At 63.8% G+C, this 57,671-nt stretch carries 49 protein-coding genes and 1 pseudogene (2 of these 50 running past the window's edge); 29 read left to right on the top strand and 21 right to left on the bottom strand.

Annotated elements, in window-relative coordinates; all coding sequences use genetic code 11:
- The 6 genes from ABEA23_RS02545 to ABEA23_RS02520 form a co-directional block, all read right to left on the bottom strand.
- A protein-coding gene (locus ABEA23_RS02545; RefSeq protein ID WP_345476516.1) for an aldehyde dehydrogenase (NADP(+)) crosses the window boundary here: on the bottom strand, positions 1–1,496 show its 5' portion. 118 nt of this gene lie to the left of the window's left edge; the window shows 1,496 of its 1,614 coding nt (coding positions 1–1,496); it begins with the start codon at positions 1,494–1,496; the stop codon falls past the left edge of the window.
- Between the two features lie 31 nt (positions 1,497–1,527).
- On the bottom strand, positions 1,528–2,481 hold the full coding sequence (kdgD, locus tag ABEA23_RS02540) for a 5-dehydro-4-deoxyglucarate dehydratase (protein ID WP_345476515.1): 954 nt from the start codon (positions 2,479–2,481) through the stop codon (positions 1,528–1,530).
- Between the two features lie 87 nt (positions 2,482–2,568).
- The gene (locus ABEA23_RS02535; RefSeq protein ID WP_345476514.1) at positions 2,569–3,486 is read right to left on the bottom strand and encodes a LysR family transcriptional regulator; all 918 of its coding nucleotides are present in this window, start codon (positions 3,484–3,486) and stop codon (positions 2,569–2,571) included.
- 98 nt (positions 3,487–3,584) lie between these two features.
- The gene (locus ABEA23_RS02530) at positions 3,585–4,262 is read right to left on the bottom strand and encodes a FadR/GntR family transcriptional regulator (RefSeq protein ID WP_345476513.1); all 678 of its coding nucleotides are present in this window, start codon (positions 4,260–4,262) and stop codon (positions 3,585–3,587) included.
- Between the two features lie 57 nt (positions 4,263–4,319).
- Complete coding sequence (locus tag ABEA23_RS02525; protein WP_345476512.1) at positions 4,320–5,453, bottom strand: L-talarate/galactarate dehydratase; 1,134 nt, start codon at positions 5,451–5,453, stop codon at positions 4,320–4,322.
- 38 nt (positions 5,454–5,491) lie between these two features.
- Entirely contained in the window at positions 5,492–6,499 is a 1,008-nt protein-coding gene (locus ABEA23_RS02520) for a LacI family DNA-binding transcriptional regulator (protein ID WP_345476511.1), read from the bottom strand.
- A 179-nt stretch (positions 6,500–6,678) separates the two neighbouring features.
- Between ABEA23_RS02520 and ABEA23_RS02515 the strand changes: the two genes are divergently transcribed.
- The 6 genes from ABEA23_RS02515 (at position 6,679) to ABEA23_RS02490 (ending at position 14,373) form a co-directional block, all read left to right on the top strand.
- Positions 6,679–7,968 carry an MFS transporter gene (locus ABEA23_RS02515; protein ID WP_345476510.1) on the top strand — a complete coding sequence of 430 codons (1,290 nt, stop codon included), beginning with the start codon at positions 6,679–6,681 and terminating at the stop codon, positions 7,966–7,968.
- Between the two features lie 109 nt (positions 7,969–8,077).
- A complete protein-coding gene (locus ABEA23_RS02510) occupies positions 8,078–8,422 on the top strand; it encodes an L-rhamnose mutarotase (RefSeq protein WP_345476509.1) in 345 nt (114 codons plus the stop codon).
- Positions 8,423–8,428: 6 nt separating this feature from the next.
- Entirely contained in the window at positions 8,429–9,589 is a 1,161-nt protein-coding gene (gene rhaI, locus ABEA23_RS02505; protein WP_345476508.1) for an L-rhamnose isomerase, read from the top strand.
- A gap of 11 nt (positions 9,590–9,600) precedes the next feature.
- Positions 9,601–11,652, top strand: coding sequence for a bifunctional aldolase/short-chain dehydrogenase (locus ABEA23_RS02500; RefSeq protein ID WP_345476507.1), 2,052 nt, complete (start codon positions 9,601–9,603; stop codon positions 11,650–11,652).
- Between the two features lie 11 nt (positions 11,653–11,663).
- The gene (locus ABEA23_RS02495; RefSeq protein WP_345476506.1) at positions 11,664–13,097 is read left to right on the top strand and encodes a rhamnulokinase; all 1,434 of its coding nucleotides are present in this window, start codon (positions 11,664–11,666) and stop codon (positions 13,095–13,097) included.
- Positions 13,098–13,119: 22 nt separating this feature from the next.
- Entirely contained in the window at positions 13,120–14,373 is a 1,254-nt protein-coding gene (locus tag ABEA23_RS02490; RefSeq protein WP_345476505.1) for an alpha-hydroxy acid oxidase, read from the top strand.
- On the opposite strand, the gene galE is transcribed toward ABEA23_RS02490, so the two are convergent.
- Complete coding sequence (gene galE, locus ABEA23_RS02485; protein WP_345476504.1) at positions 14,365–15,315, bottom strand: UDP-glucose 4-epimerase GalE; 951 nt, start codon at positions 15,313–15,315, stop codon at positions 14,365–14,367. The two genes, ABEA23_RS02490 and galE, sit on opposite strands and share 9 nt — an antisense overlap.
- A 26-nt stretch (positions 15,316–15,341) precedes the next feature.
- Here galE and galT point away from each other — a divergent pair, with 26 nt between their 5' ends.
- Both galT and galK read left to right on the top strand, forming a co-directional pair.
- Positions 15,342–16,454, top strand: coding sequence for a galactose-1-phosphate uridylyltransferase (galT, locus tag ABEA23_RS02480; RefSeq protein WP_345476503.1), 1,113 nt, complete (start codon positions 15,342–15,344; stop codon positions 16,452–16,454).
- Positions 16,451–17,623 (top strand): galactokinase, encoded by a 1,173-nt coding sequence (gene galK, locus ABEA23_RS02475; RefSeq protein WP_345476502.1) that lies wholly within the window; start codon positions 16,451–16,453, stop codon positions 17,621–17,623. Before galT ends, galK begins: the two co-directional genes overlap by 4 nt.
- A 46-nt stretch (positions 17,624–17,669) precedes the next feature.
- On the opposite strand, the gene ABEA23_RS02470 is transcribed toward galK, so the two are convergent.
- On the bottom strand, positions 17,670–18,707 hold the full coding sequence (locus ABEA23_RS02470; protein ID WP_345476501.1) for a LacI family DNA-binding transcriptional regulator: 1,038 nt from the start codon (positions 18,705–18,707) through the stop codon (positions 17,670–17,672).
- Positions 18,708–18,920: 213 nt separating this feature from the next.
- Here ABEA23_RS02470 and ABEA23_RS02465 point away from each other — a divergent pair, with 213 nt between their 5' ends.
- The 4 genes from ABEA23_RS02465 to ABEA23_RS02450 all read left to right on the top strand — a co-directional run bounded on the left by ABEA23_RS02465 (position 18,921) and on the right by ABEA23_RS02450 (position 24,530).
- On the top strand, positions 18,921–20,096 hold the full coding sequence (locus ABEA23_RS02465) for a Gfo/Idh/MocA family protein (RefSeq protein WP_345476500.1): 1,176 nt from the start codon (positions 18,921–18,923) through the stop codon (positions 20,094–20,096).
- Between the two features lie 61 nt (positions 20,097–20,157).
- Positions 20,158–21,075, top strand: a complete 918-nt coding sequence (locus tag ABEA23_RS02460; protein WP_345476499.1) for a DUF6807 domain-containing protein — start codon at positions 20,158–20,160, stop codon at positions 21,073–21,075.
- Between the two features lie 39 nt (positions 21,076–21,114).
- The gene (locus ABEA23_RS02455; RefSeq protein ID WP_345476498.1) at positions 21,115–22,389 is read left to right on the top strand and encodes an ABC transporter substrate-binding protein; all 1,275 of its coding nucleotides are present in this window, start codon (positions 21,115–21,117) and stop codon (positions 22,387–22,389) included.
- A gap of 110 nt (positions 22,390–22,499) precedes the next feature.
- Positions 22,500–24,530 carry a beta-galactosidase gene (locus ABEA23_RS02450; RefSeq protein ID WP_345476497.1) on the top strand — a complete coding sequence of 677 codons (2,031 nt, stop codon included), beginning with the start codon at positions 22,500–22,502 and terminating at the stop codon, positions 24,528–24,530.
- On the opposite strand, the gene ABEA23_RS02445 is transcribed toward ABEA23_RS02450, so the two are convergent.
- Together ABEA23_RS02445 and ABEA23_RS02440 are read right to left on the bottom strand one after the other, a co-directional pair.
- The gene (locus ABEA23_RS02445) at positions 24,527–25,462 is read right to left on the bottom strand and encodes an electron transfer flavoprotein subunit alpha/FixB family protein (protein WP_345476496.1); all 936 of its coding nucleotides are present in this window, start codon (positions 25,460–25,462) and stop codon (positions 24,527–24,529) included. The genes ABEA23_RS02450 and ABEA23_RS02445 overlap by 4 nt on opposite strands.
- On the bottom strand, positions 25,459–26,295 hold the full coding sequence (locus ABEA23_RS02440) for an electron transfer flavoprotein subunit beta/FixA family protein (protein ID WP_345476495.1): 837 nt from the start codon (positions 26,293–26,295) through the stop codon (positions 25,459–25,461). The genes ABEA23_RS02445 and ABEA23_RS02440 overlap by 4 nt, the downstream gene beginning before the upstream one ends.
- Positions 26,296–26,467: 172 nt before the next feature.
- On the opposite strand from ABEA23_RS02440, the gene ABEA23_RS02435 reads away from it, so the two are divergent.
- Positions 26,468–27,829: a GntP family permease gene (locus tag ABEA23_RS02435; RefSeq protein WP_345476494.1), complete on the top strand. Its 1,362-nt coding sequence runs from the start codon at positions 26,468–26,470 to the stop codon at positions 27,827–27,829.
- Positions 27,830–27,929: 100 nt separating this feature from the next.
- On the opposite strand, the gene ABEA23_RS02430 is transcribed toward ABEA23_RS02435, so the two are convergent.
- The 5 genes and pseudogenes from ABEA23_RS02430 to ABEA23_RS14205 all read right to left on the bottom strand — a co-directional run.
- Positions 27,930–28,742, bottom strand: coding sequence for an ABC transporter ATP-binding protein (locus ABEA23_RS02430; RefSeq protein ID WP_345476493.1), 813 nt, complete (start codon positions 28,740–28,742; stop codon positions 27,930–27,932).
- On the bottom strand, positions 28,739–29,779 hold the full coding sequence (locus ABEA23_RS02425; protein ID WP_345476492.1) for an ABC transporter substrate-binding protein: 1,041 nt from the start codon (positions 29,777–29,779) through the stop codon (positions 28,739–28,741). Before ABEA23_RS02425 ends, ABEA23_RS02430 begins: the two co-directional genes overlap by 4 nt.
- Before the next feature lie 35 nt (positions 29,780–29,814).
- A complete protein-coding gene (locus tag ABEA23_RS02420) occupies positions 29,815–30,654 on the bottom strand; it encodes an ABC transporter permease (RefSeq protein WP_345476491.1) in 840 nt (279 codons plus the stop codon).
- Between the two features lie 119 nt (positions 30,655–30,773).
- Positions 30,774–31,598 carry a LacI family DNA-binding transcriptional regulator gene (locus ABEA23_RS02415; protein ID WP_345476490.1) on the bottom strand — a complete coding sequence of 275 codons (825 nt, stop codon included), beginning with the start codon at positions 31,596–31,598 and terminating at the stop codon, positions 30,774–30,776.
- A 51-nt stretch (positions 31,599–31,649) separates the two neighbouring features.
- A pseudogene (locus ABEA23_RS14205) lies at positions 31,650–31,787 on the bottom strand (LacI family DNA-binding transcriptional regulator); the annotation flags it as partial.
- Between the two features lie 240 nt (positions 31,788–32,027).
- On the opposite strand from ABEA23_RS14205, the gene ABEA23_RS02410 reads away from it, so the two are divergent.
- The 3 genes from ABEA23_RS02410 to ABEA23_RS02400 all read left to right on the top strand — a co-directional run bounded on the left by ABEA23_RS02410 (position 32,028) and on the right by ABEA23_RS02400 (position 35,644).
- A complete protein-coding gene (locus ABEA23_RS02410; protein ID WP_345476489.1) occupies positions 32,028–33,182 on the top strand; it encodes a glycerate kinase in 1,155 nt (384 codons plus the stop codon).
- A gap of 250 nt (positions 33,183–33,432) precedes the next feature.
- Positions 33,433–34,623, top strand: coding sequence for an acyl-CoA dehydrogenase family protein (locus ABEA23_RS02405; protein ID WP_345476488.1), 1,191 nt, complete (start codon positions 33,433–33,435; stop codon positions 34,621–34,623).
- A gap of 10 nt (positions 34,624–34,633) precedes the next feature.
- The gene (locus ABEA23_RS02400; RefSeq protein WP_345476487.1) at positions 34,634–35,644 is read left to right on the top strand and encodes an NAD(P)-dependent alcohol dehydrogenase; all 1,011 of its coding nucleotides are present in this window, start codon (positions 34,634–34,636) and stop codon (positions 35,642–35,644) included.
- 76 nt (positions 35,645–35,720) lie between these two features.
- On the opposite strand, the gene ABEA23_RS02395 is transcribed toward ABEA23_RS02400, so the two are convergent.
- A complete protein-coding gene (locus tag ABEA23_RS02395) occupies positions 35,721–36,401 on the bottom strand; it encodes a GntR family transcriptional regulator (RefSeq protein ID WP_345476486.1) in 681 nt (226 codons plus the stop codon).
- A 119-nt stretch (positions 36,402–36,520) separates the two neighbouring features.
- On the opposite strand from ABEA23_RS02395, the gene ABEA23_RS02390 reads away from it, so the two are divergent.
- The 3 genes from ABEA23_RS02390 to madM are packed head-to-tail and all read left to right on the top strand — an operon-like array spanning position 36,521 to position 40,653.
- Complete coding sequence (locus tag ABEA23_RS02390; RefSeq protein ID WP_345476485.1) at positions 36,521–39,475, top strand: AMP-binding protein; 2,955 nt, start codon at positions 36,521–36,523, stop codon at positions 39,473–39,475.
- Positions 39,476–39,488: 13 nt separating this feature from the next.
- On the top strand, positions 39,489–39,890 hold the full coding sequence (gene madL / locus ABEA23_RS02385) for a malonate transporter subunit MadL (protein WP_345476484.1): 402 nt from the start codon (positions 39,489–39,491) through the stop codon (positions 39,888–39,890).
- 1 nt (position 39,891) lies between these two features.
- On the top strand, positions 39,892–40,653 hold the full coding sequence (gene madM / locus ABEA23_RS02380) for a malonate transporter subunit MadM (RefSeq protein WP_345476483.1): 762 nt from the start codon (positions 39,892–39,894) through the stop codon (positions 40,651–40,653).
- 129 nt (positions 40,654–40,782) lie between these two features.
- On the opposite strand, the gene ABEA23_RS02375 is transcribed toward madM, so the two are convergent.
- Positions 40,783–41,157: a GntR family transcriptional regulator gene (locus ABEA23_RS02375; protein ID WP_345476482.1), complete on the bottom strand. Its 375-nt coding sequence runs from the start codon at positions 41,155–41,157 to the stop codon at positions 40,783–40,785.
- Positions 41,154–42,032, bottom strand: coding sequence for a hypothetical protein (locus tag ABEA23_RS02370; RefSeq protein WP_345476481.1), 879 nt, complete (start codon positions 42,030–42,032; stop codon positions 41,154–41,156). The genes ABEA23_RS02375 and ABEA23_RS02370 overlap by 4 nt, the downstream gene beginning before the upstream one ends.
- 283 nt (positions 42,033–42,315) lie before the next feature.
- Here ABEA23_RS02370 and ABEA23_RS02365 point away from each other — a divergent pair, with 283 nt between their 5' ends.
- Genes ABEA23_RS02365 through ABEA23_RS02355 form a run of 3 tightly spaced genes read left to right on the top strand, consistent with a single transcriptional unit; the run spans position 42,316 to position 45,732 of the window.
- Positions 42,316–43,455: a M20 family metallopeptidase gene (locus tag ABEA23_RS02365; protein ID WP_345476480.1), complete on the top strand. Its 1,140-nt coding sequence runs from the start codon at positions 42,316–42,318 to the stop codon at positions 43,453–43,455.
- A 9-nt stretch (positions 43,456–43,464) separates the two neighbouring features.
- Entirely contained in the window at positions 43,465–44,319 is an 855-nt protein-coding gene (locus ABEA23_RS02360) for a hypothetical protein (protein WP_345476479.1), read from the top strand.
- 42 nt (positions 44,320–44,361) lie between these two features.
- The gene (locus ABEA23_RS02355) at positions 44,362–45,732 is read left to right on the top strand and encodes a sugar porter family MFS transporter (RefSeq protein ID WP_345476478.1); all 1,371 of its coding nucleotides are present in this window, start codon (positions 44,362–44,364) and stop codon (positions 45,730–45,732) included.
- A 53-nt stretch (positions 45,733–45,785) separates the two neighbouring features.
- On the opposite strand, the gene ABEA23_RS02350 is transcribed toward ABEA23_RS02355, so the two are convergent.
- Entirely contained in the window at positions 45,786–49,013 is a 3,228-nt protein-coding gene (locus ABEA23_RS02350; protein WP_345476477.1) for a beta-phosphoglucomutase family hydrolase, read from the bottom strand.
- A 120-nt stretch (positions 49,014–49,133) separates the two neighbouring features.
- On the opposite strand from ABEA23_RS02350, the gene ABEA23_RS02345 reads away from it, so the two are divergent.
- The 5 genes from ABEA23_RS02345 (at position 49,134) to ABEA23_RS02325 (ending at position 53,925) form a co-directional block, all read left to right on the top strand.
- A complete protein-coding gene (locus tag ABEA23_RS02345) occupies positions 49,134–50,156 on the top strand; it encodes an acyl-CoA thioesterase (RefSeq protein WP_345476476.1) in 1,023 nt (340 codons plus the stop codon).
- 95 nt (positions 50,157–50,251) lie between these two features.
- A complete protein-coding gene (locus ABEA23_RS02340) occupies positions 50,252–51,295 on the top strand; it encodes a CPBP family intramembrane glutamic endopeptidase (RefSeq protein ID WP_345476475.1) in 1,044 nt (347 codons plus the stop codon).
- Entirely contained in the window at positions 51,292–52,764 is a 1,473-nt protein-coding gene (locus ABEA23_RS02335; RefSeq protein ID WP_425577084.1) for an MATE family efflux transporter, read from the top strand. Before ABEA23_RS02340 ends, ABEA23_RS02335 begins: the two co-directional genes overlap by 4 nt.
- Positions 52,765–52,814: 50 nt before the next feature.
- The gene (locus tag ABEA23_RS02330) at positions 52,815–53,402 is read left to right on the top strand and encodes a hypothetical protein (RefSeq protein WP_345476474.1); all 588 of its coding nucleotides are present in this window, start codon (positions 52,815–52,817) and stop codon (positions 53,400–53,402) included.
- A gap of 103 nt (positions 53,403–53,505) precedes the next feature.
- Positions 53,506–53,925 carry a hypothetical protein gene (locus ABEA23_RS02325; protein ID WP_345476473.1) on the top strand — a complete coding sequence of 140 codons (420 nt, stop codon included), beginning with the start codon at positions 53,506–53,508 and terminating at the stop codon, positions 53,923–53,925.
- A 66-nt stretch (positions 53,926–53,991) separates the two neighbouring features.
- Here the strand turns inward: ABEA23_RS02325 and ABEA23_RS02320 are convergent, their stop codons facing one another.
- Positions 53,992–54,816: a CGNR zinc finger domain-containing protein gene (locus ABEA23_RS02320; RefSeq protein WP_345476472.1), complete on the bottom strand. Its 825-nt coding sequence runs from the start codon at positions 54,814–54,816 to the stop codon at positions 53,992–53,994.
- Between the two features lie 263 nt (positions 54,817–55,079).
- A complete protein-coding gene (locus tag ABEA23_RS02315) occupies positions 55,080–55,622 on the bottom strand; it encodes an SRPBCC family protein (RefSeq protein ID WP_345476471.1) in 543 nt (180 codons plus the stop codon).
- 92 nt (positions 55,623–55,714) lie between these two features.
- Here ABEA23_RS02315 and ABEA23_RS02310 point away from each other — a divergent pair, with 92 nt between their 5' ends.
- Both ABEA23_RS02310 and ABEA23_RS02305 read left to right on the top strand, forming a co-directional pair.
- Positions 55,715–56,983: a hypothetical protein gene (locus ABEA23_RS02310; protein WP_345476470.1), complete on the top strand. Its 1,269-nt coding sequence runs from the start codon at positions 55,715–55,717 to the stop codon at positions 56,981–56,983.
- A gap of 17 nt (positions 56,984–57,000) precedes the next feature.
- A protein-coding gene (locus ABEA23_RS02305) for a phytoene desaturase family protein (protein WP_345476469.1) crosses the window boundary here: on the top strand, positions 57,001–57,671 show its beginning. Its footprint extends 1,003 nt past the window's final position; the window shows 671 of its 1,674 coding nt (coding positions 1–671); the start codon lies at positions 57,001–57,003; its stop codon lies beyond the right edge, outside the window.

Genomic DNA, 57,671 nt, shown 5'->3' with positions numbered 1-57,671 from the left:
AAGCGCTCAATGGCCAGGGTGCCGACACTGGTAGTGCGGGAGTCACTGGTGGCCGGGAAGGGGCCGCCATGGACCATCGCGTGGTTGACCTCCACGCCAGTGGGCCAGCCATTGACTAGGATGCGCCCGACCTTGGTCTCCAGCACCGGAATCAGCGGCTTGGCTGTTTCATAGTCAGCCTCGGTCAGATGCAGTGTGCCGGTGAGCTGTCCCTCCAGGTGGGACGTTGCCTCGACGAGCTCCTGGGCTGAACCATAGCGGATGATCAGCGAAGCAGCGCCGAAGATCTCCTCATGCAGCACGGGGTTCTCCAGCAGCTGGGCTACACCAGCGGAGTACACGGCCGGGCCCGGAGCATTGGAACCATCGCCAGTCTGGCCGCGGCCCACCAGCTCGACTCCAGCCTGCTTGGCCAGTTCTTCCACACCGGAGGTCCATGAATCACAGATGCCCTTGGTCAGCATGGTGGTGCCGGCCAGTTCAGCGATAGCCTCGCCCACGGCGCTGACAAACGCATCGCCATCCTCACCAGTGGGGACGAAGACCAGTCCGGGCACGGTGCACAGCTGCCCGGCGGACCCGGTCAGTGCGGTGAGGAAGGCCTTGGCCAGTGCCTTGACGTCCCCTCCAAGGGCGCCGTCGAAGAAGAACACCGGGTTGATGGAGCTCATCTCGGCGTACACCGGAATGGGCTCGGGGCGGGAAGCCGCGGCCTGCATCAGGGAAACGCCGGCGCCGCGGGAGCCTGTGAAGCCCACTGCCTTGATAGCGGGGTCTGTGGCCAGTGCCTGACCGATGGACGCGCCGGGACCGTAGATGAGGCTGAAGACGCCCGGGTGCAGCCCGGTGTCCTTGATCGCCTGAGTAATGGCACGGCCGACAATCTCCGAAGTGCCAGGGTGAGCGTTGTGGGCTTTAAAGATCACCGGGCAACCTGCGGCCAGCGCTGAGGCGGTGTCCCCACCTGCGGTGGAGAAGGCCAGCGGAAAGTTACTGGCTCCGAAGACCGCCACCGGACCCAGGGGGATCTTGCGCTGGCGCACATCTGGACGGGGGAGCGGCTTGCGCTCCGGGTCTGGGGTGTCCATCCGGACGCCGCGGAAATCACCCTGGCGAACCACCTTGGCGAAGAGTCGAAGCTGGTTGACAGTGCGCCCGCGCTCCATGGTCACCCGGGCCTCTGGCAGGCCGGTTTCCGCCATCACCCGGGGGGTCAGCTGCTCTGCCGAGGCCTCAATGTTGTCCGCCACGCGCTCCAGGAATATCGCATGGGTCTCCGGGTCCAGGGTGGAGAAGGACTTATAGGCCTCAGCGGCAGCCGAAGTCGCCTGGCGCAGCTGATCTTCGTCGATCAACGTGTAGGTCGGCTCCAGTGCCTCGTCGGTTGCGGGGTTGTAGCCGTTGACAGTCCGTCCGCTTCCCGGGACCTCCTGTCCAGCAATGATCGAGTGTCCGGACAGTGCGGTCTCAGTGGTGGTGTTCAGCGTGTCAGTCATGGTCAAGCTCCTTGACGGGTAGCTGGTGGGATCAGACGGTTGTCAGCGCAGGACTCTCGGAGACCGGGCGGATGCCTGCTGCATCAATCAGGTCGGAGAGGTCCTGCAGATCCTTCTCAGTGAGGTCCTGCAGCGGCGGACGGACCGGTCCGGCGTCGCGCCCTACAGCCTTGAGGCCACCCTTGACGATCGAGACGCCGTAACCCTTCACGCGGTCGCGGATCTCCAGGTAGGGGAGCACAAAGCGGTTGAGCTTCTCAGTAACAGCGGCACGGTCCTGTCGGCGCACATCAGCATAGAACTCCAGAGCGAACTCCGGTACAAAATTGTACATGGCAGAGGAGTAGGTGCTCATGCCCAGCTGCAGCATAGGCAGGGCGAAGGTCTCGGCGGTGGGCAGACCGCCCAGGTAGAACAGCCGGTCGCCAGCAGTGGCGACCACGCGGGTCACGGACTCGATGTCACCAGTGCCGTCCTTGAAGCCGATGAAGTTCTCATGCTTATCAGCCAGCCGGGCGACGGTATCGGCGGAGTAGACGGCGTTGGCGCGGTTGTAGGCGATGACGCCCACGGAGGTGGCTTCGCAGACTGCCGAGACATGAGCTTCCAGGCCCTGCTGGTCACATTCGGTCAGGTAAGGGGGAAGCAGCAGAATACCCTCGGCTCCAGCAGCTTCAGCGGCCTTGGCGTTAGCCACCGCCTGGAAGGTGGGGCCGCCGGCGGAGCCGAGCACCGGCACCCCGGTACCGGATTCCTCCACAGCGGCGCGTACGACGCGCGCGTTCTCCTCCTGGCTCAGGCTGAAGCCCTCGCCGGTACCGCCGGCGGCAAACAGGCCAGCAACGCCCTGTCGGGCCTGCCAGTTCACATGAGCCCGGTAGGTCTCTTCATCGAAGGCATGGTCAGCGGTGAACGCTGTGACAGGGAACGAGAGAAGACCGTCCTTGAGGTGGTCGGCAAGTTCCTTGGGTGTGTAGTTCGGCACGGAGGCATCCTTTGTTGGTCATCAGGCTTATCCTCTGTGACTCTAGGACGGCTGCGATGCCCCGTCTAAGGTTGTTTTTATATGGGTTTATGTCCCGGTGGCATGACTGTCTGAGACCCAGTTGGGGCCACGCTCCTCCAAGACAGACAGCAGCTGGGTCAGCGCTGGGTTCCGGTGTTCTCGACGCCAGATTGCATGGAGTTCGACGACGTCCTGAGCCGGTTTCTCCAGCGGGAGGTAGCTGACCCCACTGATACCTAGTGAGGCGGCGGATTCCGGCACCACGGCGAGTCCGCGTCCGGCAGCCACCAGGGAGATCATGGTGAGGATCTGACTGACTTGGTGGACGATGTTGGTGTGGTGAATGGGGATGAGCCGTACCAGCAGGTCGTAGAAGTACCGCGCTTTGGTGGGGGAGTACATGATCAGCGGGACGTCTTTAAGCTCCGACGGCGGGATGGGATCCTGCCGCTGAGTCAGCGGGTGCCCGTGGGGTACCGCAAGCAGCAGGGATTCTGAGCGCAGCAGATGCGAATCGAAGAGGTCGCGCTGAATGGGGGGCCGCGCCAGTCCCATATCCAATTCCCCGCTCTGCAGTGCGGCGATCTGGCCTCGGGTGACTTCCTCGCGCAGGTCAATCTCCACATCCGGCAGCTCCTCGGCCAGCAGCGACAGCAGCTGGCCCAGCACGCTGAAGCCGGAGGCCGCGGTGAAGCCGATGCGCAGCACACCGGCTTGTCCGCGGGCAATGCGGCGCGCCATCAGAGGTGCCTGTTCGGCGCTGACCAGTAGCTTGCGGGCGTCTTCCAAGAAGGCTCGGCCGGCTGTGGTCAGTGAGACTTTGCGGTTATCGCGCTCCAGCAGCTGTACACCGACAGTGCGCTCCAGTTTCTGAATCTGTCGGCTCAGCGGGGGCTGAGTCATATTCAACCGCTCAGCGGCCCGGCCAAAGTGAAGCTCCTCAGCGACAGCAACAAAGCTGCGCACCTGATCTAAAGTCAACATAATGCTCCCCACGCATGACTCGACGGTGAATCTTGCTATCTAGAGCATCATAGTGTGTTGGATCACAGCTGCGAAGTGCTTGTGTAGGAGGAGACAGCCTAGGTGTCGGGATCAGCGTCGACGATTAGCCGACTGCGTGATGCCGCTAGGTGCGTGCGCATGGCCGCGGCAGCGTCCTGCGGAGAGCCTGCCGCGATGGCGTTGAGGATCTGCCGGTGCTCCTTATGCGCATCGTGACGAGACTCCGTGTGTCCGCTGATGCGCCCGCGCGGCATGGTGATCATGGCCGGGCCGACCTGCTCGAGGGCACGTAGTAGATAGCCATTGGTCGAGGCTGAAGCGATCAGCTGGTGGAACTGGAAATCCAGGGCGACGGCGGCGCCTGGTCCCTCAGCGCAGGAGAACTTCTCCAGGGTCTGGGTCATCTCCTGCAGCTGCTGCTGGCTGCGATGCTGCGCAGCCAGCGCCGCAGTCTGGGTCTCCACCGCAATCCGGTACTCCAGCAGCTCGAGCCGTTCTGCGTGATTGGAGGGGATCGCCGTCGCCGTCGTATGCGGTTCGGTGGGCACGGTCAGCGCATAGGAGCCTGAACCCCGGACGGTGTGGATGAGGCCTTCTGCGGCGAGCCGCCCCAGTGCTTCGCGGACTACGGTGCGGCTGACTCCATGTTCGCTGAGCAGCTGTGCCTCGCTGGGGAGCTTCTGGCCCGCGCTAATACGTCCGGAGGCGATCTCCTCGCGCAGATGCTGGGCCAGCGCCTCAGTGCGGCTAGTCATGGAACTCCTCCGGTGCGTCTGACCCGCATCCCCGTAGGGCCCGCGGGTGGGGGGGGATTATGCCGCGCCGAAATGCGCGGTGGCAGTGGTCCAGGCGCGCGCCTGTTCGCTGAGTGTAATACCGAGGCCGGGGCGATCAGGAACGATCATCCGGCCCTGCTGGGTTTCCAGGCGCTCATTAAAAAGTGGATCCAGCCAGTCGAAGTGCTCCACCCAGGTTTCACGCGGGTAGCAGGCCGCCAGGTGGAGATGGATTTCCATGGCGAAATGCGGTGCCAGGTCCAGACCGGCGCGGTCTGCCAGCGTCATCAACTGCAGGAACTGAGAAATGCCGCCGACCCGCGGGGCATCCGGCTGGATGATGTCGCAGGCCCGGGCGTCGATGAGTCGCTGATGCTCAGCGACAGAGGCCAGCATCTCGCCGGTGGCGATAGGTGTGTCCAGAGTGGCTGTCAGACGGGCGTGGCCCTCGGCGTCGTAAGCATCCAGCGGCTCCTCGATCCACGTGAGGTTGAACTCCTCCAGGGCTCGGCCCATGCGCAGGGCAGTGGCACGGTCCCACTGCTGATTGGCATCGACCATCAGCGGCACGTCGTCACCAATGTGCTCGCGCACCGCGGCCACCCGGCGAAGGTCCTCACGGCTGTCCGGCAGGCCGACTTTGATCTTGATTCCTCCGATGCCGTTGGCCAGGGCCTGGCTCGCGCGGTCCTTGACCTCCTCCAGCGAGGCGTTGAGGAAGCCGCCGGAGGTGTTGTAAGTGCGGACTGAATCCCTGTGGGCACCCAGCAGCTTCGCCAGCGGGAGTCCAGCGCGTTTGGCTTTCAGGTCGTGGAGGGCGACGTCGAAGGCCGCAATCGCCTGGGTGGACAGTCCCGAGCGGCCTACTGAAGCGCCTGCCCAGGTCAGGCTGGTGACTAGACGGGCGATGTCATTGGGGTCCTGGCCGATGAGGTTCTGCGCAACCTCGCAGGCGTGGGCGAACTGTCCGGGCCCTCCGGCACGTTTGGAGTAGCTGAAGCCAATTCCTTCATTGCCCTGTTCGGTGGTGATCTCTGCGAAGAGCATGGCCACTTCGGTCATGGGCTTCTGCCGACCAGTGAAAACCTTGGCGTCGGAGATGGGCACGGCCAGCGGCAGGCGAATGGAGGACAGGGTGATGGCGACGATGGCATCGGCTCGATATGTCATACAGGAACTCTAAGTCTGCACGACTTGTATGACAAGAGCTATTCTCGCGAAGTTGATTCCCTCACGATCAGTTCCGGCTGGAAGACCGTGTGCTGGACAGCAGCTTGCGGGTCTTCGGTAGCGAGCCGGAGCAACTCTGCCGCCTGCAGGCCCATGCGAGCCGAAGGTTGGCGGACGGAGGTGATCGGAATGGTGGCCGAGGCGGCGAAGGCGATGTCGTCATAGCCTAAGAGCATGATGTCTTCGGGCACGCGGACTCGGTGGTGTGCAAGCGCCTGAAGGCATCCCAGGGCCACTAAGTCATTGGTGGCAAAAAGAGCGTCGGGACGTTCATGGAGGGGGCGGGCCAGCAGGCTTTCGGTGCTGCGGCGTCCCGACTCGGTATCCATGGCATCGGTCTCCAGGAACTCCACGGAGGCCTCAGGGCTCTGCTGAATCCGCTGCTGAGCCCCGCGCAGGCGGTGCTGGACCTGGCGCAATCCGCCGGGCCCGCCGATCACCGCGATTCTGCGCGCTCCCTGGCTCAGCAGGTGGTCTGCTGCCAGTCGGCCCCCCTGCTTGTCGTCCACGGAGACTGAGGAGAACTCGTCGGCACCTGCATTGCGGTCGATGATGACGACGGCTGTGCCCCGGTCTCGGACGCGGCGCAGGCGTGGCAGTACATTGCCCACGGGGGCGATGAGAATTCCAGCCACGCGCTGCTGCTCGAACAGGTCAAGATACGTCGCTTCACGATCCTCGCGCTGGGCAGAGTTGCCCAGCAGCAGCGGACGGCGGAGCTCGGCCAGGTGCTGCTCAGCGCCCTGCGCCACATCGGTGAAGTAGGGGTTCGCGGCGTCGAGCACAATCATCCCCACGGCCGGGTTGGAGCCAGCACGCAGCTGGCGAGCGGCGTCATTGCGTATATAGCCGAGATCATCGATGGCAGCCTGTACGCGAGCAAGGGTGGCTGCTGAGACCTTCTCCGGGTGATTCAGGGCATTGGAGACCGTTGCCGGCGAGACCCCGGCCTTCTTCGCCACATCACGGACCTGCGCCACAGCCATGCAGGTCAGAATACCGCTCCCGCGGGACTGTCACGCCGGTGACTGCGGAGGCGAGATTCACAGCCGGTTGTAAATCGATTCAATCCCCACTACTCTCTGGGTGATTGCTATCACGTGATGCACATCATTGATGCACGTCACGTGGGCTGACCTCGAGACTGAAGACCAAGGGGACAACGATGTCACAGACCCTCAACCCTGCTCAGCGTCGTAAGGCGTGGTGGACCGCTGGCGTGGCCGGCATGGCCTCCTATATGGACGCCGGCGCCATTGTCACCACCGGCACTGCGCTGGTTCTCTACCGTGAGGAATTCGGCTTCACTGAGTTTCAGTACGGCCAACTCTCTGCGCTGCTGACTGCGATGATCGCCGTCGGTGCCTTGATCGGCGGACCGCTCTCTGACCGCTTCGGTCGCAAGAGAGTCTTCACTCTGACGCTGATTCTCTACGTCATCGCCGCCGCAATTCTGGTGCTGGCACCAGGAGTGGGATGGCTCTATCTGGGCATCCTGCTGTTGGGCTTTGCGTCGGGGGCGGACCTTCCTCCCTCACTGGCGATGATCGCTGAGTCTGCACCGGAGGGCGAGGAGGGAAAGTTCGTCACTCTGTCGCACGCTCTGTGGATGATCGTGATTCCGATCGTCAACGTCATCGGCATTTTTGCCGGCAATATGGGCGTCGACGGCGCTCGTCTGATGTACGGGCACCTTCTGCTTGTAGCTCTAGTGGTCCTGGTTCTGCGCTGGCGCCTGCCGGAGTCCCAGATGTGGCAGGACAAGAAGAACGCTGTGGAGACCGGCACTATCGATCGCGCCAGCCTCAAGGTCCTCTTCGGCCGAACCTACATCTGGGCGCTTATCGGCGTCTCCCTCTTCTACGGCATTCAGAACATCGCCGCCAACACCAACGGCCAGTTCGCGATCTTCCTCTTCACCGACGTCGGCGGCGCCTCAGTCTCCACCGCGTCACTGCTGAACGTGGTGGCGGTACTCATCGGCCTGGTCGGCACATTCCTTGTCATGCGCTTCAGCGATACACCGCTGCGCATGCCGCTGTTCCTGGTCGGTACGGTCCTGGCCATCTTGGCCTGGGCGCTGCCGGGAATGTTGGGAGTCACCACGGTCACGGTCTTCGTCATGGCGGCGCTGTTCTGGTTCGCCCAGCAGCCTTCCGGAGAGCCCATGTTCAAAATCTGGTCTCAGGAGATCTTCCCCACCGAGTACCGCGGGGCCGCCCAGGGCATTGCCATTGCCTTCACTCGTGCAGTGGCAGCCGGCGCTGCCCTGCTGACTCCGGTCATCCTCGATGCCAGCATCACCGTGTTCTTCTTCTCTATCGCTGGTGTGCTGCTGGTGGCTGGACTCATTGGCTGGTTCTGGGTCTCCCGGATGCCCCAGGTGCTGCACAAGGAGAAGACCCTCGGCCCGCGCGGCGCTGAAGCACTGACCGGAGACCGCCCCGCATCCTAGTCCTGGCAGCGTTGCGGCATGCGGCGAGGAGGAGAATTATCCTTGACATGTTGTGATGCTCGCCATACGATGACATCAATCATTAAAACGATTCAATTAAGGGAAATCCGTGCGACGAGTCTGCTTCCAGCTCCAGGTCAAACCCGAGCGCCTCGAGGAGTACACCGAGCACCACCGGGCCGTCTGGCCCGAGATGCTGCGGGCGCTCAAGCGCTCTGGGTGGCACAACTACTCGCTGTTCCTGCGCGAGGATGGCCTACTCATCGGCTACGTCGAGCTGGAGTCCCTCGAAGCCGCCCAGGCCGCCATGGAGGCCGAAGAGGTCAACGCCCGCTGGCAGGCCCAGATGAGCGAGTTCTTCGTGGACCTCGACGGCGCCCGGCCGGACACCGGCTTCCTTGAACTGACCGAAGTCTTCCACCTGGAGGACCAGCTAGATGCACTCGAGAACTGAGGAAAGATGACCACCTTCGAGCAGATCGCCCCCCAGCTGGAGCACCAGGCCATCGAGGTTCCCTCCTGGGCCTACGGCAACTCCGGAACCCGCTTCAAAGTCTTCGGCTCCCCGGGCACCCCCCGCACTGTGGAGGAGAAGATCGCCGACGCCGCCACCGTCAACCGCTTCACCGGGCTCGCCCCGAAGGTGGCGCTGCACATCCCCTGGGACAAAGTGGAGGACTACAGTGCGCTGACGGACTACGCTCGCGAGCAGGGCGTGGAGATCGGCACCATCAACTCCAACACATTCCAGGACGACGACTACAAGCTCGGCGGCCTGACCCACCATGATCCAACCATCCGTCAGAAGGCTGTGGATCACCACTTCGAGTGCATCGACATCATGCACGCCACCGGCTCTCAGGATCTGAAGATCTGGTTGGCCGATGGTTCTAACTACCCCGGCCAGGCTGATATCCGCGCCCGCCAGGACTGGCTGAACGAGTCGCTGCAGAAGATCTATGAACGCTTGGGCGAGGAGCAGCGCCTGGTGCTGGAGTACAAGATCTTCGAACCGGCGTTCTACCACATGGACGTTCCGGACTGGGGTACCGCCCTGGTGCAGGTCCAGTCCCTGGGCGAGAAGGCCATGGTCTGCCTGGATACCGGCCACCACGCGCCCAGCACCAACATCGAGTTCATCGTGGCTCAGCTGCTGCGCGTTGGAAAGCTCGGCTCCTTTGACTTCAACTCCCGCTTCTACGCCGACGACGACCTGATCGTGGGCTCGGCGGACCCCTTCCAGCTCTTCCGCATCCTCTTTGAGGTCATTCGCGGCGGTGGCTATGAGCCCGACTCCGGTGTGGCCTTCATGCTCGACCAGTGCCACAACATCGAGAAGAAGATTCCGGGCCAGATCCGCAGCGTGCTCAACGTTCAGGAAATGACCGCCCGTGCCCTGCTTGTGGACCGCGATGCGCTGAATCAGGCCCAGCAGGCTGGGAATGTGCTGGGTGCCCATGAGGTGTTCATGGATGCGTTCTACACCGATGTGCGCGCTGATCTGGCGGCCTGGCGCGAGTCCCGCGGCCTGCCCGGGAACCCCATGCGGGCCTATGCAGAATCCGGATACCAGGAAAAGATCGAAGCCGACCGTGTCGGCGGAACCCAGATGAGCTGGTAGGAGAACAGACTATGAGCACCACACCCCAGACCAACCCCACTGTCGCAGAGCTCATCGCCCGGTCCAACCGTCTCGGCTCGGACCCGAAGAACACCAACTACGCCGGCGGCAACACCTCCGCCAAGGGCACTGACCGTGACCCCGTGACCGGTGAGGACGTTGAGCTCCTCTGGGTCAAGGGCTCCGGCGGAGACCTCGGTACGCTGAAGGAGTCGGGCCTGGCCACTCTGCGCCTGGACCGCATGCGGGCCATGGTCAACACCTACCCCGGCGTGGAGCGCGAGGACGAGATGGTTGCCGCGTTCGACTACACCCTCCACGGCAAGGGCGGGGCTGCTCCCTCCATCGACACCGCCATGCATGGCCTGGTTGACGCAGCTCACGTGGACCACCTGCATCCCGACTCCGGCATCGCGATCGCGACCGCAGCAGACGGCCCTGAGCTCACCGAGAAGATCTTCGGCGACAAGGTCGTGTGGGTCCCATGGCGCCGCCCCGGCTTCCAGCTCGGTCTCGACATCGCCGAGATCAAGCGTGCCAACCCCCAAGCGGTCGGCTGCATCCTCGGCGGACACGGCATCACCGCCTGGGGCGACACCTCTTCAGAGTCCGAGCAGAACTCGCTGTGGATCATCGACACCGCGGCCAAGTACATCGAGGAGAACTCGAAGCCCGAGCCCTTCGGTGCGCCCCTGGACGGCTACGGAGCTCTGGATGAGGCTGAGCGTCGCGCCAAGGCCGCCGCACTGATGCCCACCATTCGCACTATTGCCAGCGCAGACCGTCCACAGGTGGGTCACTTCACCGACGACGACGTCGTCCTGGACTTCCTCGCCCACGCTGAACACCCCCGCCTGGCTGAGTTAGGCACCAGCTGCCCCGACCACTTCCTGCGCACCAAGGTCAAGCCGCTGGTGCTCGATCTTCCCGCTGATGCGTCCATCGAAGACTCGGTGAACCGCCTGCGTGAGCTCCATGAGGCCTACCGCACCGATTACCAGGCCTACTACGACCGCCACGCCGAGGCCGACAGCCCGGCTATTCGCGGTGCCGACCCGGCTATCGTGCTGGTGCCCGGTGTGGGCATGTTCAGCTTCGGCAAGGACAAGCAGACCGCACGGGTGGCCGGCGAGTTCTACATCAACGCCATCAATGTGATGCGCGGCGCTGAGGGACTCTCGACCTACGCCCCCATTGATGAGCGTGAGAAGTTCCGTATCGAGTACTGGGCGCTGGAGGAGGCCAAGCTTCAGCGCATGCCCAAGCCCAAGGAGCTGGCCACCCGGATCGCCCTGGTCACCGGCGCCGCCTCCGGCATCGGCAAGGCCATCGCCAAACGGCTGGTGGCCGAAGGCGCCGTCGTCGCCATTGCTGACCTGAACCTGGAGAAAGCTCAGGAGACTGCACAGGAGCTCGGCGGGCCGGATAAGGCTATTGGTATCGCCGCCGATGTCTCTGACGAGACTGCTGTGCGGCAGGCGATCAATGAGACTCTGTTGGCCTTCGGTGGCCTGGACATCGTGGTCAACAACGCAGGGCTGAGCCTGTCGAAGTCGCTGCTGGAGACTACCGAGAAGGACTGGGACCTCCAGCACAACGTCATGGCCAAGGGCTCGTTCCTGGTGTCCAAGACCGCTGCCAAGGTCCTGATCGAACAAGGTCTCGGCGGAGACATCATCTACATCTCCTCGAAGAACTCGGTGTTCGCCGGTCCTAACAACATCGCCTACTCCGCCACCAAGGCAGACCAGGCTCACCAGGTGCGACTGCTGGCAGCGGAGCTGGGCGAGCATCAGATCCGGGTCAACGGCATCAACCCCGATGGCGTGGTGCAGGGCTCGGGTATCTTCGCTTCCGGCTGGGGTGCCAATCGCGCCAAGACCTATGGCATCGAAGAATCGGAGCTGGGCAAGTTCTACGCTCAGCGGACGATTCTCAAGCGTGAAGTTCTTCCCGAGAATGTGGCCAATGCGGCTTTCGCACTGATCTCTTCTGATCTGTCCCACACCACCGGCCTGCACGTACCGGTAGATGCCGGTGTTGCCGCTGCATTCCTGCGCTGAGCGGAGTATCAATGGCGACCACCACACACGCTGCAGTCGACCTCGGAGCGTCCTCCGGGCGCGTCGTCCTGGGACGTGTAGGACCGGACACCCTGGAGTTTCACGAGGCGGCACGCTTTCCCAACGGGGTGGTACCGCTGCCCGATGGACTGCACTGGAACATCGTGGGCCTCTATGAGCACGCGCTTGACGGACTGGCAACTGCTAGCCGTGAAGCAGGCGGTGAGCTCGCCTCCGTCGGTATAGACGCATGGGCCGTGGACTACGGGCTGCTGGCCGAGACGCCCACTGGGCCCATGCGGATGCTCGGCATCCCGTATCACTACCGCGACGGGCGTACCGCTGCAGGTGTTGACTCCGTGCACTCGAAAGTCAGCTTCGCTGAGCTGTACCAGCGCAACGGCTTGCAGTTTCTGCCCTTCAACACTCTCTACCAGCTAGCGGCAGAGGAGCTGGCGGGACAGGCTGATCGACTGCTGCTGATACCGGATCTGCTCGGCTACTGGCTGACCGGCGAGCAGCGCACAGAGGCCACAAACGCGTCTACCACTGGTCTGCTAGATGTACACACCCGGCTTTGGGATACCGGGCTGATGAGCCAGCTCGGTATCGATGAGCAGCTCTTTGCTCCTGTCGCATCGCCCGGCAGCACTCTGGGCCTGACCCGGACCGAGCTGTCAGCCCGGCTGGGCGGTCAGCAGCTCCCTGTCACCCTGGTGGGCTCTCATGACACCGCCAGCGCCGTCGTCGGCGCACCGCTGTCAAGCCCAGATGCCGCCTACATTTCCTGCGGCACCTGGGGACTGGTAGGCCTTGAGCTGCAGGAACCAGTGGTGACAGACGCCAGTCGCGAGGCCAACTTCACCAACGAAGGCGGGGTGGATGGACGCACCAGGTTCCTGACCAACGTCATGGGGACATGGCTGCTGTCTGAAACGCTGCGGTCCTGGGAGGCACAAGAAGGCCGCGCGCAGGATCTGACCTCTTTGCTGGAGGCAGCCGCCGAGGTCCCCGCCAGGGACATCACAGTATTCGACGTGCAGGACGAGCGGTTTGTCCCCCCTGGGGATATGCCGGCCCGAATCAGCGAGCTGTGCGGCGAACGCGATCTGCCCTCACCTGAGGGAAAGCCGCAGCTGGTGCGCAGCATCATCGAATCCATCGCCGTTCGCTTCGCCCAGGCACTGAATACCGCAGCAGACTTGGCTGGCCGGCCGATCGACGTCGTCCACATGGTCGGCGGCGGATCGCTAAACGCCCTGCTGTGCCAGGCCACAGCAGACCGCAGTGGATATCCTGTGGTCGCTGGCCCGGTGGAGGCCACCGCCATCGGAAACCTCCTCATACAGGCCCGTACCGCAGGCACACTCTCAGGAAGCCTGGAGGACCTGCGCGAGCTCATCACCCGCACTCATACCCCTACTACGTACCGTCCCCGGATCTGACCGGCGGGACAAGGAGGTACCCATGGTTCAGCGACAGCTGCCCAAGCCCCGGGACATCGCGCCCCTGATGAAGTTCAAGAAGTTTGACTTCAACGCATCACGACGACGCCTCAACGCAGCCCTGACAATCGAGGACCTGAAGAAGATCGCCAAGCGGCGTACTCCCAAGGCTGCGTTTGATTACACCGATGGTGCCGCCGAAGGTGAGTTCTCGCTGACCCGTGCCCGCCAGGCATTCGAGGATGTGGAGTTCAACCCCTCGATCCTGCGCGATGTTTCCGAAGTGGATATGTCCTCCACCATTCTCGGGGGCCACTCGTCCCTGCCATTCGCCATCGGCCCCACCGGGTTTACCCGACTGATGCAGACTGAAGGCGAGGTGGCCGGCGCATCGGCTGCCGGCGCTGCAGGGATTCCCTTCACCCTCTCCACTCTGGGCACCACATCCATTGAAGACGTGAAGGCGGCGAATCCGAACGGCCGCAACTGGTTCCAGCTCTACGTCATGAAAGACCGGGAAATCTCCTATGGTCTGACCGAGCGTGCTGCCGCTGCAGGGTTCGATACGTTGTTCTTCACTGTTGACACCCCGGTGGCGGGCGCACGCCTTCGGGATAAGCGCAACGGGTTCTCCATCCCGCCTCAGCTGAGTCTGGGGACGGTGATCAACGCCATTCCGCGACCGTGGTGGTGGGTCGATTTCCTCACCACGCCACCGCTCGAGTTTGCCTCGTTGTCCTCGACCGGCGGCACTGTGGGTGAACTGCTGGATAAGGCCATGGACCCCTCGATCAGTTTCGATGACCTGAAGATCATCCGTGAACTCTTCCCCGGCAAACTGGTGGTCAAAGGCGTACAGAACGTCGAGGATTCGAAACGGCTAGCGGACCTAGGCGTGGACGGCATCGTTCTCTCCAACCATGGCGGACGCCAGCTGGACCGCGCCCCGGTGCCTTTCCACCTGCTCCCGGATGTGGTCCGGGAAGTGGGAACCGACATTGAGATTGGACTCGACACCGGCATCATGAACGGTGCCGATATCGTCGCTTCGGTGGCCCACGGGGCGAAGTTCACCTTTATCGGCCGGGCCTACCTCTACGGGCTGATGGCCGGGGGCCGGGCCGGAGTCGACCGCACTATCGAAATCCTCGCCGAGCAGATCGACCGAACGATGAAGCTGCTGCAGGTGCCCACACTCGCTGAGCTGGAGCCCAAGCACGTCACCCAGCTGACCAGGCTGGTGCCGCGCGAACGCGGCACCAGGACCTCAGTCTGAGTCGGGCAGGGCAGTCCAGGCATCGGCGATGATGTTCTCCAAGGAGTACTCCGGGACCCACCCCAGAGTCTCTGCGGCCTTCTGCCCTGATGCCACCAGCACCGCAGGATCACCGGCGCGCCTGGGCTGCTCGATCACAGGGATCTGGCGACCTGTGACCGTGCGGGCAGTGTCCAGCACTTCCCGCACCGAGGAGCCCACACCGGTGCCGAGGTTGAAGATCTCATGAGTGCCAGGCTTCGCCCATTCCATGGCCAGCAGATGGGCACGGGCAAGGTCCTTGATGTGGATGTAATCGCGCACCGCAGTCCCGTCAGCGGTGGGGTAGTCAGTTCCGAAAAGCTGCGCATGCGGGCTTTCCCCTGTAGCAACCTTCAGCAGATTCGGAATCAGATGAGTCTCCGGATCATGCTGCTCGCGCAGGCTGCCGCTTGCTCCGCCCACGTTGAAGTACCGCAGGCTCACCGCGGCCAGCCCGTGAGCCGCAGCCTCAGCAGCGAGCATGTGGTCAATGGCGAGCTTGGAGGCACCGTAGGGGTTGATAGGCGCGGTCGGATGATCCTCAGAGATCAGATCCGTCACCGGATTGCCGTAGACAGCGGCAGTGGACGAGAAGATAAAGCGCGGCACATTGGCGGCACGGGCAGCTTCGATGAGACCCAAAGAAGCCACCACATTGCCATGCCAATAGCGCTCAGGGTGCTTCATGGACTCCGCCACCAGAGACTTCGCCGCCAGGTGGATGATCGCATCGAAGGAAGAATCAAGGACCTCCGCTGCCTCGGAGATATCCCCCTGATGCCAGGTGACCCCCGTCAACACCGACTCCTGATGGCCGGTGGAGAGGTTGTCCAGTACGGTCACTTCATGGCCCTGCGCCAGAAGCTGCTGAGCAACCACCGATCCGATGTAGCCGGCTCCGCCGGTCACAAGCACTTTCACGATTCTTCTCCCTGGAAGGTGAATAGATGAACAGGACAGCGGGAACGCTCGCGGACGGACGCGAGATCTTCTTCTACGACGACGCCCCCCGTGACCGGACAATACATGACCGACGCGAGATCAGCGCAGCAGATGCAGGTTCGCAGCTGCGTTATGACCCCCTGCTGCAGGAATGGGTCGCCGTGGCGGCCGCCCGTCAGCACCGCACTCATCTGCCCAGCGCCCAGGACTGCCCGCTGTGCCCCAGCGGGCCCGGACGGGACACCGAAGTCCCGCAGGAGACATACGACGTCGTCGTTTTCGAGAACCGCTTCCCCAGTTTCTCCGGCGGTGCTGCCCTGGGGGACCAGCAGCCGCAGTTCCAGCCCGAGGAGCTCAGCCAACTCCGCCATGATGGGGCCGGGCGCTGCGAGGTGGTCTGCTTCACCCCTGATCACACCACCTCCCTGAGCCAACTGCCAGCGAGCAGGATCCGCACCGTGGTCGATGCCTGGGCTGACCGGACCGAAGCACTGCTCAGCAGCGGTGGAGTGGACCAGGTGTACTGCTTTGAGAACCGCGGCGAAGAGATCGGGGTGACCCTGCACCACCCTCACGGGCAGATCTACGGCTACCCGTTCACCACCCCGCGCACCCGGCAGATGCTTGAATCAGCGGCACAGTTCCGGCAGCGCAGCGGGGCGGACCTCTTCGAAGCAGTGCTGAAGGCAGAGCAGGCCGGTGAGCGAGTGGTCGCCCAGAACGAGCACTGGACGGCGTTTGTGCCGGCTTGGGCGCGCTGGCCGGTGGAGATTCACCTTTATCCGCACCGGAACGTACGCAGCCTGCCCGAGCTGGACGCGGCCGAACGGGACAGCTTCGCCAGCCTCTACCGCGACATCCTGCGCGGCGGCGATCGGCTCTTCGCTACCCCGCTGCCCTATATCTCCGGCTGGCAGCAGGCCCCGCTTTCGGCCGCAGCCACCGACTTCAGGCTGCACCTTCAGCTGTTCTCTATCCGGCGTGCCGATAACAAGCTGAAGTATCTGGCAGGCTCGGAATCCGGTATGGGCGTGTTCATCAATGACATTCCCCCGGAGCAGATGGCGCAGCGGCTGCGAAGCGCCATCACCAGTGGCGCAGAGGAGGGCGCCGCATGACTGGCGCTGACAGCATGGCGAGTCCGGAGCTGCTGAGCAGCGCATTCCGGGAGCTCACCGCAGGAGCACCAGAGGGTATCTGGGCCGCCCCGGGCCGGGTGAACCTGATCGGTGAGCACACTGACTACAACGATGGCCTCGTGCTGCCTTTTGCGCTGCCGCACCATACTGCCGTTGCCGCCGGGCGCAGGGATGACTCAGTGCTTCGGGTGCGATCCCTCAATAGCGCAGAGACCTTGACCATCGCACTGGAGGACCTGGTTCCTGGCGCGGTGAGCGGCTGGGGAAGTTATGTGGCGGCAATGGTGTGGAGTCTGCGTGAATCTGGGAGGTCCGTGTCCGGCGTCGACATTGTGCTGGGCACCAGTGTCCCTCAGGGGGCAGGGCTGTCCTCCTCCGCGGCGCTGGAATGCGCTGTGGGAATCGCGACGGCGGAACTCTATGGCCACCAGATGCCACCCCTGGAGATGGCGAAACTGGCCCAGCGTGCTGAAAACGACTTCGTAGGCATGCCCTGCGGGCTGATGGATCAGATGATCTCCATGCTCGGCCAGCCCGGTCACGCGGTACTCTTCGACACCCGGACCCTGACCCCCAGTCCTGTTCCACTTGCCTTAGCGGGAGCCCAGATCCTGGTGGTGGATACTCGTGCACCGCACCGGCTGGTAGATGGTGAATACGCCGCCCGGCGAGCCCAGTGCGCCACGGCGGCGCAGCTGCTGGGGCTTACGTCGCTGCGCGAACTCAACGACGACGACGCCGCTTCTCTGGACCAGGTACTTACGGCTCTGGAGGACGACGTGCTGGTCCGCAGGGTGAGGCACGTGGTCACCGAGAACCGCAGGGTTCTGCAGACCGTGGACGCTCTAGGCCGCGGGGACCTGGCGACAGCCGGTGAGCTGCTCAACGCCTCGCATCAGTCCCTGCGCGATGACTACGAGGTCACGGTCCCTGAAGTGGACCTGGCCCAGGAGGTCTTAAGCAGCAGCGGCGCCTATGGGGCGCGCATTACCGGCGGCGGCTTCGGCGGATGCGTCATCGCCCTGGTCCCCGAGGACGCCGTGCAACCGCTGATCACCGACATCACTGCCGCCTATGCAGGTGCAGGATTCAGCACACCAACTGCCTTCACCGCCGAACCTGCCGCAGGCGCCCGACGGGTTTCTTAAGCGGTATACCGTCAGTCGCCCTGCGAGAGGGGGCGCGGGATGGCCGTCACGTGCGACCGGGAAGTTCATGCAGGCGGGGTCCCGTGGACTCGCGAAGGATCAGCCGGTTGACCAGTGGTTCCGGTGAGGGTGGCTCCTCGCCCCGTACAAGTGCGATCAGCCGGCGCATAGCTTGCCGTCCCTGACCCTCACGGTCGACTGCGACCGTGGAGAGCGAGGGAGTGGCGTAGCGTCCGGTGTCCAGGTCATCCCAGCCGGTGATACTCAGCCTTGCGGGCACCTGCCAGCCCCGGTCGTAGGCGGCTCGCATGGCGCCCATAGCCACATAATCATTGGCAGCGATGACCGCAGTTACTGGGCTGCGGGGATCCAATTCGCTGACAGCCTGGTACCCCACTTCTGGGGCCCAACCGCCCCCGACAACGCCTTCGGAGATGAGTCCGAATTCGCGCACGGCTTCTTCAAAGACCCGATGCCGCGCGCAAGCGGAGGTCCAGTCTCGGGGCCCGGCGATGTGCAGAAGGTGCTGGTGTCCCAGGTCAGCGAGGGTCTTGACGATCTCGCGCATGATGGAGGCATCGGTGAGGGGGCCGATGCCGCGCAGATTGTCATCGAAGTGGTCAAGGATCGTCAGTGCCGCAGCGTCTGGACCTTGCGGCCGCTCGGCCATGCCGGGCAGTGCGCTCAGCGAGAGGACACCTTCTACGCGTCCTGACTGGATAAGCTCGGTCGCGTGCCGCGCTCTGTCCTGCGCAGAGCCCTCCAGCACGGAGATTTCCATGTAGTAGCCACATTCGTGGGCGACCTCCGCAGCTGCCGCCAGCGTCGACGTCGGAAACGCATTCACTTGAGACGGCAGTATCACTGTGAGGATCCCCGTCCGACGGGTGCGCATGGTGCGGGCCGCAGCATTGGGCCTGTAGTTCAACTCGCGGATTGCCTGCTCCACGCGTTCTTTCGTGCCTGGCCGGAAGGGGCCCATGTTGCGCAGGTAGCGAGAGACGGTCTGGTGAGAGACTCCCGCCCTGCGGGCGACTTCGTAGATGGTGGCCGGTTTCGGGGCCGCGTTCGGATCGACTGCCACTGGGCCTCCGCATCTTCGTTCTGGCGTGTTCTGTTCTAGCACTCCCGCAGATTCGCGCGTCACCCTAAGGGTCGTTCACCGAAGCAGATGTGATGCACGTTACAAGATTCTGTTGACACCCTACTCTGTTGCCCCATACGCTCTGGACCAGAAAATGTGATCGATAACACTTTTTAGATCTTTGAGATAGCTACCACCTGACCAGGAGAAATTATGTCCGTTGCGCCATCACCCTCAGTCTCCGCCGAACGTGTCCGTGTGGGGTTAGTCGGGGCAGGGGGTATCGCCGTCGTCGCGCACCTGCCCACGCTCAAAGCCCTGCAGGACCGTATCGAAGTGGTGGGCATTGCCGACCTTGACGCGGACCGCGTCGCGAAGGTTGCCGACGAATGGGGCATCCCCGGCCGGTACGAATCAGTGGATGGGCTCATCGAAGGCGAGAAGCCAGAGCTGCTGATCGTGTGCACCCCGCCCTCGGCCCACCGCGATGCCGTCCTCAAAGGACTGCGCTCCGGCGCATGGGTGTGGTGTGAGAAGCCCCCGGTCCTCTCCCTCGCCGAGTACGACGAGATCCAGGCGGCTGAATCCGAAGGGGGACCTTACGCCTCCTTCGTGGTGCAGCACCGCTTCGGCTCCGGCGCGGCCACTCTGAAGAAGCAGGTGCAGGAAGGCACACTCGGCCGCCCCCTGGTGGCGCTGTGCAACACCCTCTGGTTCCGCCCCCACTCCTACTACGAGGTGCCCTGGCGCGGGCGCTGGGACACCGAGGGCGGCGGGCCGGCCATGGGGCACGGCATCCACCAGATGGACCTGCTCTTCGAGATCCTCGGAGACTGGACAGAGGTGACTGCCAAGGCTGAGGCACTGGACCGGGAAGTGGAGACTGAAGATGTCTCCTTCGCCATCGTCCGGTTCGAGAACGGGGCCATCGCCTCAGTGGTCAACAGTGTTCTCTCGCCCAGGGAGACCAGCTATCTGCGTTTCGACTTCCAGGACGCCACTGTGGAGCTGGAGCACCTCTACGGCTATGACAATTCCTCCTGGACATGGACCCCTGCACCCCATGTCGCCGCCGATGACGTGGAGCGTCGTCGGGCGGTCGAGTCCTGGAGCCCGGAGGAGAACATCCCCTCATCCCACAAGCAGCAGCTGAGCGAGCTGCTCGACGCCATGGCCGCAGGCGAGCGCCCCCGTGCCTCTGGTCATGACGGCCGCCGCACCTTGGAGTTCATCTCCGCCCTCTACCAGTCTGCCGAGACCAATCGGACCATTCGCCGTGAGGATCTTGCTGCCGAAGGTATCTACTACACCGGCATGCACGATGCGAACTTCATCTACGGAAGCTCCCGCCTGGCGGAGGCATCCCCCAGCAGCACCGACGGACGCTGACGACGAAATCCCCTGACATTTGAAGGCCCCACTGCCACCGACCCTTCCTCAAGGAGCACCAGTGACCAGTTTTGAAGTGACCATCACCGAAGAGGCGGTGTCCGTCTCCGCGGCAGGCACCGAGATCCTGAAGTACGTCATCCACCCGGACTCGCCCCAGGACGAGGCGCCCAAGCCCTACCTATACCCGCTCCGATTCACCGATGGCGCAGATGCCGCGGTGCGGCGCCCCTGGGACCACCGGTGGCACACCGGCCTGCAGTTCACCTGGTCCCATGTGGCTGACCAGAACTTCTGGGGCGGACCCACGTTCGCCCCCGAGGACGGCTACCAGATGCGCGGCAACCTCGGCACCATGAAGCACACCGGATTCTCCGCAGAACCCACCGGGGGCGACGACGTCGTCTTCGACGAGACGCTCGAATGGATCACCTCCCGCGGGGAGCACTGGATCGATGAGCATCGCGTCCAGCGGGTGCACTCGCTGGACGCCGAGCGCGGCATCTGGGCCATCGACCTCAGCACCGAACTCACCAACGTCTCCGGCCAGACCCTTCCCCTGGGAAGCCCCACCACTGCCGGGCGCGCCAACGCCGGGTACACCGGATGGTTCTGGAGAGGACCCCGCTCCTGGACAGGCTGCACCGTGGTCAACTCCAACGGCGAGGAGGGCGAGGAGAACACGATGGGGAAGGTGGCTGACTGGGTGGCCTTCTCCTCCGAGCACGATGACCTCGACGGCGGCGGCACAGTGCTGGCCTTCGCTGGGACATCCTCCTCTGCCGACGCTGAGCTGCCGCCCATCAAGTGGTTCACCCGCACCGGGATCTTCGCGGTGACCAGCCAGTCCCCGGCTTTTGATCAGGAGATCCACCTCCCCGCTGAGGGCCGGCTGCGCCTGAGCCACCGGTTCGTGTTCATCGCCAAGGTCTGCGACCGCCAGGAGCTGGAAACGCTCGGCAGAGAATTCGCAGTCTGACAGCACTTCTACCCCCCCTTAACCCACCGGAGCGACACTATGAACACCACTGCCCGAGGATCCAAGGCCCTGGCCATCGCGTCCCTGGCCGCGCTAACCCTCTCCGCCTGCGGCGGCGACGCCGAAGACGGCGACAGCGTCAACCTGCGGTTCACCTGGTGGGGCGGCGACGCCCGCCACTCCTACACCCAGGAGCTCATCGACGCCTTCGAGGACGAGCACCCCCACATCACCATCAGTCCCGAGTTCGGGTCCTGGGAGGGCTACTGGGATTCGCTGGCGACGCAATCAGCCGGTCGCGACACTCCAGACATCATCCAGATGGACCTGATGTACATCCGTGAGTACATCGAGAACGGGCAGCTGCTGGAGCTGGACCAGGTGGACACTTCTGCATTCCCGGAGGAGCTGGTCAACACCGGCACCCAGGACGGGGCCCTCTATGGCATGCCGATCGGGAGCACCTCGCTCACCATCGCCGCCAACCCGGATGTCTTCAAGGAAGCCGGGGTTCAGATGCCCGATGATGACACCTGGACGTGGGAGGAGCTGGCGCAGATCGCCACCGAGATCAGCGAGAACTCGGAAGGAGCGTATGGCCTGGCGAGGCCCTTCAACGACGCCGGCTTTGAGATCTGGCTGCGTCAGAACTACGGCACCGGCCAGGTCACTGAGGATGGCGAGCTGGCCTGGGAGCCCGAAGACGCGGTGGGCTACTTCGAGATGCTCGGGGACCTTCAGGACTCTGGTGCCATTCCCTCCGCCTCACAGGTCAACGAGGACCGTGGTGCTGCGCTGGAACAGACCCTGATTGCCACTGGCGGTGCCGCCATGGACACCTGGTGGAACACGCAGCTGATCTCGCTCTCCGCCAATGAGGGTGTGGAGCTCGTCCCGTTGAAGCTCCCCAGTGAGACCGGCAGCGTCGAAGACGCGCAGATGTACTACAAAGCCTCCATGTTCTACTCCGTCTACGCCGGTACTGACCACCCGGAGGAGGCGCAGCTATTTGTGGACTTCCTGGTGAACTCGCAGGAGGCAGGCGAGCTCCAGCAGCTTGAGCGCGGAATCCCCGGCAATGAGGACGCCCGTGAAGCCATCCGGGATGACCTGGATGAGCGTGAGCTGCGCATCCTGGAGTCCAACGAGGAGCTGGAGGACATCGTGTCGGCGTCTCCACCGATGGCGCCGGAGGGGTTCAGTGCGGTCCAGGAGATTGTATGGCGGTATGAGGAGGAGTTCCTGTTCGGCCGGGCCAGCGCCGAAGAGGCCGCGCAGCGGATGCACGGCGAGATCGAATCAGCGCTGCGTTAAGCCGCAGCTCAGGGAGCCAGCGGAGGCGGCTGTGCGACAGTTGTAGAGGACACCGGGCCTGAAGCCCCCGTGGATGGTGCAAGACATGAGAACAGAGAGGTTCAGGGTATATGCAGTGGCCTACTAAGGTTCCCGGACTGGCCTACGGCGGGGACTACAACCCCGAACAGTGGCCGCAGCAGGTCAGGATTGAAGATATCCAACTGATGACCCAGGCCCAGGTCAATCTGGTCAGCGTCGGGATCTTCTCTTGGGCGATGATCGAACCGGCCGAAGGTGAATACGACTGGGCTTGGCTGGACGAGACCATGGACCGGTTGCACGCGGCCGGCATCGGGGCCGCACTTGCCACTGCTACCGCATCCCCACCACCGTGGCTGATCGCTAAACACCCGGAAATCCTGCCGCAGACCGCTGATGGCGCAACACTATGGCCCGGAGCCCGGCAGCACTACTCGCCGTCGAGTCCGATCTTCCGCAAGTACGCACTGGGTATCACACGCGCCGTGGCGGAGCGCTATGCAGACCACCCCGCGCTGGCCCTGTGGCATGTGGACAACGAGTTGGGCTGCCACAACGCCCACGACTACTCCGATGACGCGGCTGCGGGCTTCCGACTGTGGCTGCAGCGCCGCTATGGCACCGTGGAGCAGCTCAACAGCGCATGGGGGACCGCCTTCTGGTCCCAGCGCTACTCGTCCTTCGATCAGGTGCTGCCGCCGCGCAAAGCACCGATGTTCGTCAACCCCACCCAGCAGCTGGACTTCCATCGGTTCAGCTCCGATGTGCTGTTGGAGTACTTCACCGAGATGAAGGAAATCCTGCGGGCGGTCACCCCGCAGATTCCGGTGACCACCAATTTCATGTGCACCACACGCTCCAAGTCCATGGACTACTTCAGCTGGGCACCTCATATGGACGTCATCGCCACAGATCACTACACCATCGCCGACGACGACGAGCGCCACATCGAGCTGGCCTTCAGCGCAGACCTGACCCGAGGGGTGGCAGCCGGGAAGCCCTGGATGCTGATGGAGCACTCAACATCGGCGGTGAACTGGCAGCAGCGCAACCGCACCAAGAGCCCCGCGGAAATGCTGCGCGACAGCCTGGGGCATGTGGCACGCGGGGCTGATGCGGTGATGTTCTTCCAATGGCGGCAGTCCCAGGCCGGCGCTGAGAAATTCCACTCCGCCATGGTTCCGCACGCCGGGCCGGACAGTGACGTTTTCAGCACCACCGTTGCGCTGGGGAGCAAGTTGAAGCAGCTGAGCGCGGTACAGGGCAGCACCGTGAGCGCTGATGTGGCGCTGCTGTTCGACTATGAGGCCTGGTGGGCCGCAGAGCTGGACTCCCATCCCAATAACGACCTCTCCTACCCGGCGGAGGTGATGCGTTGGTACCGGGCATTCTGGAAGGCAGGTGTCACCGTCGACGTCGTGCATCCCAGTGCCGACTTGGGCGGATACCGGGCCGTGGTGGTGCCGGCGCTGTACCTGGTCAGCGACGAGAATGCGAAGAACGTGGCCTCCGCCGCCCAGACTGGTGCCAGCGTGCTGGTCAGCTATTTCTCCGGAATCGCTGATGAGCACGACCATATTCGGCTGGGCGGCTACCCGGGGGCCTTCCGGGAGCTGCTGGGTATCCGCAGCGAGGAGTTCTGGACGTTGCAGGAGGGTGAGCAGCACCGTCTGACCAGCGGGTCACATGCAGATTTCTGGAGTGAGAACCTGCGTGTGGAGGCAACCGGGGATTCCGCCGCTGAGGTCGTGGACAGCTGGGCCGAAGGGCCTCTGCAAGGGAAACCAGCGGTGACTCGGCATGCCACAGGTTCTGGTGCCGCCTGGTATATCAGCACCCGGCTGGAGGCTGATGCCACGCAGCAGCTGGTGGATAAGGTGCTGACCGAAGCCGGGATCAGCCCGCTTCGCTCAAGCCTGTTGGCCCAGACGCCTCAGCACCTGCATGCGGATGTCGAGATGGTGCGCCGGCAAAGCGCGGAGACCAGCTACCTCTTTGTGCTCAACCACAACGACGAACCGGTGACGGTCACCGCCGACGGCGACGATCTGCTCAGCGGAGAACCGGCCGAGACAGGGCTGACAGTACCGGCCGGTGGTGTCGCGGTGATCGCTACTTAGGCCTTGCGGCGGCGAATCTCCTCGATCATCTGCGGAAGCACCTCGTTGAGATCGCCGACGACGCCGAAATCGGCGATCTCGAACACCGGCGCGTCCTCATCCTTGTTGATCGCCACAATCGTGCCCGAGGTCTGCATACCTGCCTTCTGCTGAATGGCACCGGAGATGCCCACCGAGATATACAGCTGCGGGGAGATCACCACGCCGGTCTGGCCCACCTGGGCTGAGTGGTCGATCCACCCGGCATCCGTGGCGGCACGCGATGCGCCGATGGCGGCGCCCAGCTCATCGGCCAGCTCCTCCACCAGGCTTAAGTCACCTTCCACGCCCCGCCCGGCAGCTACCACCACCCGAGCCTCAGCCAGCGGCGGACGGCCGGATTTCGGCAGCTCGGTCTCTTCCAGGACCTCCAGGGACCCGGAGGCGGAGACCGGGAGCACGGTGACCTCGGGGGCAGCCCCGGGGGTGGTCATGCGCTCAGCAGTATTGGGACGCAGCGTGGCCACCAGAGGGGCGTCCTCGGTGATCTGTGCGGTCGTGAAGTAGGAGCCGGCCAGCACAGATTTAGTGGCCACCCCGGTGCTGGTGACACCATTGGCGGCGGTCACCAGGCCGGTGTCCAGGCGCACGGCCAGGCGTGCCAGGGCATCAACTGTGTCGGGAGCGTGAGCACCCAGCACAATATCGGCGCTGACTTCCTTCACCGCGGTCTCCAGCAGATCCGCCAGAGCCGGATCCGGGGCAGTAATGGCGGTTTCGCCGGTGTAGACGTTTTCCACCGGTTCCAGTGACAGCGGCGCAATCACCGCTTCTGCAGCAGAGCCGGTGACTACACTGACCTCGCCGAGCGCATCAGCATGGGTCAGCAGCTCCTGCTGGGCACCGGTGAGCGCAGCGTTCACGGAGTCGAAGAAGACCAGGACATGGGTCACAGCAGGCGCTCCTTTGCCAGAAAGTCAACGATGCGGGCGCCGGCTTCGCCGTCGTCGGTGATGATCTCACCGGCGGCACGGGCCGGGCGGGGGTCGGCGGAGACCATCCGCAGTTTGGACTCCACCGCGGTGCCGGTCAGCCCCAGTTCAGCCAGGTCAAAAGTGGTGACCGGCTTCTTCTTGGCTGCCATGATGGCTTTGAAGTTGGGGTAGCGCGGCTGGTTCGCCTGGTCAGTGACGGAGACGACGGCGGGCAGCGGGGCCGCCACCTTCTGCAGTCGGTCCCCGGAGATGCGGGTGACCACCAGGCGTGAGGTGTCGGTGTCAGTGTCGAGTTCAAGACGCAGCCCGGTGGCCTGGGTCAGCGCAGGAACGCCGAGTCGCTCGGCCAGTTGGGCCGGCAGCGCTCCGGACTCGCCGTCGTCGCTGACCATGCCGGTGAGGATCAGGAACTCAGCGTCATCGGCGAATTCTGCGGTATCCAGCACGTGGCGGGCCGCAGCAGCCAGGGCAGCAGCGCTGGCCCAGATATCGGCACCCCGCAGGGCTTCGTCGCTGAGGTGATAGCCGTCGTCGGCGCCGATCTGCAGGGCCTTCTTCACTGCCGCCGACGCCCCGGCCGGGCCCATAGTCAAGGCAGAGACGCGGACCGCTGCGTCGTCGTTGTTCTTCTGCAGCTCCTCTTTGATCTGCAGTGCGGCTTCCAACGGGTACTCATCCAACTCACCCAGAATGCCCTCGGCGCGGTTCAGGAGCTGGGCATCCGTGAAGTGTCGCTCCAGCTGGGCATCTGGCACCCATTTGACCAGGGCGATGATGTGAAGTGCCGGCATGAGGTCCTTTCTACCGGTGTGGGCCTAAAAAGGCACAGGGTTCTCCCCTATATAAGGCGCAACTATGGTCGCATGATTCCGCAACCGGTGCGCAGGCCATGTGGTCTAAGCTACATCCATTCCCGCAGCAGCAATGACGCTGCTCCCTTCGACAGTGAACCAAGGACGTTTCATGATCGATCTGCTGATACTCATCCTGCTGGTGGCCGGGATTGTGCTGGTGACCGCCCGCTGGAAGGTCAGTCCCTTCCTGGCGCTGCTGGGTGCTGCGCTACTGGGCACCTTCCTCTACCGGCTGCCGATCGCCGAAAGCGTCACCACAGTAACGCAGGCCTTCGGCAACACCCTGGGCAATATTGGCTTGGTGATCATCTTCGGCACCATGATCGGAGTGATTCTGGAACGCTCCGGTGCGGCGATTGCTATGGCTGACGCGATTATCAAGGTCATCGGCAATAGGTTCCCGAATCTGACCATGACGCTTATCGGCTACGTGGTCTCGGTGCCGGTCTTCTGCGATTCCGGGTACGTGATTCTGAACTCCCTGCGCAAAGCAATCACCGCCCGTGCGGGCATTTCGGCGCTGGCTACTTCCACTGCGCTGATGACCGGACTCTTTGCCACCCACACCCTGGTGCCGCCCACTCCTGGTCCGCTGGCAGCAGCCGGTGAGCTCGGGGTGGCCGAGGATCTCGGGCTGATCATCGGTCTGGGCTTGGTGGTTTCGCTGGTCTCGGCCCTGGCCGCGCTGCTGTTCGCTACACGGTTGAGCAGCAAAGAGTTTGCGGCACTTCCTGCCGAGCGTGACGATGACCTCGAGGTCCAGGACTATGAGGAACTGCGGGCCTCCTACGGCAAGCTGCCCTCAGCGTTCATGGCTTTCCTGCCGATTGTTCTGCCGCTGCTGCTGATCTGTCTGGGATCAGTGGCGAAGCTGCCGAATGCGCCGTTTGGTGAAGGCGTAGTGACGGATGCGCTGGTGTTCCTGGGAACACCGGTGATCGCGCTGATCCTCGGACTCATTGCTGCAGTCTTCCTGATCTCAGGTGATGGCCGGATGGCCCGCTTCAATGAGGACATCACTGAAGCCATCCGGGTGGCTGCCCCGATCCTGCTGATCACCGGTGCCGGAGCGGCGTTCGGCGCGGTGCTCAACGCCTCCCCGCTCACCGACTTCCTCGCCGAGAATATTGCGGGCATGGGGCTTGGGCTGCTGGTGCCCTTCCTGATCTCCGCGGCGCTGAAAACCGCCCAGGGTTCGTCCACGGTGGCGATCGTGACCACCGCAGCCATGATTGCGCCCATGTTGGGCTCATTGGGACTGGAGAGCACGGAGGGCACCGTATTGGCCGTACTGGCAGTGGGTGCCGGAGCCATGGTGGTCTCTCACGCCAACGACTCGTTCTTCTGGGTGGTCTCGCAGCTCTCGAGGATCCCGGTGGGAACGGCGTACCGGACCTTGACCGTCGCGACTGCCATCCAGGGCGTCGTCGCGTTCCTGGTGGTGCTGGGTCTCGCTGCGATCATGCTCTGATCCAGGTGGTCGACAACCGACCAGAGATCCTTCAATACAGCTGAGGGGCTGACCGCTAAGTATCGGTCAGCCCCTCAGCTGTATAAGCGGTGGTGTCGAACTACTCGTGGGATTTTCCGCTGCCGAGCAACTCGCGCACTCGGCCGGCCACCCGGTGGAACTCGGGATCTTCCATGGTGGCTTCGTAGTCGCGTTCGCGCGGAAGGTTCACATCGAACTCCTCGATGATCCGTCCTGGCCGCGGACCCATGACAATCACGCGGGTCGCCAGGTATACCGCTTCGGCCACTGAGTGCGTCACCAAGGCGACTGTCATGTTCCGCTCGCGCCAGAGCCTCTGGATCTCAACGTTCATCTTCTCGCGAGTCAGCGCATCGAGGGCGCCGAAGGGCTCGTCCATCAGCAGGACATCGGGCTCATGCAGCAGTGCTCGGCACAGGGCCGCCCGCTGCTGCATGCCTCCGGAGAGCTCGTGAGGCAGTGACTTCTCGAAGCCTTCCAAGCCGGTGAACTGCAGGAGTTCGCGGCATCTTGCTTCTGCCTGGGCCTTATCCATCTGGCGCATTTCTGCCTGCAGCATGATGTTTCTGCGTACATCACGCCAGGGCATCAGGGCTGGCCGCTGGAAGATGAAACCTACATCCTGGCGGGGGGACACCACGGCATCACCACGGAGGCGAACCTGCCCCTGGGTTGCAGGCGAAATTCCGGATATGGCTCTCAGCAGCGTGGACTTACCGCAACCGGACGGTCCCACAATCGCGATGAACTCACCGCGATGAATCTGCAGGTCAACATCCTTGAGAGCTTGAACCGTCCGCTTCTTAGACTCGAACGTCACAGAGACGCGGTCGATGTCAACGATCGCCTCTGCTACGGAGGTGTTCGTCTGGTCTGTCGTGACAGCCGTCATGAGTCCTCCCCGGGTGCGAACGAAGCGTCATAGAACATATCGACCGGATGCTCTTCTTCGATCAAGCCGGCATCGCTCATCACGCTGATGGTGTTCTGCCAATCCTCATCAGCATTCCAGCCGGGAACCTGGCCCTCGGAGTTCTCCGTGGTCAGAAGGTTGATGGTTTCGGTCCACTGTTCAAGAACTACCTCTGTGGAGGCGATCTGTGGGTCTTTGCCCTGCATTGCTTCGGCAGCGCCCTCAGGGTCCTCCGCTGCGGCCTGGAAGGCCGCCGAAGTTGCGTCAGACATGCGCTGGACCAAATCGGGATCGTCGTCGATGGTGCTCTGCTGGGTTAGCAGGCCATTGGAGAAGAAGTTCAGTCCCACGTCGCTGTATCGGAAGTAGCTGACATCTCGGCCTGACTGGTCAGCGATCTTAGGTCCCTGATCGTGAGCGAAGCCGATGAGGCCATCCACCTGGCCAGCGATCATCGCTGCGACCTTTCCTGCGGAATCCAGGTTCTGCTGCTGGATGGAGTCAGGGTCGATGCCCGCGGCTTCGAGGAATACCGGGAACGTTGAGGTCGGGGCATCGCCTGCGGAGACTGCGATGGTTGTGCCTTCGAGATCCTCCAGCTCAGTGATCCCGCTGTCGCTGAAGACCTGAACAGCCGAGGGGGTCGTCTGCAGGTAGACGCCGATGCTCTTGACGTTCACGCCGCTTTCGACATTGGACAGCAGGGGTGCGGTGTCTGCCCACCCGAACTCCACTTCGCCCGAGCCCACAGCCTGGACAGTGCGGGTAGAGCCCTGGCCAGCCTGGATCTCCAGGTTAATACCGTGTTCCTCGAAGATGCCCTCTTCTACGCCGTAGTAGAAGGGTGCATGCTCTCCATAGGGATACCAGTTCAGCATGAGAGTCACGTCGACGACTTCTCCAGCTTCTGCTCCCCCGTTGCCGCCGGCGTCGCTTTCTCCGCCGCAGGCGGTAAGGGCCAGTGCGGCAAGACCCATAGTTGCCAGGCTCTTGGCGAGCGTTGATTTGCCGTTCATGAGAATGCTCCTTCTTGGGTGGTGCGTGCTCACGTCTATGCGTCCTTGTTTCGATGTGAGGCGTGCCAGGGGATGGTGAATCGTTCGATGACTTCGAGGATGAGGAACAGGAGGATGCCCAGTAGGGACATGATGATCAGCGCTGCAAAGAGCATCGCGGTGTTGAGGTGGCCGTTGGCCTGCAGGATGACGTATCCGAGGCCCTCATTGGAGCCCACGAACTCACCGACAACAGCACCGGTGACGGCTAGGGTTGCGGCGACCTTGAACCCGGACATCAGCTCGGGAAGCGCCGCGGGGAAGCGAATCTTCACGAATGTCTTCCAGCGCGAACCACCCATGATGGACGCCAGCTCCAGTGCCTCGGGGTCCACCGAGCGTAGTCCGCTGATGCCCGCGATGACGATGGGGAAGAAGGCCATGAGGACAGCCACCAGGATCTTGGGCTCGGGGCCGAAACCAAGCCACACGATGAAGAGCGGGGCAATGGCGATCTTCGGAATGACCTGGGCCACGAGGATGATGGGGTAGAAAGTCCGTTCCATCATCTTGGAATAGACCATCACCACAGCCATGCCCACGCCCACAACGACGGCGATAAGGAAGCCGACGATTGTTTCCACGGTGGTGACCCATGTATGGCGCATCAAGTAGGAGCTGTTCTCGGTCAGCTGTGCCCATGTGTCTTGGGGCGAAGGAAGGATGTAGCGCGGAGCCATTCCCGTGTTGGTGACGAACCACCAGATGGCGAAGACAATAAGCAGGAAGACCGATGGATAGGCCACCGTTGAGAGCTTTCCGGACAGGGACCGGAAAGCGGTGGGGGATGAGGTCCTCTGGCTTGCGCGCGTTTGGACCGGGGCGGGGGCTGTCATCAACAGAACCTCTCTTCGTTGAGAGCCGGCAGGAGAATAGCGAGGAAAGCGCATTCCCAATGTGATGCAGCCCACGTTATAGGGCAGTCATAGTGATGTCAATCACATCGGTAGCTGGCTCAGGTGGCAGTGGACTCCCGGAGCATGGGGGTGCCCTCGATGAGAATGTGCCGGCCTGGGTCTCCGAGGGCGATCTCCACGCTCAGTTCGCCGATCTCCTCCAGCGGGATTCGTACCGTGGTGATTGATGGTGCGTGGTCATTGAGGCTTTGAATATCTCCATAGCCGCACAGGGCGATATCGTCTGGCACCGTGAGCCCGGCGTCCCGAGCCGCCGCCAGTGCGCCGAGGGTCATGACGTCGGTAGTGCAGAAGACGCACAGTTTGCCCCGGTCCCCAGTGGGCAGGGCGTTCGAGGTGGAGCGCAGGTACTCAGCCATCATGAGGTATCCGCCGTCACGAGTGAAGGCGCCGCGGAGTTGGGCTTCTGGCTCGATGCCGCTCCTCAGCAGCTGATCCTTGAAGCCTTCAGCCCGTTCGCGGGAGGTCACCACATGTTCTTCACCAGCGATGGTGATAAATCGCTTGTAGCCCATTCGCAACAGTTCTCGAGCTAGTCGACCGGCACTCCTTCGGTCGGCGATCCGCACGCCGTCGACCTGGGCTGGGGGCTGTCCGATCATTACGGGACGGCCGCCGTTTGCCTGGTACCGCTTCAGCATCGAGTACAGCTGCTCGTCGTCGTCGAAGCCACGTGTTCCCGCGATCAAGATAGCGTTGGTTCGGTAGGACATGAATGTTTGCACTGCTCTGGCTTCTGCGTTGCGGCGGCGTTCCGTCGAGGCGACCATGAGCTGCATCCCAGATGCGGCAAGGCCTCGCTGGGCTCCGTGGGCGATAGCTGAGAAATATGGGTCAGCGATGTCGTGGACGATGAGTCCCATGAGTCCTGCTGAGGCTCGCACAAGTGCTTGCGCTTGAGCGTTCGGAATGTATCCAAGCTGATCGGCTACGGCGCGGACATGGGCAACCAAGTCCGGGTGTGGCTGTCTTGTTGATCCGTTGAGTGCTCGTGATGCCGTCGCCGAGGATACCCCGGCAGCCTTGGCAACATCCGAAAGGCGAACCGCCAAAATTTCACCTACCTCATGCCAGGCGGCTCAATGCGCGCTGAGTTGGCCCGGGAACGTATGGCACCGGGCGGAACAATAGTGTGACCTGCGACACACTATTGTTCCATCATACTGTGAAAGCGCGTTCCCGCCATGGCAGGTGCTGCGACACTGCATTTGCGCTCGGTGGTCAACGGGTCATCGGTCGCAGACTCCCTGCCGAAGCAGTGATGACGGTCACGTGGGCTAATGTCTGTAGTCATGAAGATTGTGTGCGTCCCCGATTCCTTCAAGGGCTCAGTCACCGCCGCTGAAGCCGCAGCGGCTATGGCCCGTGGAGCCCGGCAGATCTTCAGCGATGCTGAGGTCACCGAACTGCCATTCGCCGACGGTGGGGAAGGCACCCTAGATGCTCTGCTGGCGCTGTGGAATCAGCAAGCACGCAGCGTCGAGACAGTAGATGCCATCGGCCGCCCGCGTACCGCCCGGTGGGGCCTATCCCCAGATGGCCGCACTGCGGTCATTGAGGCGGCTGAGGGTAACGGGCTTCCTGCGGTGTCGGATGTCCCGCTGCAGCCGCGCCGCGCCGATACCTACGGAGTGGGACTGATCGTCGCTGAAGCGCTGGCCTCCGGAGCCCAGGAGATCCTGCTGTGCCTGGGCGGTTCGGCCAGCACTGACGGGGGCACCGGCATTCTCGCGGCCCTCGGAGCAGAGTTCCTCGATCACGACGGCGCCCCCGTGCCACCAGGAGGTGAAGGCCTGAGCCGCATCGCCAGCGTGAACACCGAGAACCTTCACCCACATGCCCGCAGCGTTCGATGGCGCCTGGCGGTGGATGTGGACAACCCGCTGACCGGCCCCCGCGGTGCCGCTGCCGTCTTCGGTCCGCAGAAAGGTGCCGATGACCACGACGTCGCCGCACTGGACGCCGGTCTTGCTCACCTGGCACGGGTCCTCGCCGAGCAGGCCGGGGCGGATCCGCAGCACTACCGCGAGGCTGAAGGTTTCGGCGCCGCCGGCGGTATTCCGGTCACCGTGATGAGTTTGCTGGGCCCTGAGGCCGGCGGTCAGGCTGAAATTCTGCCCGGATCACGCATGGTGGCCGAAGCGGTGGGACTGCAGCAGGCGCTGAACGGTGCTGATGTGGTGCTCACCGGCGAGGGCCGCCTGGACACCCAGTCACTTGGCGGAAAAGTGGTCCATGCAGTCCAGTCGTACGCACCGGAGTCAGCCGCCGTCGTCGTCATTGCCGGGGCGGTCCAGCTGAGCCCGGCGCAGTGCCGCGAAGCCGGGCTGACGGCCGCGCTGTCCATCGCGCCCGGTGCAGCGAACCTCCTTCAGCTCCAGGAGCAGGCTGCCCAGCTGATTGAGGACACCACCGCTCACGCCTGCGCGCTGCTGAGCCAGCGCTGAACCGGACCCTCCGGCTCGACATCTAGCCCCGCCGCGCTCACGAATTCCCGTGTTGAGTGGTCACTTTGTCCGGTATTTGGTACCGCGCCACCGGGTTATAGCGGACAAAGTGACCACTCACTTTTCGCCGAGAGGTGGGCCGGGCCGCTCGGAACAGGAGTGAATGCAGCCCCGCACGAGTTTGGCCACTGCCGACGAGGTCACAGACACCGGCAGCGTTCCCTGATCAGCCGGAGTAGGATTCGAGACGATGCACACAGGCTTCTATGACGAGATTCACGAAGAGTTCCGCGAAGTAGTGCGCGAGTTCGTCACCCGAGAGGTGACCCCGCACTATAAGCAGTGGGACGCCGCCCACATGATGCCGCGCGCGCTCTGGGAGGCCGCCGCAGAAAACGGTCTGCTGGGACTAGCTGTGCCGGAGGAGCACGGCGGCATGGGTTTGGCCGACTACCGCTTCCGGATGATCATCGACGAAGAACTGGCTCGCGCCGACGCCCTGGGCGCGGCACTGGCCTTCCATCTCCACGACGACTGGGTGCTGCCGGCCCTGCTGCAGTTCGCTACCGAAGAGCAGAAGCAGAGCTGGCTCCCACGGTTTATGGACGGCAGTTTCGTCAGCTCCGTGGGCTTCACCGAACCCGGAGCCGGCTCAGATCTGCGCGGAGTGCGCACCAAGGCCACTAAGAACGACGACGGCTCCTGGACGCTCAATGGCCAGAAGACCTTCATCGGCAACGGCATCTCCGGCGACGGCGCCCTGGTGCTGGCCCGCACTGACGGCTCGGATGTGAAACAGCGCGGCGGTGCGACTTCCTTCAGCCTCTTCCTGGTCACCAAGGAAGGCAACCCCGGATACACCCCGGGCAATCAGCTGGAAAAGATGGGGCTGAAAGCCTCAGACACCGCGGAGCTGTTCTTCTCCGACGTGCAGATTCCTGCTGCGAACCTCATCGGCGAAGAGGGCCGGGGCCTTGAATACGTGAAGGCGATTCTGCCCCAGGGGCGCTTGGCAGTGGCCGCGGCTGCCGTCGTCGTCGCCGAGACGGTCTTGGATCAGACGCTGGACTATGTAACCCAGCGCAACGCCTTCGGTGAGCGGATTGCTGATTTCCAGAACACCCGATTCCAGCTCGCTGACCTGCAGACCGGGCTGGAGGCCGCACAACGGTATCTGGCTGCCCAGGTGGAGGGCTTCAACGCAGGTCAGCTGGACCTGGCGGGTGCCTCCAAGGCCAAGCTGCACGCGTCAGAGTTCGCCAAGAAGTGCGTGGATATCTGCCTCCAGCTGCATGGCGGCTACGGCTACATCCTGGAGTACCCGGTGGCTCAGGCCTACCTGGCGGTACGTCTGCTGACCATCTTCGGCGGCACCAGCGAAATCCTCAAAGAGACCATCGCGCAGGAACTCCTCGCCGGTTCCGCGCCAAACTCCCGATAGGGGACCCCTCATGACCACAGTCACCAACCCTTCCGCTGTGCTGCGTGCCGTGCGCGAGATCGTCGTGGAGGACCGTCCGCTGCCGCAGCCTGGCGCTGGCCAGGTGCAGGTGGCCATCGGTGCGGTAGGCATCTGCGGTTCTGACGTGCACTACTACGAGCACGGGCGCATCGGCGACTTCGTGCTGAACGAACCCATGGTGATCGGCCATGAGTCAGCTGGTGTGATCACCTCAGTGGGTGAAGGGGTTGACCCCACTCGTCTCGGTCAGCTCGTGGCGCTTGAACCAGGTGTGCCCTGCAAGTCCTGCCGCCAGTGCTTGGCCGGCAGATACAACCTCTGCCCGGATGTGCAGTTCTTCGCCACCCCGCCGGTGGATGGTTCCATCGCCAAATACGTGGTGCACGACGCCGCCTTCGCCCACCCAGCGCCTGCCGGGCTGACTGCTGAACAGGCTGCGATGGCTGAGCCGGTCTCTGTGGGCGTATGGGCCTGCCGCAAGGCTGAGGTCAGCGTGGGCGACCGGGTGTTAGTCACCGGTGCCGGACCAGTGGGGCTCTTTGCCGCCCAGGCCGCACGGGCCTTCGGCGCCAGCTCGGTGACCGTCACCGATCTCTCTGACTTCCGGCTGGATGTGGCGCGCGAGCTCGGGTTCGACGCACGTCGTGCTGATCAGGCATTAGCGACGAACAGCTTTGATGTGCTCTTCGAATGTTCGGGAGCAGCACCGGCGTTCAAGGCCGGTATGCGGTCCCTGGACAGGGCAGGGCGTGCTGTGGTGATCGGCATGGGATCTGATGAGCTTCCCCTGGAGGTCTTCGCCCTGCAGGGCAAAGAGCTCACTGTCTCCGGTGTCTTCCGCTACCGGAACTGCTATCCGGCAGCTCTGGAGCTGATCTCCTCTGGTGCTGTGCAGGTGGCTCCGGTACTGACCCACCGCTTTGATCTGCCGCAGACCGAGGAAGCGCTGACCCTGGTACGCCGTGAGCCCAACTCGCTGAAGGCCGTCGTCGTCCCCTAAAGCGTCCCTATACCCGAGGCTAAAGTCCGGCACCTTGCCCCGTGTCTTCGCAGCTCGGGGGAGCCCTGCGCTCTGGTTACCCGCTGGCTGAGTGTGCCCCGCCAGAGAGCCGGCGCCACGTGCTGACCAGCTGACTGAACTCCTTGACCTGGACCAGCACATGCTCGCGGGCAGCCCGCTCGGCACCTGTAGCGTCTCCGTTGGCTACGGCTTCAGCGATCTGCTGGTGCTCGGCCAGTGAGCGTCGCATCCGGTCTGGGACACGCAACTGCAGCCTGCGGTAGGGCTGCAAAATACGCTTCAGCGCCCAGGCCTGCTGGCGGAGATACTCGTTGCCCGAGGAATCATAGACAATCCCGTGAAACCGGGCGTTGGCGTAGTAGTAGCCGTCCGGGTCCGCCGCATGGGCGTACTCCTCGCATTCGGACAAAGCTTCGCGCAGCTGCTGCAGGGCGAGAGCGTCGATGCGTCGTGACGCCAGCCGCGCAGCCATTCCCTCCAACTCGGCCATGACTTCAAAACGCTCGGCCAGCTCCGTGATGCTCAGCTCGGTGACATAGGTGCCCTGTTTCGGGCGGATCTGCACCAGTCCCGACCGCTCCAGGGCCTGAAGCGCTTCCCGGATGGGTGTGCGGGAGCAGCCAAACGCAGAAGCGAGGGCCGCCGGGTCGAGCTTTGCTCCGGGCAGGTGATGGCCATCCACGATCGCGTTCTCCAGCGCATCACGTACGCGCTGGGACTCCGACACTTTGGCCATAGCCACCTCCTCCGCAAGTAGGACCACATTACCGCGTCGTAACTGTGGCCTGGATCACATTTATCCTCTAGAGTGGCTGTTGTATACATCACATGCCCTGATGTACGGGAAGGAGCACGATGGCGCGACACACCTCAAAACAGGATGGGTGGCTACTCACCGACCTGTTCCACGCCCTGGGAATCCGCCGGCGTCAGGATGAACCGGCGCCCTCACCGGAACCCCTGGCAGAGTTGATTGCCGCTTGCGACGTGCTGCTCAGCGATATGGGTGAAGCCTCTATGCGAGCAGTTGCCCAGCGGGCACTGCAGGCCTATGCAGAACTCGACGACGCCGCCAAACTGCATTTCTTCAGGCACATGCTGACCCGCTTCGGTGTGGACGAACACCAGCTTCGCGAGCATTTTGACGCCTGGGATGCTGACCCGAGCCCGGAGAAGCTTGCCTCGCTCTTCGACGTGACCGAGCCTCGTCGGCAGCAGCTGCTGCGCCGGATCAACTACGCCCCCGGAGCTACCGAGCAGCTGGTGCAGATGCGTGCGGATCTGCTGCGTATGATCCGCACCCACTCTGACCTGAAACCTCTGGACAAGGACTTCCGGCACCTGCTGGCCTCGTGGTTCAACCGCGGGTTCCTGACGATGAAGCAGATCGGCTGGGATGCCGACTCACAGCTGAAGAACTACCTGCTGCAGTTCGAGAAGGTCCACCCCATGGGCAACATTGCGGAGCTTAAGCGCCGACTGCAGCCCAAGGATCGGCGCTGCTACGCCTTCTTCCATCCGGCCACTGGTGATCTTCCACTGATCTTCGTGGAAGTGGCCCTCACGCAGGGGATTCCCGGTTCTATGGGGCCGCTGCTGGAACCCGGCCCGGCGCTGAGCCCGGGAAAGGCCGATACTGCTGCGCTGTACTCCATCAACAACTCATTGGAGGGCCTGGCCGGGATCTCCTTCGGCAGTTTTCTGATCAAGCAGGTGATCGATCAGGTCAGTGACGAACTTCCGCATCTGCAGAACTTCGTCACGCTCTCGCCGATCCCCGGATTCCGCCGCTGGCTCCAGCAACAAGCCCAGCAGGCACAAGCCAGCGGTGACACCGAGCTGGCCAGCCTGCAGGCGGAGCTTAAGGACCTCGAACAGCAGACTCCCGGTCCGGATGACACCGAGTCGCACACTCCTGACGGGGCACAGGAGCAGGAGAACGACGACGCCGTCGCGAAAGCCCACGTCCGAATCCGGCAGCGGCTCTACCCGGTGCTGGCCCGGTACATCACCGCCCAGCGTCACGATGGCAAACCCATGGACCCGGTAGCCCGCTTCCACCTGGGCAACGGAGCCAGCGCCTGGCAGCTGCACTGGCCAGCCAGCAGCACCGAATACGCCTGGAAGCAGAGCTTCGGAGCAATGATCAACTACCGCTACGACCCCGCTGAACTCGAAGCTCAGCACGAAACCTACGTCCGGCACCGCACTGTTGCTCTGGGTCCGCAGCTCAAGGAGCTGCTGCAGCACCCCGAGCAACTCACCCACCAGAGAGGACAAGCCCCCATGGCAGAAACTTTCAGCACCATCTACGAATCCTTCCTCCGCAATGTGCAGCAGCACCCGGAGAAGCCGCTCTTCCTGCCAGAAGATGGCGAGCCCATCAGCTACGCCCAGACCTTGGAGACCACCCATCGGATTGCCGCGGTCCTCTTAGAGGATGGGGTACAGCCTGGTGATCGCGTGGCCATGCAGGTGCAGAAGTCACCGGAAGCACTCGCCCTCTACCTGGCCACCTTGCAGATCGGGGGCGTCTTCCTGCCGCTGAACACCGCCTACACCGGCAAAGAGATGGATTACTTCATCCAGGACGCAGGACCCAAGGTTCTGGTGGTCAGCCCCGACACGGCGGAAGATCACGCGCACCGAGGTGAGTCCGGCGTCGTCGTCGAAACTCTGGGGACCTCAGCCGATGGCACCCTGCTCAGGGCCAGTGGTGGACATACCGACGCGGTTCCGCGCACAGCCGAGGACCCAGCCTCCATCCTCTACACCTCCGGGACCACCGGCCGCTCCAAAGGTGCGGTGCTCACCCACGGCAACCTGGCCTCCAACTGCCAGGCACTGCTGGATACCTGGGAATACACCGGCGAGGATGTCCTGATCCACGCGCTGCCGATCTTCCACATCCACGGACTCTTCGTGGCGGCGAATATGACTCTGGCCGCCGGGGCAACTATGCGCTGGCTGCCGAAGTTCGACGCCGACACCATCCTGCGACTCATGCCTGATTCCACTGTGCTGATGGGTGTGCCGACCTTCTACACCCGGCTGTTGAAGAGCCCAGAGCTGAACCGCGAGGTCTGTGCGAACATGCGGCTATTCGTCTCCGGCTCCGCCCCGCTGCTGGCCAGCGACCACGAGGCCTTCGAAGAACGCACAGGTCACGCGATCCTGGAACGCTACGGCATGACCGAAACCGGCATGAACACCACCAACCCCTACCGCGGCGCACGAAAGCCCGGAACAGTGGGCAAACCCTTCCCCGGCATCGAGATTCGAATTGTGGACCGGGAAACCGGTGAAGAGCTTCCCGACGGCGAGGTCGGGCTCATCGAGGTGCGCGGGCCTAATGTCTTCGCCGGGTACTGGCAGATGCCGGAGAAGACCGCACAGGAGTTCCGGGCCGACAGCTACTTCATCACCGGAGACCTCGGACGCCTGGATGAGGACGGATACCTGTGCATCGTCGGCCGTGACAAGGACATGGTGATCTCCGGCGGCTACAACATCTACCCCAAGGAGATCGAGGAGCTCATCGACGCCCATCCTGCCGTCCTGGAATCGGCGGTGATCGGAGTTCCACACCCTGACCTGGGTGAGGCCGTGGTCGCCGTCGTCGTACCTGCCTCCGGTGAGCAGCCCCAGGAAGAAGAGATCCTGCAGTTCATCTCCGGGGACCTCGCCCGGTTCAAGCAGCCTCGCGCCCTCCGGTGTGTGGAGGCCCTGCCGCGCAATGTCATGGGCAAAGTGCAGAAAGCCCAGCTGCGCACCACATATCAAGACACCTTTACCGGTGTCCCGGCCTGAGTAAGGAAGAACAATGGTTCTCTACGGAGTCGCAGCGCTGGCGCTGTGCATGCTTGCGGGAATGATCATCGGTGATCTCCTGGGCGTGGCGGTAGGAGTAGACGCCAATGTTGGCGGCGTCGGATTCGCCATGGTCCTGCTGGTGCTGGTCTCAGCCTGGCTGCGGAAGAAGGGGCTGTTCCCCAAGCCCACCGAGCAAGGTGTGCTCTTCTGGAGTGCGCTCTATATCCCGATCGTGGTGGCGATGGCCGCCACCCAGAATGTGGTGGAGGCGGTCACCGGTGGCCCGATGGCCATCCTGGCGGGGCTGGCCGCACTGGCCTGCGGGGCTGCGCTGGTGCCCGTCATCTCACGGATCGGCGGCCGCTCTGAGCCGCTTCCTGAGATGACCGAAGAAGAGAAGCTGGAGGTCTGAGATGGAACTCATTGCAGATGTTCTTGAACGCAACGGCCTGCTCTTCGCTTTTGTGGTGGTCGGTGCCATGATGCTGGTCTCCGGCTGGCTGTCCAAGACGCTGACCCGCGGACGGCTGCAGGGCTCGGCAATCGCCATCATGCTGGGCCTGCTGCTGGCCTACTTCGGTGGCTTGGAGACCGGCGGCGAGAAAGGCCTGGCGGATATTGCGATCTTCTCCGGGCTGGGTCTGATGGGTGGAGCGATGCTGCGCGATTTCGCGATCGTGGCCACCGCCTATGGGGTGGACCTTCAGGAGATTAAGAAGGCGGGAGTGGCCGGCGGTCTCTCCCTGATTCTGGGCATCTTCGTCTCCTTCATCGCCGGGGCAGCCGTCGCGGCAGCCTTCGGGTATACGGATCCCGCCTCTATGGCGACTATCGGTTCAGGTGCCGCCACCTACATTGTGGGACCGGTGACCGGAACGGCGGTGGGAGCCAGCTCCGAGGTGATCGCATTATCCGTGGCTGCGGGTCTGATCAAAGCTGTAGTAGTGATGGTAGGCACCCCCTTGATCGCTCCGCTGATCGGTCTGAACAACCCGAAGTCGGCCATGGCCTACGGGGGCCTGATGGGAACTACCTCCGGGGTGGCCGCGGGACTGGCGGCCACCGATAAACGGTTGGTGCCCTATGGCGCTATGACCGCGACCTTCTACACCGGGCTCGGGTGCCTGCTGGGCCCCAGCGTCTTCTACTTCGCGCTGGTCGGCATCTTCGGGTAGCCGAAAGGCACTTCCTTTGGCGTAGCGCACCCCACTTAGCGCAATCACCCCCTAGGTAGGCAAGGTCAATATTGCGCAGGTGGGGTGCGCTGCGGCGGGCTCAACTGCCGCATCCCGGGACTTCAGCTGCTAATGACGCAACTGGTGCTCCACTGCAGCGACAATCTCCGCGTCGGTGAAGCCCAGACCACGGGCACGGGCGGCGAAGTCGGCAGTCATGTCTGCGAGCAGCTTGCCGCGATCTGCGCCGGGGGCACCTTCGGCGTCGGCGACTCGGGTGCCCCCTCCGCGGCGGGAGATGAGCAGTCCCTCCTGTTCGAGTTCCCGGTAGGAGCGCGCAACCGTGCCGACGGCGACGCCCAAGTCACCGGCGAGTTGCCGTAGTGGAGGAAGCCTATCTCCGGGGCGGAGCTGTCCGGCTGTGATGAGGTCTACGAGCTGGCGTCGCAGCTGCTCGTACGGCGGGGTGGGGTCCTGCGGGTCGAGGGTCAGGGAGAGGCTCACTGTGCCTCCACTGGCTGAGCGGAGGAGGGGCTGGGGAGCGGTGCGGGGACGACGATCCGGACCATGAACCAGCCGAGCAGCACCAGAGCTACGGGAATGCTGGCTATGAGGATCCAGCCGACAGGGTCCATCCAGGCGTGTTGGCAGGTCATGTTCAGCAGGGCCGTCCCGGCGAAGAAGGCGATGCCCATGTGGCTGGCAGCCACCGCTGCGCCGGTCGCCGCTACCACCCGCGCTGCAGACCGTCGGCGCAGAACGTCGTCGCTCACTTCGTCGGGAGCGAAGCCGCGAGGACGGCGCACAACAGCTGACAGGGCCGCAGCGGCCGCCACGGCAACGACCAGGAGCAGCAACACCAGCGGTATGGAGTAGAAGGTGCCTGGGTATGAGCCGGCTGCGCTGGCGGTGTCGCCGCACTGGGCGGCGATCCGGCGTCCATCGCGGCCCATGTCGTCGGCGGAGGCAGTGACTGTGGTCAGGGACAGGGTGGCGAGGTGCAGCACGGAGGTTGCCCCCACCGCGATGGTCAGGGTGTTTGGCAGATAATCAGAGACGCGCCGGGGAGTCAGCGACGCGGTACGGGCGCCGGTGGGCCGTTGGGGTCGCACCACGGTCTCGCCGAGGCCTACACCGACCACCACAAACAGTCCGAGGATGGCCGGGATCAGCATTGTTCCCCGGCCGAGGTCCAGGCTGGCACTGACCAGCCATGCAGCAACGGCTCCGATCAGCACGGCTGCGCCCCATGTAGCGCGCACCCATCTCCATTCGTGGCTGGTGTTGAGGTGCCCGCGGGTCGCGGAGCGCGCTCCCAGGGCGATGAGGGTGAGTAGCAGTGGTCCGCCGATCAGAACCAGAAGGGTTAGCAATGGCATGGGAGCTCCCCGGAAACTTGTATCAGGTGTTTGTGACAAGACAAGAATGATGCCAAGGAGCTAGTTGTGTCAATCAGCTAGTACAAGTAGTGCGCCCCACCTGGGCACCGACCTGACCCGCTGATGCAGGCGGTGGCAGACCTTCTGCACTTCCTCCGGCGCGCAGCGCACCCCACTTAACGCAATGGCCCCCTAGGTAGGCAAGGTCAATATTGCGCAGGTGGGGTGCGCTGCGGTGAGACGTGGCAGGATGGATGTGATCCAGACCCGAGGAAAGGCCGCCATGACGGATGTGACCCCAGAAATCCTTGACTCCGCCGCTGCTCGGCTGCCGCAGATGCTGGCCGATATCCAGCGCCTGGTAGAGGTGGAGACACCATCTGAGGACAAGGCGGCGGTGGCCCGCGGTGCAGCCGAGGTCGCCGCGCTGACCGCTGAGCGGCTGGGTGTCACCCCGGAAACCGTGGAGATCGACGGCGTGACCCACCTGCGGCTGCGGTTCGGTGCGGGCACCCCCAAGGTGGTGCTGGTCAACCATCAGGACACGGTGTGGCCGCACGGGACCCTGGCCCGTAAGCCTTTCACCCATGAAGATGGAGTGCTGCGCGGTCCCGGAGTGTTCGACATGCTCACTGGTGTGGTGATGTCTCTGCATGCGGCCGCAATGCTGCAGGAGAAAGGCCACAGCCTTGATGGCCTGAGCATCCTGGTCACCGGAGATGAAGAAGTCGGCTCCATTTCTTCGCGTCAGCTGATTGAGGATGAGGCCCGCAGCGCTCGCGCGGCCTTCGTGCTCGAGGCTGCTGCCGCAGGCGCTTTGAAGATCGCCCGTAAGGGCACTTCCAATTACGAGGTTGTAGTCCACGGCCGCGCCGCCCATGCTGGCCTGGAGCCGGAGAAGGGCATCAACGCAGGCATCGCATTGGGGTTGCTGCTGCCCGAGATCGAGGCACTCGGGGATCCCGAGGTTGGTACCACGGTCACCCCCACGGTCATCACCGCGGGCACGACGACGAATACTGTTCCGGACCGCGCACAGGTCACCGTGGATGCCCGAGCCACCACCATCGCGGAGCAGGAGCGAGTGGACCAGCAGATCCGTCAGCTGACCTCCAGCATGGAGGGCGCCGTGGTGGAGGTGCTGGGGTCCATCAACCGGCCGCCCATGGAGCGCTCGGCCGCGGAGGGACTCTTCGCCGAAGCTCAGGAACTGGCAGCCACACTCGGACTGCCGGAGTTGAAGGGTGTCGAGGTCGGAGGGGCCTCCGACGGCAACTTCACCGCGGCTCTGGGCGTCCCCACCCTGGATGGCATGGGAGCAGTCGGCGACGGCGCCCACGCTGAACATGAGCATGCGCTGGTGGAGCACATCGCACCTCGCACTGCCCTGCTGGCCGGACTGATGGCCCGCAAGCTGGACTGATCAGCAGCAATGACATCTGGTTCCGTGGATCCCCAGCTGAAACTGCAGGCCGCCGCAGACCAAGCCCGACAGGCCGCAGCCGCTGCCGGCGTCGTCGTGACCCAGCTGAGCACAGCCCAGCAGGCGATGGATGCCGCTGAGCTGCTGCACCGCATCTGGAACCCTGACGGACAGGGTGAGACCCCTATGGAGCCAGGTCTGCTGGTGGCGTTGGAACATGCCGGCAACTACGTCGGCGGGGCCTATGCCGGTGATGAGCTCATCGGCGTGACCGTGGGATTTTTCGGAGCTCCACAGGCCAGCCTCATGCATTCTCATATTGCCGGGGTAGCTGCCCATGCTGTGGGCACCGGAGTGGGGGCGGCGATGAAGCTGGATCAGCGCACCTGGTGCCTACAGCGCGGAGTCCGCACCATGGAGTGGACATTTGATCCGCTGATTGCCCGTAACGCTGGTTTCAACCTCAACCGGCTCGGCGCCCGATTCACCGAGTACCTGCCGCATTTTTATGGAGAGATGCGTGATGGGACCAACGCAGGGCAGGGCAGCGACCGGGCATTGATCACCTGGGATCTGCTCCAGATGGCTCCGTGTTCCAGCGCAGAGCCGGAGCTGGTACTGCTGAGACCAGACGACGACGGCGCCCCGCTGCGGTATGCCCAGGGTAATGACATTGCGGAAGCAGTCGGCGCTGCGGGCGTGGTTGGACTGCAGATTCCGGCGGATATTCCTGCGATGCGACAGTCTCAGCCGGAGCTTTCAGCCCGCTGGCGCACCGCGCTGCGAGAGACCATGCACCCGCTGATGCAGACCGGGTGGCAAGTCCACGGCATAAAAGAGAGCACTTACCTTCTGGTCAGGTAAAACGTGGAGGCTCCGCGTCGGCAGGGACTAAAGTGCATCTCTGTGCGATCCACTAAGAACAGTAGCCTGCTCATCTACCTCTTCGGCGCCCTCGGAGGCCTGAACTGGGGCTATGACACCGGCGTCATCTCCGCGGCCCTGGTCTACCTGCGCCGAGACTTTGCCCTGGACAGCTGGTCCGAGGGCGGAATCGTCACCGCCCTGGCCGTCGGCGCAGTCCTGGGCGCCGGTGTGGGCGGGCGGCTCTCCGACAGGTACGGACGCCGTGTGGTGCTCATGATCACCGCAGTGCTGTTCACCATCGCTCCGGTGGGCATGGCCCTGGCCCCCACCACGGAGGTGCTCTTCAGCTTCCGGCTGGTGGTGGGTCTGGGCACCGGTCTGGCCGCCGTCGTGCTGCCGGTGTACCTCTCCGAGATGTCTCCGGCCCGCATCCGTGGCCGGGTCACCGCGTTCTACGTGTTGGCGATCGTCATCGGTCAGTTCCTGGGGTTCCTGATCGGTGTGGCCTTCGCGCCCGTGGAGTCCTGGCGGTGGATGCTGGGCCTTTCAGTGATCCCCTCCCTGCTGTTCGCCCTGGGGCTGCTTGCGGTGCGAGAGACCCCTCGCTGGCTGGTGCGGCAGGGCCGAGAGGAAGAAGCCCACCAACTGCTGCTGCGAGACCGCACCCCGGAGGAAGCCAGCTACGAGCTCGCCGAGATCCACGCCGTCAGAATGCAGGAGGAGAACGACGGCGTCGGCGGGCTGCGCGCTCTGAGGCAGCCCTGGGTGCTGTCCATCCTGCTGGTCGGGTTCGGGCTGGGCGTCTACCAACAGATCATGGGCATCAACGCAGTGCTCTACTACGCTCCCACCACACTTCAGAACGTGGGCTTCTCCGATGAGGGCGCCATCGGATCCAACTTGATCATCGGTGCGCTGAACATCCTGGCGGTCTGGGTGGCCATCACCTACACCGACCGGTGGGGGCGTCGTCCCATGCTGCTGGTGGGTGCCGCCGGAACCGCAGTGAGCTTGGCGGTGCTGGCTGCGGTCAACCTCACCATGCCCGCCCCCGATGGGTTCGGTCCGCTGGGCATCATCACCCTGGTGTGCCTGGGCGTGTTCATCTTTCTGTTCCAGGTCAGCTGGGGCGCCCTGGTGTGGGTGGTGCTGGGAGAGATCTTCCCGCTGGGCGTCCGTGCAGCCGCAATGGGCGTGGTGACCACCGCTCACTGGGTAGCCAACGGACTGGTCTCCCTGTTGTTTCCCACAGTGCTGGCTGCTTTCGGGGTGGGGTGGGTGTTCGCGGGCTTCGCGCTGATCTGCGCCACCGCGTTCCTCTTCACCTTGTGGAAGGTCCCGGAGACCAAGGAGCGCAGCCTGGAGCAGATCGAGAGGACCTTCCGCGCAACAGCAGTCAAAGCCGCCTGAGCCACGGCGGAGTACCCGACAGCGCCGTCGTCGGCAGGGTCAGGGTAAGCGGCTCAGACTGCCGTCCGGGCCCGCTGATGCTCGCGGGCGGAGTGCTCCAGCTTCACCGTCCAGACCTCGCCGGGGTTCAGGCGCTTGGGCTTGCCCTCCACGTTGACGTCGATCGGCTCAGCCGAACCCTCGGAGAGATTCAGGGTCACATGCTCGTGGTTGATATGCACCAGGATCGGCTGGTTGCGGTACCGCATCCGGAAGGTGACCTCAGGCAGCTCATCGGGCAGCAGCGGGTGCAGCCACAGTGCATCAGCGCGAGTCTCCACACCGCCGTAGCAGCGGATGACCATATCCACGGTCCCGGCCATCGCACCCAGGTGAATGCCCTCGCGGGTCGTGCCGCCCTGAGTATCTGAAAGGTCAGCCTCCAGCGCCTCCTTGAACAGGTTCCAGGAACCTGCGCGGTCAAACCGGGCGGCCACCCAGCCGTGCACCAACCGCGAGAGGGTGGAGCCGTGGCTGGAGCGCGCCAGGTAGTACTCCACAGTCTTGCCGAACTCGTCCATGCTCAGCTGGTAGCCCATATGCTCGAGGTTCTCCACCAGCTCGGAGGCAGAGAAGATGTAGCAGAGCATGAGCACATCCGCCTGCTTGGAGAGCTTGTACCGGTTGGTGGCATCCCCTTCGGCCTGCAGGATCAGGTCCAAGCGGCCAATATTGCCGTACTTGGCGCGATAGGACTCCCAATCGAACTCCAGCAGTTCCTCATAGCCGGCGAACTGGCTGATCACGCCGTCCTCATGGAAATGCAGCCGCAGCCGCTGCGAGATGTGGTCCCACTCGTTGAGCTCATCCTCATAGATGTCCAACCACTCGGACAGCGGATCATCGCGGCTGTCCAACTCACGGACCAGCCGTGCGGTATGCCGCAGCACCCAGGAGGTCAGCACATTGGTGTACGCGTTGTTGCGCAGCCCCGAACCAGGCGTGTCCGGATAGCCGTCGTGGTACTCGTCCGGGCCCATGACACCGTCGATGTCATACCGGTCGGCCGCGGCGTCGTAGGTGGTCATGGAGACGAAGAACCGCGCGACTTCTACCAGCATCTCCCCGCCGTAATCGGAGAGGAAGGTGTAATCCTGGGTGGCCTCGAAGTACTGCAGCACCGAGTAAGCGATGGCCAGGGAGACATGGCGCTGCCGGTGGGAATTATCCGGCATCCACATCTGGGACCGCGGGTTCCACAATTCGGTGGGGGTCTCTTCGCGCCCATCAGAGCCGGACTGCCACGGGAACATCGCGCCTGCGTAGCCCTCGGCGCGAGCCGCTGCTCGAGCTTCGCCGAGCCGTCGGTAGCGGTACATCAGAATGCCGCGGGTCAGCTCAGGGCGGCGCAGGGTGAGCATCGGGTACATGAACATCTCATCCCAGAAGAGATGGCCACGGTAGCCCTCACCGTGGAGCCCGCGGGCACCCAGGGAGGCGTCCAAGTCCCGGCGCGCACCGAAGGCGGTCTGCAGCACGTGGAAGGTATGAAGATTCAGCGCCAGCTGCTGGCGTGAATGGCCTGGGCCGATGGAGACGGCAAAGCGGTGCCACAGCGCGCCCCACATCTCCTCGTGGTAGGTGAGCATTTCCCGGAAGCTGCTGGCCCGCTGCACGCGCTTGACCGCGTTGTGCCACACCGTGGAGATGGCAGGGTCATGAGAGTTCGACGCCGCGGCGATCTTCTCGATCTTGACCGGAACCCCCGCTTCCAGGCTCAGCGAGATGTCATGACCGGCCACCAGGTCACCTTCCATGACCGGACGGCGCATCGGGTGGGAGCTGGTGTTGACGGTGGTGCGAGTTGCCACCGCAATCTGCACCTTGGACTGGTTGGTCTGGGTCTCCAACAGAACGGTCTGCCCGTCGATCTCACGGGAGTCCACCGGTTCTAAGTGGTTACCGGCAAGCTCGCGATCAGCGGAGACGTTTCGGTTGGCCACGCGGCCATCGATCATCGAGCGAACGCTGATATTGCCTGACCAGTTCTCGGCCTCGACCTTGGCCTCCATCGCGGCCAGGTGGACTCCGGCCAGGGACTGGAACTGCCGGATGGTGACTTTGGTGCGCCGTCCGTGCAGATCCTGGTAGCGAGCCACGCGGGTCACCAGACCACGGCGCATATCCAGTTCCTGGTAGTAGTCGATCAGCTCAGGGGAGCCCGGCACCAACGGGTTGCCGGCCTCGGGGACGATCTGCAGGAAGGTCCAGTCGGGGATGTTGACCATATGTTCGGTCTCCACCGTCTTGCCCATGATGTCGGTCTTGAGCCGGTTGAAGACACCGGCAATGTAGTTGCCCGGGTAATGGGTGGCATCGGCGCTGGAGCCTGGGTAGGAGCCCCGGGTGCCCCAATAGCCGTTAGCCATAGCCATCAGCACTTCGCGGGTGGGTTCTTCCTTCGGCTCGAAGGAATCATAGGACAGCACCCAGTTGGGGTCATAGGGTTTGGTGGTGCGGGTGGCGAGCTTCGCCACTGACAGGTCCTTGACCACAATGTCGGCGCCGCCGTCCTTGAGCCGCTGCGGGTCATCGCCGCGGTTCAGGCCCACCACCATGCCGAAATTACCGGCCCGGCCAGCCTGGACACCCGAGACCGCGTCCTCAATGACGATGGAGTCCTCGGGCTCTACGCGCAGCAGCGCCGAGGCGTGCAGGAACATATCTGGGTTCGGTTTGCCGGGCAGACCCAGGTCCGCGGCATCAGTGCCGTCCACAATGACATCGAAGACATCAAGCAGCTCCGCCAGGCGCAGCACCTCACGCCCGTTTCGGGAGGAGGTCACCAGGGCGATCGGAATCCCGTCATGGCGCAGCTTGTGGATCAGCTCCACAGTGGTGTCGAAGACTGCCACGCCGTCGCGGTTCAGGACTGCCTCGAAGAAGGTCTGCTTCTGCGCCGCTAGGCCGTGGACAGTCAGCTCACCAGGAGCATCTGCCGGGCTGCCCTCCGGGACGCTTAAGCCCCGAGCCACCAGCAGTGACCGCACACCATCCAGGCGCTGCCGACCATCCACAAAGTTCAGGTAGTCCAGCTCGGTGAACTCCGGCTGTGCCGGGGCGCCTGCTGCGGCTGCGATCCGCGGCAGGGCGGCGTCGAAAAGTTCCTTCCACGCCTTGGAGTGCACGCCAGCGGTGTCTGTGACTACCCCGTCCATATCGAAGATGACAGCCCGGAAATGTCTCAGCGCGTGCCGCTTGGCCTCAGCGCTGTGGCGGAAGGGGTTTTCGAAGGGGTGCATATCTACCTCACGCAGAAGTGGTCGAGGTCGGTCAGGGCAGACGTACAGTGGTGGCCTTGCACGCGGTCCATCCTAGGCAGTTTTCGGACTGAGGCCACATTGTTTAAAGAGTTTGTGGATGTGACCCCGAACACCATTGTGCGGGTGGGTGCTAACGTCGTGCGTGTGGCGCGCAGATCCAGCATTGAACTCACCTTCCGAGAGGTGAAGGGGACCTCTCGGGATTCCACTGTGGCCGCCGGCGTCGTCGTCGACTGGATCGACAAGACCGCCTATGCCTGTGCCGCGTCATGGTCCCGGGCCTCCTGTGTGACCTCCTATGTGGGCAATATGCACTTTGCCGTGCCCGTGCCCAGGGATACTCCGGTGACAGTGCAAGCGCGGGTGGTTCATACCGGGCGCACCAGCGTGCACGTGCAGACTCGCGTGCTGATCGCCAAGCCCGGTGGGGGCTGGACGGTGTGCACTGAGTGCTTCATGATCTATGTGGCCATCGGAGAGGATGGCGAACCCACCTCGGTGGCTCCCTTCTCACCCAGTACAGAACTGGAACGACGCCGGGATGTGGACGCCTCACAGCGGATGATTCACCGCAAGCAGATTGAGGAGACCATCCAGCAGCTGCCGGCCTCCATGGGCACCTCCGAGGGGCTGACCCTGCGCTTCATCGCCGAGACTGACCAGCGCTATCCCGACGGCAAGATCCGCGGTGGCGCGGTGATGAAGTGGATCGACCTGGCCGCAGAGATCTGTGCCGAACGCTACTGCGGGTACGACGTCGCCTCCGTGCTCACCGGGGGAGTGCGCTTCTACCGCCCCATCACCGAAGGCGACCTGGTGGAGGTGGATGCCCGCCTGGTGCTGACCGGCTCAAAGTCCATGCATGTGCTGGTGCGCGTGCGCGCTGGTGATCGCTGGGACAAGCAGCCGCAGGTGGTGGCCTATGGGCTGCCGGTGATGGTGGCCCCTGATGGCACCGGTTCGGCGCGGCGTATCGCCCGCTGGGAGCCGATCAGTGATGAGGACCATGCCGTGGCGGAGAAGGCCCGGCGCATCCGAGACCTGCGCAATGCCACCCTGGTCACACCCAGTCCGCATGCCGGGCCCAATGAGGGCGTAGTGGACGAGGCTGCTCTGGCCTAAGTGCCTAACACAGGCCTCCATGTCCTTGAGGCTCACGCTTCCTTCAGCCCTAGGGAGGATGCCTTGGCGCCTGCGGATCATTAGTGTTGATCCTGATGAACGCTCACCAGCCGCCTCCGGTGCCCAACCCCTACGGCCCCACACCCCAGTCCCAGCCGCAACAGTGGCCCGGCTCCACGCAGGGAAACCCGCCCTATGGGGCCGGAGGGCACGGTGCCGCGTCGCAAGGACACCCGGGGCCCGGTTATGGATACCCAAACCAGCCGCCGCAGGGTTATGGCCAGCCCCCGCAGGGCTATGGCCCTCCGCCGGGATGGCAGCCTGCCCCGCGCAAGCGCCAGCAGGACTCCGATCCAGGACGGTTCACCTGGTGGGATCTCGGTGCGGTGCTGTTCTATGTGGTGGGCTTCATCATCGGCGGCATCCAGCTACTGGCGCTGATCCCGCTCTCAGGGATGCTGAACTCTGCGGACCAGACAGTCCAGGAGCAAGGGCTCTTCCTGCTCAACGCCATCAGCTACGGACTGTTGGCTGCAGTGGCCTTCAGCCTTTCCGGATTCGCGCTGTGGCGTTCCATCAAAGCCCTGGCCTACCTGTGGTGGCTCAAGCTGCTGCTGATCCCCGTGGCCTGGGTCGTGCTGATCATCTTCAACGCGGTACTGGTGACCGTGGTCTCCATGGCCACCGGGGAGGAACTGGCCCAGTCGGAGAACCAGCAGTCCATCGAGGCGATGCTCAGCGCGGTGCCCTTCCTGGCCGCCGTCGTCGTCATTGCCCTGCTGGGTCCCTATGTGGAGGAGTACTTCTTCCGGCACCTGCTGGTGGGCAAGCTCTCCCGGCATATCAACGTGTGGATCTGCGCGGCCATCTCCGTGATCACTTTCCCGCTGCTGCACTTCATCCCGGCGCTGATGGGCCTGGTGGATGACCTCAGTCTGATTACGGTGATCCCGTATGTAACCATGGGCATCCTGTTCACCGTGGCGTACATCGTGACCGGACGGAACCTCTTCTACGCCTGGCTGCTTCATGCGTTTAACAACTTCATGTCCCTGGTGAATATGTACTTCCTGCTGCCCTGGGTGGAGGAGCGCTTCGGCCCGCTGGAACCGATGATCCGCGCGGCGGTGCTGGCGTGAGCCGTCCGGAGGCCCCGGGAGCTCACGACGGCGACGCCAGTCGCCAGCCTGATGCGGCCCACCCCGCAGCGCAGGACCCGCGTGGCTTGGCCCGGCAGATCCTGGCACTGGCTATCCCCGCTCTGGGTGCGCTGGTGGCCGAACCGCTGTTCCTGCTGGCCGATACTGCGATCATTGGCAGGCTCGGGGTTGCTGAACTCGCCGGTGCCGCGCTGGGCGTGACGGTGATGCACGCCGTCACCGGCATCATGATCTTCCTGGCGTACTCCACTACCCCGGCGGTGGCCCGTTTTGTGGGAGCTGGGCGGATGGCCAAGGCGCTGGCCGCGGGTCGCGATGGGCTCTGGCTGGCGCTGATCCTCGGTACAGCTCTCAGCCTGGCGGGCCTGGCCTTCGGGGAACAGCTGCTTACCGCCATGGGCAGCGGCGGGGAGATCCACCCCCACGCTGTGGACTACCTGCTGTGGTCTCTGCCCGGGGTTCCGGCCATCCTGCTGGTTTTTGCCGCCGTCGGCATGCTGCGCGGCCTGCAGGACACCAAGACCCCGCTGGTGGTGGCCGCTGCGGGCTTTACCGCCAATGCGCTGCTGAACCTGATCCTGGTCCACCCTGTGGGGCTGGGTGTGGCCGGTGCCGCCATCGGGACTTCTATTGCCCAGTGGGGAATGGCGGCGGTCTACTTAGCGATCCTCATCCCGCGGATGCGAGCCCACCAGGTGCCCCTGGGTGCTGAACCTCAGGCGCTTCGCCGGGCAGCGGGTGTGGGCAGCTGGATGATGCTGCGTACGGTGACCCTGCGTGCTGCCATTGTGGCCACTGTTCTGGTGGCCACGGACTTAGGGCCCGAGACTCTGGCAGCGCATCAGGTGGCCTTCACCATCTTCTCCACGCTGGCCTTTGTGCTGGATGCCCTGGCTATTGCCGCCCAGGCGCTTATTGGCCGTGAACTTGGAGCTTCCCGGCTGGAACGCGCGAAGCAGATGACCCGGACCATGATCATCTGGGGGCTGGGCTTCGGTGTGATTACCGGTGTGGTGACAGCAGCTCTGGCTCCCTGGGCACCGCGACTGTTCACTCCAGACCCGCAGGTGGCCGCAGGGATCACCGCGGCTCTGCTGGTCATGGCTGTGGCGCAGCCGCTGGCCAGCTATGTGTTCGTGCTCGACGGTGTGCTTATGGGTGCTGGCGATGTCCGGTATTTGGCGTTAGCCGGTCTGGTGAACCTGGCCATCTACATGCCGGTGCTGTGGTGGGTGGCTGCAGCACAGCCCGGAGGAGACTTCCTCTGCGGCAGCGGGAGCATCCTTCCGTCAGCGGTGTGCAGCGACGTTGCAGGCGAGGCTACCGGGCTCGGCACCATCATGTGGCTCTGGGTGGCCTTTGCCGTGGTATTCATGGGGGCCCGGGCGCTGACCCTGGGAGTGCGGACCGCCACAGGACGCTGGATGGTGCTCGGCGAGGCTCGTTGATCAGCTTCCGCAGCACCGGTGGTTGAGCAACCGGTAGTAGACTCCTGCCCGTGGCTGTGACCAAGATTCCCGCGGAGACCGCCCGTCAGCTGCTGCGCCCCACGTGGCTGCGCGCTGGCATCACCACCGCATTCGCCTTCTTCACCATTATTTGGCATGGCAATGCGTGGTTCGTCGACTTCTGGGACGGCAACGACCTGACCGTGGCGCGCTTTGTGCTGGCCGGCTTCCTGGTGCTTGCTGCCTCCATGATCTGGGAATACGCCAAGCAGGAGGCCACACCGCAGGTTCTCCAGGGGGCCCTGGCCGCAGGGGCTGCTGCCTGGCTTGTGGCCGGCGTGGTCATCATCCTGGTGGGTTCGACGACGCCGGTGGCCCTGGCTGCGGGCCTGGCGTTCCTGGTTCTCGGAGTCGCTGAGCTCTATGCGGGATTGAAGCTGCGCGCTGAGTTCGTGCCCGCCCGTGACCACGTGCTGCTAGGTGCCATTGGGGCGGTGACCGGTATCGGGCTGATCGCCTGGTGGGGGCTGGATATTCACGGAGTGATCGGTATTGCCGGTATGGGCATGATCCTCTCGGCGGTCCTGCTGCTGATCAATGCTGCCGGGATGACCCACGAAGTTCGCCGCTCCGCCTGAGCCGGCGTATCTCGCCCAGAGCCGAACCGGCTGGTCGCCCTCTTCTACGAAGCGTAGAATGAGGGGGCATCTGATCCACGCATCGCGTAAAGGACCCACTGAAGTGACTGAAGACCCCAAGCGGCGCCGCTCCCTGCTGGAGACCGTGAAGGCCCCGCTGATCTTCTCCTTCATCCTCGCCGCAGTGGCGGGATTCGTGACCCTTATCGCGTCCTCCGGCGGATCAGATAATCCTCGAGTTGACCACGCAGCAGGTGGCACCGCCAGCCCGGTCAACCTCGCGCTGCTGGCCTTCGGCATCGCATTTATTGCCTCGTTGCTGATCGTCTCGATGCTGCAGCTGGCGGCCCGGGAGAACCCCAAACACCTTTCTGAGGGCGCGGGCGTTAACCGCAACTCTGAGGAGGTCTACCGCCAGCAGGTCGCCGAGCGCCGTGAGAAGCGGCGCCGGCAGCAGCAGGAGGAAGCGCGCCGCTCGGGTGAAGAGCCCCGTTACGGTCGAGACGCTGACTCCGGCGAGTAGCTCCCTTCCCCGCAACCTAGCTGGGCCCGTACGCAGAATCCCGCAGGACCCGGACCCGCGGCAGCGTCAGCCCTTGCTGGCCTTCTTCTTCGCCTTCTTCTGTTTCTTCCCACGCTTTTCCATCAGTTCCTCGCGCATACGGTCACGGAACTCTTTGGCCGCAATCGCACTGGCAGAGGTCGGCCTGTTGATGGACTCGGCCTTCTCCGCCGCGGAGGGCTTGACCAGCTTTCGGCCGCTGCCCTGGCTCTGCTCAGCAGCTGCCGCCGCCAGCTCCTCAGTGTGCACCGGTGCTGCTGACTCCTCACCGCGCCGGGCTGCCTGCCGGGCTCGGTAGGCACGCACGTGGGCCCGGTTGGCGCAGTTGCCAAAATCGCAGAAGAGCTTGGACCGGTTCCGGGTGAGGTCCACGATCGCGGCCTCGCAGTCATCGCCTTTGCAGATGCGCAAGCGACCAGTTTCCTGCTCCACCACCAGATGCGTCAGAGCAGCTGCCACTGTGGCGGTCATGACATCTGCCGTGTGGTCTGACAAGGGCACCGGACGCTGTTGAAAGCACAGTCCGGAGGAATCACCATCGGTGGCAACAAGCTTGGTCCCCACACCCTTCAGCAGCTCATTGATGAGTTCTACCGGCTGCTCATCGGTGATTGGTGCTGCGGTCCAGATCTTCCGGAGCTGTTCGCGCAAGTGACGGACTTTCTCCACCTGCTTGCGGCTGGCATCAGCAGTGGTCCACTCAAGCTCGGGATCCTGGGACGCCACATAGGCCTTCAGTCCCTCGACGCTGTGCAGGGTGTCAGGGGTGTGCTTGGCGCTCTTGAGCCCCTCACCAGTATTGATGAGTTCAGCGGCGGCCGTCAGGGCGCGATTCACTTCTGCGTTGAACATGCAGTTCTCCTGCCAATATGGTGCGTCTTGACCGCTGGTAACGGCAGCGCGGACGGGGGCGGTGCAACGAAAGGTCCCCGCAGCACCGCAGAGATGAACGGCCCGCGGTGACAGAAACCTCCAACACAGTCTAGCGGTGGAACGCTCTGACAAGGGGATATGCCCAACTCGACGATCAAACCACCAGTTCTCACATTATGAGTTGGTCCTGAGAAGTCAAGAGTTTGAGGGCGTCGAACGACGGCCGCAGGAATAGTGGCGTGCTAGAAGCTCTGCCGCAGGCGCTGCAAGGATGCTCGGATACTTCGGGCGTTCTCTGCAGGAATGCCAGCTGCTCCGAGCAGAGTGCGCACCAGCCGGTTCTGGCTACTTGCGTCATAGGACTCGGTCACCACAGTCCGAGGCGAGCCGGCGTCGTCGTCGGCAGTGAACTCCCAGCGCCAGCGGTGACCGGTGGGCTGGCGCCACTCCAGAACCCCGGTGCGCCCAGGGGCTGGGGACACGGCTTTGGTGACCCGGAGCGGCAGCCGGTACGGTACGCCATATTTCTTCATATGGACGCTGAAGCGGCTGCCCTGCTCTAACCGGTGCGGACCCACGGCACGCGGACGCACCGTCTCGGAGCCATCAAATTCGTGATGCCGGTGCGGATCAGCCACCAGCGCATAGAGTTCGGCAGCAGGTGCCTGAATCGTGATGCGGTAGCTGCGCACATGCTTGCCGGCGGGGACCTCCTCGGGTTGTTCCGGGGTGGATGCTCCGGGTTCCTCACCGGTTGGGACAGGCCGCTGCGGCACAGGACTCATAGCTCCTACTCTATGACCGCGGCCGCTCCTCCAACAGGGCTCGCACCGGCACCTAAGTTGCGCCTGGGCGCTGATCTGATACATGTGGTGCCGTGACTTCCTTCGGCACCCACGGCAGAGCCCGCAGGCTGGCAGCACTGGCTGCTGTGGAGGAAGCCGCCCATCCCAGCACGACGACGCCGGCTCAGGTAGAGGTCCAAGCCAGGCTGCAGGTGCTCATTGAGTCCCGCGCGATCTGGAGTGCAATAGTAGGCGCGCTCATCGGCCTCGGTGCCGGCCTGGTCGCCTTCCCCGGACAGCGGCCACCGTTGGCGGGCGACGAGTCCATCCAGTTCTACGCCTCTATTGTCGGTGGTGTCACCGCCGGTCTGGCATTTCTGCTGGGCTATTCGCTCAACGCCCGGATGGCCAATATCTGGCTGGGCCAGCGGCCGCGGCTGCGCCAACTTGTGGACACCATCGCACTGCTGGTGGTGCATTCATCCATTGCCGTGATGGTCGCCCTGGGGCTGTTCCGAGTATTCCAAGAGGCCTTCATCGGGCTGCGCGTGGACCACCTGGCCGGATCGGTCCTACTGGCCATCGTCGGCGGCGTGGCCGCGTACTTCAGCTTTAACTCTGGAGCGCGGATCAACGCCTTCACGCTTTCCACCATTCTGGCGATCTTCATGGGCTCTGGCGTGCTGGTGTCCATGATCTTCGCCGAGAACCCGTTCTGGTGGCATGTGATGTTCTCCGAATTGGGCACCGGCCAGGCCGGTCTGACCAGCTTCTGGACCTTCAACACCACACTGATCGTCTCGGGAATCATCATCACCACCCTGACAGCGTTCATCACCCGGGACTTGGAGATCTGGGCGGAGAACGCCCGCAGCACCGTCAAGCAGCGGTTGGCCGAACGTGCCGAGAAGCACCGCCGCGACAGCGGGAAGCTCCCGCTGGGCACCCGGATCTCCAATGCGGTGCGCGGACACTGGCGCACCCCACGGATCATGGTGGTGCGGGTGGCGATGATCGGTATGGGACTGTCCTTAGCCGGCGTCGGGCTTATCCCCATCAGCCTGCATCACGATGGTCATGTGCTGGTCACCGCGCTGTTCGGGCTCTTCTTCCTGTTCCTGCTGCTGGGCATCCCGTATTGGCTGCCCGGCTTTCCCAGCACCTTCTACCTGCTGAGCTATCTGGCCGCCTTCGGGCTGGTCTTCGCGTTCGCGCTGTGGATGCCGGTGGGCTATTACAACCTGACCTCCCTGGAGCTGATCGCCGCCGCGATCCTGTTCTCCTGGCTGATCGTCTTTATCCGAAACATCGCCGCCGTTGTGGAACGAGTACGTCAAATACACGCCCACCAAAGCACCTGAAAGAGAAGGATGAGCAGATGAGCATGCGCGCCGCCGTCGTCGGATCAGGACCCAATGGGCTGGTGGCAGCATGCGTGCTGGCCCAGGCCGGCTGGGAAGTGGTGGTCTATGAGGCGGCCGAGGCTGCCGGTGGGGCGCTGCGCTCGGCTGAGATCTTCGGCAGCGGGCTCATCAGCGATCTGGGCGCCAGCGTGCATCCGCTGAACCTGGCCTCGCCGGCGTACCAGCAGCTCCTGGCTGAGGCCGGCGACCCGAACCCCGCTGCTGGCGTTGATGAAGCGCCCGGGCTGCAGTGGAAACACCCGCAGATTCCCGCAGCACACGGGTACGACGACGGCCCACCGGTTCTGCTGCACCGTTCCCTGGAGGAGACCGCGGCAGGGCTGGGGGCCGATGGCCGCCGTTGGAAGGCGCTGCTGCAGCCGGTGGCCGAGAACTGGGAGGCGGTGCGCAGAGCCGCCTTCACCCCGCCGAGCCGACCTTATTCGCTGCGCGGGATAGCTGCCGAACCCGGTGTGGGGATCGGAGCCGGTGCTGAGTGGGGAACCGGCACCGGGATGGACGCCGAGGCACAGGCTGAATCCTTGCTGGCGAGGACCTCAGCGCTGCTGCAGCTGGGCACCCGCGGGGGACTGCCTGCTCCGGTGACCAGCAGATTCTTCAACACCGGCAGGGCGCAGGCGCTCTT

Origin of the sequence: Nesterenkonia rhizosphaerae, from assembly GCF_039544555.1 — a bacterium.
Lineage (GTDB): Bacteria > Actinomycetota > Actinomycetes > Actinomycetales > Micrococcaceae > Nesterenkonia > Nesterenkonia rhizosphaerae.
The sequence above is the reverse complement of the archived record's forward strand: the minus strand, read 5'-3'. Positions and strand labels throughout refer to the sequence as shown.

Bases quoted from the DNA above. Each gene is read 5' to 3' on its own strand.
- ABEA23_RS02415 (WP_345476490.1), bottom strand. From the start codon at position 31,598: ATGGGACTCATCGTCCACGACATCGCTGACCCATATTTCTCAGCTATC.
- ABEA23_RS02320 (WP_345476472.1), bottom strand. From the start codon at position 54,816: ATGTTCAACGCAGAAGTGAATCGCGCCCTGACGGCCGCCGCTGAACTC.
- ABEA23_RS02455 (WP_345476498.1), top strand. From the start codon at position 21,115: ATGAACACCACTGCCCGAGGATCCAAGGCCCTGGCCATCGCGTCCCTG.
- ABEA23_RS02425 (WP_345476492.1), bottom strand. From the start codon at position 29,779: ATGAACGGCAAATCAACGCTCGCCAAGAGCCTGGCAACTATGGGTCTT.
- ABEA23_RS02410 (WP_345476489.1), top strand. From the start codon at position 32,028: ATGAAGATTGTGTGCGTCCCCGATTCCTTCAAGGGCTCAGTCACCGCC.
- galT (WP_345476503.1), top strand. From the start codon at position 15,342: ATGAACAGGACAGCGGGAACGCTCGCGGACGGACGCGAGATCTTCTTC.
- madM (WP_345476483.1), top strand. From the start codon at position 39,892: ATGGAACTCATTGCAGATGTTCTTGAACGCAACGGCCTGCTCTTCGCT.
- ABEA23_RS02535 (WP_345476514.1), bottom strand. From the start codon at position 3,486: ATGTTGACTTTAGATCAGGTGCGCAGCTTTGTTGCTGTCGCTGAGGAG.
- ABEA23_RS02365 (WP_345476480.1), top strand. From the start codon at position 42,316: ATGACGGATGTGACCCCAGAAATCCTTGACTCCGCCGCTGCTCGGCTG.
- ABEA23_RS02495 (WP_345476506.1), top strand. From the start codon at position 11,664: ATGGCGACCACCACACACGCTGCAGTCGACCTCGGAGCGTCCTCCGGG.
- ABEA23_RS02340 (WP_345476475.1), top strand. From the start codon at position 50,252: ATGAACGCTCACCAGCCGCCTCCGGTGCCCAACCCCTACGGCCCCACA.
- ABEA23_RS02430 (WP_345476493.1), bottom strand. From the start codon at position 28,742: ATGACGGCTGTCACGACAGACCAGACGAACACCTCCGTAGCAGAGGCG.
- ABEA23_RS02370 (WP_345476481.1), bottom strand. From the start codon at position 42,032: ATGCCATTGCTAACCCTTCTGGTTCTGATCGGCGGACCACTGCTACTC.
- madL (WP_345476484.1), top strand. From the start codon at position 39,489: ATGGTTCTCTACGGAGTCGCAGCGCTGGCGCTGTGCATGCTTGCGGGA.
- ABEA23_RS02500 (WP_345476507.1), top strand. From the start codon at position 9,601: ATGAGCACCACACCCCAGACCAACCCCACTGTCGCAGAGCTCATCGCC.
- ABEA23_RS02440 (WP_345476495.1), bottom strand. From the start codon at position 26,295: ATGCCGGCACTTCACATCATCGCCCTGGTCAAATGGGTGCCAGATGCC.
- ABEA23_RS02390 (WP_345476485.1), top strand. From the start codon at position 36,521: ATGGCGCGACACACCTCAAAACAGGATGGGTGGCTACTCACCGACCTG.
- ABEA23_RS02400 (WP_345476487.1), top strand. From the start codon at position 34,634: ATGACCACAGTCACCAACCCTTCCGCTGTGCTGCGTGCCGTGCGCGAG.
- rhaI (WP_345476508.1), top strand. From the start codon at position 8,429: ATGACCACCTTCGAGCAGATCGCCCCCCAGCTGGAGCACCAGGCCATC.
- ABEA23_RS02420 (WP_345476491.1), bottom strand. From the start codon at position 30,654: ATGACAGCCCCCGCCCCGGTCCAAACGCGCGCAAGCCAGAGGACCTCA.
- ABEA23_RS02525 (WP_345476512.1), bottom strand. From the start codon at position 5,453: ATGACATATCGAGCCGATGCCATCGTCGCCATCACCCTGTCCTCCATT.
- ABEA23_RS02515 (WP_345476510.1), top strand. From the start codon at position 6,679: ATGTCACAGACCCTCAACCCTGCTCAGCGTCGTAAGGCGTGGTGGACC.
- ABEA23_RS02350 (WP_345476477.1), bottom strand. From the start codon at position 49,013: ATGCACCCCTTCGAAAACCCCTTCCGCCACAGCGCTGAGGCCAAGCGG.
- ABEA23_RS02530 (WP_345476513.1), bottom strand. From the start codon at position 4,262: ATGACTAGCCGCACTGAGGCGCTGGCCCAGCATCTGCGCGAGGAGATC.
- ABEA23_RS02465 (WP_345476500.1), top strand. From the start codon at position 18,921: ATGTCCGTTGCGCCATCACCCTCAGTCTCCGCCGAACGTGTCCGTGTG.
- ABEA23_RS02435 (WP_345476494.1), top strand. From the start codon at position 26,468: ATGATCGATCTGCTGATACTCATCCTGCTGGTGGCCGGGATTGTGCTG.
- ABEA23_RS02450 (WP_345476497.1), top strand. From the start codon at position 22,500: ATGCAGTGGCCTACTAAGGTTCCCGGACTGGCCTACGGCGGGGACTAC.
- galK (WP_345476502.1), top strand. From the start codon at position 16,451: ATGACTGGCGCTGACAGCATGGCGAGTCCGGAGCTGCTGAGCAGCGCA.
- ABEA23_RS02405 (WP_345476488.1), top strand. From the start codon at position 33,433: ATGCACACAGGCTTCTATGACGAGATTCACGAAGAGTTCCGCGAAGTA.
- ABEA23_RS02315 (WP_345476471.1), bottom strand. From the start codon at position 55,622: ATGAGTCCTGTGCCGCAGCGGCCTGTCCCAACCGGTGAGGAACCCGGA.
- ABEA23_RS02395 (WP_345476486.1), bottom strand. From the start codon at position 36,401: ATGGCCAAAGTGTCGGAGTCCCAGCGCGTACGTGATGCGCTGGAGAAC.
- ABEA23_RS02490 (WP_345476505.1), top strand. From the start codon at position 13,120: ATGGTTCAGCGACAGCTGCCCAAGCCCCGGGACATCGCGCCCCTGATG.
- ABEA23_RS02360 (WP_345476479.1), top strand. From the start codon at position 43,465: ATGACATCTGGTTCCGTGGATCCCCAGCTGAAACTGCAGGCCGCCGCA.
- ABEA23_RS02520 (WP_345476511.1), bottom strand. From the start codon at position 6,499: ATGGCTGTGGCGCAGGTCCGTGATGTGGCGAAGAAGGCCGGGGTCTCG.